This window comes from Candidatus Pelagibacter communis (assembly GCF_001180225.1).
Classification (GTDB): domain Bacteria; phylum Pseudomonadota; class Alphaproteobacteria; order Pelagibacterales; family Pelagibacteraceae; genus Pelagibacter; species Pelagibacter ubique_D.
The window spans coordinates 1-54,662 of record NZ_CVST01000011.1 but is presented as its reverse complement, the minus strand read 5'-3'; the positions used below and the strand labels follow the sequence as shown (position 1 = coordinate 54,662).

63 protein-coding genes and 1 tRNA gene are annotated in these 54,662 nt (G+C 30.6%); 30 read left to right on the top strand and 34 right to left on the bottom strand.

Annotated elements, in window-relative coordinates; translation table 11 throughout:
• Window positions 1–47: 47 nt before the first annotated feature.
• Window positions 48–914: a glycosyltransferase family 9 protein gene (locus tag AMN99_RS00545; protein WP_075505918.1), complete on the bottom strand. Its 867-nt coding sequence runs from the start codon at window positions 912–914 to the stop codon at window positions 48–50.
• A 32-nt stretch (window positions 915–946) separates the two neighbouring features.
• On the opposite strand from AMN99_RS00545, the gene AMN99_RS00540 reads away from it, so the two are divergent.
• Window positions 947–1,336 carry a DUF6165 family protein gene (locus AMN99_RS00540; RefSeq protein ID WP_075505917.1) on the top strand — a complete coding sequence of 130 codons (390 nt, stop codon included), beginning with the start codon at window positions 947–949 and terminating at the stop codon, window positions 1,334–1,336.
• On the opposite strand, the gene AMN99_RS00535 is transcribed toward AMN99_RS00540, so the two are convergent.
• The 8 genes from AMN99_RS00535 to AMN99_RS00500 are packed head-to-tail and all read right to left on the bottom strand — an operon-like array spanning window position 1,326 to window position 8,050.
• Entirely contained in the window at window positions 1,326–2,114 is a 789-nt protein-coding gene (locus AMN99_RS00535; protein ID WP_075505916.1) for a phytanoyl-CoA dioxygenase family protein, read from the bottom strand. The two genes, AMN99_RS00540 and AMN99_RS00535, sit on opposite strands and share 11 nt — an antisense overlap.
• A 1-nt stretch (window position 2,115) precedes the next feature.
• On the bottom strand, window positions 2,116–2,793 hold the full coding sequence (locus AMN99_RS00530) for an ABC transporter permease (protein ID WP_075505915.1): 678 nt from the start codon (window positions 2,791–2,793) through the stop codon (window positions 2,116–2,118).
• Entirely contained in the window at window positions 2,793–3,485 is a 693-nt protein-coding gene (locus AMN99_RS00525; RefSeq protein ID WP_075505914.1) for an ABC transporter permease, read from the bottom strand. The genes AMN99_RS00530 and AMN99_RS00525 overlap by 1 nt, the downstream gene beginning before the upstream one ends.
• Before the next feature lie 44 nt (window positions 3,486–3,529).
• A complete protein-coding gene (locus AMN99_RS00520) occupies window positions 3,530–4,381 on the bottom strand; it encodes a transporter substrate-binding domain-containing protein (protein ID WP_075505913.1) in 852 nt (283 codons plus the stop codon).
• Between the two features lie 57 nt (window positions 4,382–4,438).
• Window positions 4,439–5,479, bottom strand: coding sequence for an adenosylmethionine decarboxylase (speD, locus tag AMN99_RS00515; protein ID WP_075505912.1), 1,041 nt, complete (start codon window positions 5,477–5,479; stop codon window positions 4,439–4,441).
• The gene (locus AMN99_RS00510) at window positions 5,479–6,114 is read right to left on the bottom strand and encodes a class II aldolase/adducin family protein (RefSeq protein ID WP_075505911.1); all 636 of its coding nucleotides are present in this window, start codon (window positions 6,112–6,114) and stop codon (window positions 5,479–5,481) included. Before AMN99_RS00510 ends, speD begins: the two co-directional genes overlap by 1 nt.
• Window positions 6,111–7,181, bottom strand: coding sequence for an S-methyl-5-thioribose-1-phosphate isomerase (mtnA, locus tag AMN99_RS00505; RefSeq protein WP_075505910.1), 1,071 nt, complete (start codon window positions 7,179–7,181; stop codon window positions 6,111–6,113). The genes AMN99_RS00510 and mtnA overlap by 4 nt, the downstream gene beginning before the upstream one ends.
• Window positions 7,178–8,050: an S-methyl-5'-thioadenosine phosphorylase gene (locus AMN99_RS00500; protein WP_075505909.1), complete on the bottom strand. Its 873-nt coding sequence runs from the start codon at window positions 8,048–8,050 to the stop codon at window positions 7,178–7,180. The genes mtnA and AMN99_RS00500 overlap by 4 nt, the downstream gene beginning before the upstream one ends.
• 33 nt (window positions 8,051–8,083) lie before the next feature.
• Here AMN99_RS00500 and AMN99_RS00495 point away from each other — a divergent pair, with 33 nt between their 5' ends.
• Window positions 8,084–8,611 (top strand): adenine phosphoribosyltransferase, encoded by a 528-nt coding sequence (locus AMN99_RS00495; protein ID WP_075505908.1) that lies wholly within the window; start codon window positions 8,084–8,086, stop codon window positions 8,609–8,611.
• A gap of 1 nt (window position 8,612) precedes the next feature.
• Here the strand turns inward: AMN99_RS00495 and AMN99_RS00490 are convergent.
• Window positions 8,613–8,689 (bottom strand) — tRNA-Met (locus tag AMN99_RS00490).
• Between the two features lie 58 nt (window positions 8,690–8,747).
• On the opposite strand from AMN99_RS00490, the gene AMN99_RS00485 reads away from it, so the two are divergent.
• From AMN99_RS00485 to AMN99_RS00475, 3 genes are all read left to right on the top strand, one after another.
• A complete protein-coding gene (locus AMN99_RS00485) occupies window positions 8,748–9,221 on the top strand; it encodes a DM13 domain-containing protein (RefSeq protein ID WP_075505907.1) in 474 nt (157 codons plus the stop codon).
• A 93-nt stretch (window positions 9,222–9,314) separates the two neighbouring features.
• Complete coding sequence (locus AMN99_RS00480; RefSeq protein WP_075505906.1) at window positions 9,315–9,536, top strand: tetratricopeptide repeat protein; 222 nt, start codon at window positions 9,315–9,317, stop codon at window positions 9,534–9,536.
• A gap of 7 nt (window positions 9,537–9,543) precedes the next feature.
• Window positions 9,544–10,476, top strand: a complete 933-nt coding sequence (locus tag AMN99_RS00475) for a hypothetical protein (RefSeq protein ID WP_075505905.1) — start codon at window positions 9,544–9,546, stop codon at window positions 10,474–10,476.
• Between the two features lie 29 nt (window positions 10,477–10,505).
• Here the strand turns inward: AMN99_RS00475 and AMN99_RS00470 are convergent, their stop codons facing one another.
• The 3 genes from AMN99_RS00470 to AMN99_RS00460 are packed head-to-tail and all read right to left on the bottom strand — an operon-like array spanning window position 10,506 to window position 15,448.
• On the bottom strand, window positions 10,506–12,950 hold the full coding sequence (locus AMN99_RS00470; protein ID WP_075505904.1) for a GcvT family protein: 2,445 nt from the start codon (window positions 12,948–12,950) through the stop codon (window positions 10,506–10,508).
• Window positions 12,951–12,952: 2 nt separating this feature from the next.
• Window positions 12,953–14,071 (bottom strand): alanine dehydrogenase, encoded by a 1,119-nt coding sequence (gene ald / locus AMN99_RS00465; RefSeq protein ID WP_075505903.1) that lies wholly within the window; start codon window positions 14,069–14,071, stop codon window positions 12,953–12,955.
• Between the two features lie 30 nt (window positions 14,072–14,101).
• On the bottom strand, window positions 14,102–15,448 hold the full coding sequence (locus AMN99_RS00460) for an omega-aminotransferase AptA (RefSeq protein ID WP_075505902.1): 1,347 nt from the start codon (window positions 15,446–15,448) through the stop codon (window positions 14,102–14,104).
• A 204-nt stretch (window positions 15,449–15,652) separates the two neighbouring features.
• Here AMN99_RS00460 and AMN99_RS00455 point away from each other — a divergent pair, with 204 nt between their 5' ends.
• The 4 genes from AMN99_RS00455 (at window position 15,653) to AMN99_RS00440 (ending at window position 20,409) form a co-directional block, all read left to right on the top strand.
• Window positions 15,653–16,594, top strand: a complete 942-nt coding sequence (locus tag AMN99_RS00455) for an ABC transporter substrate-binding protein (RefSeq protein WP_075505901.1) — start codon at window positions 15,653–15,655, stop codon at window positions 16,592–16,594.
• A gap of 87 nt (window positions 16,595–16,681) precedes the next feature.
• Complete coding sequence (locus AMN99_RS00450; protein ID WP_179850418.1) at window positions 16,682–17,479, top strand: ATP-binding cassette domain-containing protein; 798 nt, start codon at window positions 16,682–16,684, stop codon at window positions 17,477–17,479.
• Entirely contained in the window at window positions 17,479–19,404 is a 1,926-nt protein-coding gene (locus AMN99_RS00445; RefSeq protein ID WP_075505900.1) for an ABC transporter permease subunit, read from the top strand. Before AMN99_RS00450 ends, AMN99_RS00445 begins: the two co-directional genes overlap by 1 nt.
• The gene (locus tag AMN99_RS00440) at window positions 19,405–20,409 is read left to right on the top strand and encodes an Ldh family oxidoreductase (protein WP_075505899.1); all 1,005 of its coding nucleotides are present in this window, start codon (window positions 19,405–19,407) and stop codon (window positions 20,407–20,409) included.
• Here the strand turns inward: AMN99_RS00440 and AMN99_RS00435 are convergent.
• Window positions 20,398–20,595 (bottom strand): hypothetical protein, encoded by a 198-nt coding sequence (locus AMN99_RS00435; RefSeq protein ID WP_143323900.1) that lies wholly within the window; start codon window positions 20,593–20,595, stop codon window positions 20,398–20,400. The genes AMN99_RS00440 and AMN99_RS00435 overlap by 12 nt on opposite strands.
• Before the next feature lie 116 nt (window positions 20,596–20,711).
• Between AMN99_RS00435 and AMN99_RS00430 the strand changes: the two genes are divergently transcribed.
• Window positions 20,712–21,668 carry a helix-turn-helix domain-containing protein gene (locus AMN99_RS00430; protein ID WP_075505897.1) on the top strand — a complete coding sequence of 319 codons (957 nt, stop codon included), beginning with the start codon at window positions 20,712–20,714 and terminating at the stop codon, window positions 21,666–21,668.
• On the opposite strand, the gene AMN99_RS00425 is transcribed toward AMN99_RS00430, so the two are convergent.
• Window positions 21,661–22,509 carry a bile acid:sodium symporter family protein gene (locus tag AMN99_RS00425; RefSeq protein WP_075505896.1) on the bottom strand — a complete coding sequence of 283 codons (849 nt, stop codon included), beginning with the start codon at window positions 22,507–22,509 and terminating at the stop codon, window positions 21,661–21,663. The genes AMN99_RS00430 and AMN99_RS00425 overlap by 8 nt on opposite strands.
• Window positions 22,510–22,589: 80 nt before the next feature.
• On the opposite strand from AMN99_RS00425, the gene AMN99_RS00420 reads away from it, so the two are divergent.
• The 3 genes from AMN99_RS00420 to AMN99_RS00410 all read left to right on the top strand — a co-directional run bounded on the left by AMN99_RS00420 (window position 22,590) and on the right by AMN99_RS00410 (window position 25,233).
• Window positions 22,590–23,501 (top strand): bifunctional enoyl-CoA hydratase/phosphate acetyltransferase, encoded by a 912-nt coding sequence (locus AMN99_RS00420; RefSeq protein WP_075505895.1) that lies wholly within the window; start codon window positions 22,590–22,592, stop codon window positions 23,499–23,501.
• Between the two features lie 61 nt (window positions 23,502–23,562).
• Window positions 23,563–24,843 carry a histidinol dehydrogenase gene (gene hisD, locus AMN99_RS00415; RefSeq protein WP_075505894.1) on the top strand — a complete coding sequence of 427 codons (1,281 nt, stop codon included), beginning with the start codon at window positions 23,563–23,565 and terminating at the stop codon, window positions 24,841–24,843.
• 24 nt (window positions 24,844–24,867) lie between these two features.
• Entirely contained in the window at window positions 24,868–25,233 is a 366-nt protein-coding gene (locus AMN99_RS00410; RefSeq protein ID WP_075505893.1) for a rhodanese-like domain-containing protein, read from the top strand.
• Here AMN99_RS00410 and AMN99_RS00405 read toward each other — a convergent pair.
• Entirely contained in the window at window positions 25,230–26,315 is a 1,086-nt protein-coding gene (locus AMN99_RS00405; RefSeq protein WP_075505892.1) for a nuclear transport factor 2 family protein, read from the bottom strand. The two genes, AMN99_RS00410 and AMN99_RS00405, sit on opposite strands and share 4 nt — an antisense overlap.
• Before the next feature lie 49 nt (window positions 26,316–26,364).
• Here AMN99_RS00405 and AMN99_RS00400 point away from each other — a divergent pair, with 49 nt between their 5' ends.
• The 7 genes from AMN99_RS00400 (at window position 26,365) to AMN99_RS00370 (ending at window position 33,332) form a co-directional block, all read left to right on the top strand.
• Window positions 26,365–27,309 (top strand): cupin domain-containing protein, encoded by a 945-nt coding sequence (locus AMN99_RS00400; RefSeq protein ID WP_075505891.1) that lies wholly within the window; start codon window positions 26,365–26,367, stop codon window positions 27,307–27,309.
• Window positions 27,279–28,271 (top strand): nuclear transport factor 2 family protein, encoded by a 993-nt coding sequence (locus tag AMN99_RS05725; protein WP_218836785.1) that lies wholly within the window; start codon window positions 27,279–27,281, stop codon window positions 28,269–28,271. Before AMN99_RS00400 ends, AMN99_RS05725 begins: the two co-directional genes overlap by 31 nt.
• Before the next feature lie 3 nt (window positions 28,272–28,274).
• Window positions 28,275–29,402 carry a cobalamin-independent methionine synthase II family protein gene (locus AMN99_RS05720; protein ID WP_075505890.1) on the top strand — a complete coding sequence of 376 codons (1,128 nt, stop codon included), beginning with the start codon at window positions 28,275–28,277 and terminating at the stop codon, window positions 29,400–29,402.
• An 85-nt stretch (window positions 29,403–29,487) separates the two neighbouring features.
• Window positions 29,488–30,708 (top strand): ABC transporter substrate-binding protein, encoded by a 1,221-nt coding sequence (locus AMN99_RS00385; protein ID WP_075505889.1) that lies wholly within the window; start codon window positions 29,488–29,490, stop codon window positions 30,706–30,708.
• 49 nt (window positions 30,709–30,757) lie between these two features.
• On the top strand, window positions 30,758–31,786 hold the full coding sequence (locus AMN99_RS00380) for a carbohydrate ABC transporter permease (RefSeq protein WP_075505888.1): 1,029 nt from the start codon (window positions 30,758–30,760) through the stop codon (window positions 31,784–31,786).
• A gap of 2 nt (window positions 31,787–31,788) precedes the next feature.
• Window positions 31,789–32,670, top strand: a complete 882-nt coding sequence (locus tag AMN99_RS00375; protein WP_075505887.1) for a carbohydrate ABC transporter permease — start codon at window positions 31,789–31,791, stop codon at window positions 32,668–32,670.
• On the top strand, window positions 32,667–33,332 hold the full coding sequence (locus AMN99_RS00370; protein WP_075505886.1) for an HAD-IA family hydrolase: 666 nt from the start codon (window positions 32,667–32,669) through the stop codon (window positions 33,330–33,332). Before AMN99_RS00375 ends, AMN99_RS00370 begins: the two co-directional genes overlap by 4 nt.
• Here the strand turns inward: AMN99_RS00370 and AMN99_RS00365 are convergent.
• The 6 genes from AMN99_RS00365 to AMN99_RS00340 all read right to left on the bottom strand — a co-directional run bounded on the left by AMN99_RS00365 (window position 33,319) and on the right by AMN99_RS00340 (window position 38,787).
• Window positions 33,319–34,074, bottom strand: coding sequence for an alpha/beta fold hydrolase (locus AMN99_RS00365; protein WP_075505885.1), 756 nt, complete (start codon window positions 34,072–34,074; stop codon window positions 33,319–33,321). The two genes, AMN99_RS00370 and AMN99_RS00365, sit on opposite strands and share 14 nt — an antisense overlap.
• Window positions 34,071–34,688 (bottom strand): LysE/ArgO family amino acid transporter, encoded by a 618-nt coding sequence (locus AMN99_RS00360; RefSeq protein ID WP_075505884.1) that lies wholly within the window; start codon window positions 34,686–34,688, stop codon window positions 34,071–34,073. Before AMN99_RS00360 ends, AMN99_RS00365 begins: the two co-directional genes overlap by 4 nt.
• A 9-nt stretch (window positions 34,689–34,697) precedes the next feature.
• Window positions 34,698–36,203, bottom strand: a complete 1,506-nt coding sequence (locus tag AMN99_RS00355; RefSeq protein WP_075505883.1) for an ABC transporter permease — start codon at window positions 36,201–36,203, stop codon at window positions 34,698–34,700.
• The gene (locus AMN99_RS00350; protein WP_075505882.1) at window positions 36,193–37,254 is read right to left on the bottom strand and encodes a quaternary amine ABC transporter ATP-binding protein; all 1,062 of its coding nucleotides are present in this window, start codon (window positions 37,252–37,254) and stop codon (window positions 36,193–36,195) included. Before AMN99_RS00350 ends, AMN99_RS00355 begins: the two co-directional genes overlap by 11 nt.
• Window positions 37,255–37,322: 68 nt before the next feature.
• A complete protein-coding gene (locus AMN99_RS00345; protein WP_075505881.1) occupies window positions 37,323–38,285 on the bottom strand; it encodes an ABC transporter substrate-binding protein in 963 nt (320 codons plus the stop codon).
• A 91-nt stretch (window positions 38,286–38,376) separates the two neighbouring features.
• Window positions 38,377–38,787 carry a VOC family protein gene (locus tag AMN99_RS00340; RefSeq protein WP_075505880.1) on the bottom strand — a complete coding sequence of 137 codons (411 nt, stop codon included), beginning with the start codon at window positions 38,785–38,787 and terminating at the stop codon, window positions 38,377–38,379.
• Between the two features lie 73 nt (window positions 38,788–38,860).
• Here AMN99_RS00340 and epsC point away from each other — a divergent pair, with 73 nt between their 5' ends.
• On the top strand, window positions 38,861–39,445 hold the full coding sequence (epsC, locus tag AMN99_RS00335) for a serine O-acetyltransferase EpsC (protein WP_075505879.1): 585 nt from the start codon (window positions 38,861–38,863) through the stop codon (window positions 39,443–39,445).
• On the top strand, window positions 39,438–40,439 hold the full coding sequence (locus tag AMN99_RS00330) for a cysteine synthase A (protein WP_075505878.1): 1,002 nt from the start codon (window positions 39,438–39,440) through the stop codon (window positions 40,437–40,439). The genes epsC and AMN99_RS00330 overlap by 8 nt, the downstream gene beginning before the upstream one ends.
• On the opposite strand, the gene AMN99_RS00325 is transcribed toward AMN99_RS00330, so the two are convergent.
• Entirely contained in the window at window positions 40,436–40,852 is a 417-nt protein-coding gene (locus AMN99_RS00325) for a hypothetical protein (protein WP_075505877.1), read from the bottom strand. The two genes, AMN99_RS00330 and AMN99_RS00325, sit on opposite strands and share 4 nt — an antisense overlap.
• A 163-nt stretch (window positions 40,853–41,015) precedes the next feature.
• On the opposite strand from AMN99_RS00325, the gene AMN99_RS00320 reads away from it, so the two are divergent.
• The 7 genes from AMN99_RS00320 (at window position 41,016) to AMN99_RS00290 (ending at window position 43,529) form a co-directional block, all read left to right on the top strand.
• Window positions 41,016–41,444 carry a hypothetical protein gene (locus AMN99_RS00320; RefSeq protein WP_075505876.1) on the top strand — a complete coding sequence of 143 codons (429 nt, stop codon included), beginning with the start codon at window positions 41,016–41,018 and terminating at the stop codon, window positions 41,442–41,444.
• 73 nt (window positions 41,445–41,517) lie between these two features.
• Complete coding sequence (locus AMN99_RS00315; protein WP_179850417.1) at window positions 41,518–41,832, top strand: hypothetical protein; 315 nt, start codon at window positions 41,518–41,520, stop codon at window positions 41,830–41,832.
• A gap of 14 nt (window positions 41,833–41,846) precedes the next feature.
• Complete coding sequence (locus tag AMN99_RS00310; protein WP_075505874.1) at window positions 41,847–42,137, top strand: hypothetical protein; 291 nt, start codon at window positions 41,847–41,849, stop codon at window positions 42,135–42,137.
• A 26-nt stretch (window positions 42,138–42,163) separates the two neighbouring features.
• A complete protein-coding gene (locus AMN99_RS00305; protein ID WP_075505873.1) occupies window positions 42,164–42,487 on the top strand; it encodes a GYD domain-containing protein in 324 nt (107 codons plus the stop codon).
• Window positions 42,488–42,500: 13 nt separating this feature from the next.
• Window positions 42,501–42,821 (top strand): nuclear transport factor 2 family protein, encoded by a 321-nt coding sequence (locus tag AMN99_RS00300; protein WP_075505086.1) that lies wholly within the window; start codon window positions 42,501–42,503, stop codon window positions 42,819–42,821.
• Window positions 42,822–42,859: 38 nt separating this feature from the next.
• Window positions 42,860–43,192: a DMT family transporter gene (locus AMN99_RS00295; protein ID WP_075505872.1), complete on the top strand. Its 333-nt coding sequence runs from the start codon at window positions 42,860–42,862 to the stop codon at window positions 43,190–43,192.
• A 1-nt stretch (window position 43,193) separates the two neighbouring features.
• Window positions 43,194–43,529, top strand: a complete 336-nt coding sequence (locus AMN99_RS00290; protein ID WP_075505871.1) for a DMT family transporter — start codon at window positions 43,194–43,196, stop codon at window positions 43,527–43,529.
• Here AMN99_RS00290 and AMN99_RS00285 read toward each other — a convergent pair.
• From AMN99_RS00285 to AMN99_RS00275, 3 genes are read right to left on the bottom strand one after another with little or no spacing between them, the layout of a single operon-like run.
• Entirely contained in the window at window positions 43,508–43,879 is a 372-nt protein-coding gene (locus AMN99_RS00285) for a DUF952 domain-containing protein (protein WP_075505870.1), read from the bottom strand. The two genes, AMN99_RS00290 and AMN99_RS00285, sit on opposite strands and share 22 nt — an antisense overlap.
• A 1-nt stretch (window position 43,880) precedes the next feature.
• The gene (locus AMN99_RS00280) at window positions 43,881–44,444 is read right to left on the bottom strand and encodes a DUF924 family protein (protein WP_075505869.1); all 564 of its coding nucleotides are present in this window, start codon (window positions 44,442–44,444) and stop codon (window positions 43,881–43,883) included.
• On the bottom strand, window positions 44,444–45,247 hold the full coding sequence (locus AMN99_RS00275) for an inositol monophosphatase family protein (protein ID WP_075505868.1): 804 nt from the start codon (window positions 45,245–45,247) through the stop codon (window positions 44,444–44,446). Before AMN99_RS00275 ends, AMN99_RS00280 begins: the two co-directional genes overlap by 1 nt.
• Before the next feature lie 67 nt (window positions 45,248–45,314).
• On the opposite strand from AMN99_RS00275, the gene AMN99_RS00270 reads away from it, so the two are divergent.
• Window positions 45,315–46,418, top strand: a complete 1,104-nt coding sequence (locus AMN99_RS00270) for a TauD/TfdA family dioxygenase (RefSeq protein ID WP_075505867.1) — start codon at window positions 45,315–45,317, stop codon at window positions 46,416–46,418.
• On the opposite strand, the gene AMN99_RS00265 is transcribed toward AMN99_RS00270, so the two are convergent.
• From AMN99_RS00265 to AMN99_RS00230, 8 genes are all read right to left on the bottom strand, one after another.
• The gene (locus tag AMN99_RS00265) at window positions 46,408–46,995 is read right to left on the bottom strand and encodes an FMN-dependent NADH-azoreductase (RefSeq protein WP_075505866.1); all 588 of its coding nucleotides are present in this window, start codon (window positions 46,993–46,995) and stop codon (window positions 46,408–46,410) included. The genes AMN99_RS00270 and AMN99_RS00265 overlap by 11 nt on opposite strands.
• Window positions 46,996–47,003: 8 nt before the next feature.
• Window positions 47,004–47,711 carry a cytochrome c biogenesis CcdA family protein gene (locus tag AMN99_RS00260; RefSeq protein WP_075505865.1) on the bottom strand — a complete coding sequence of 236 codons (708 nt, stop codon included), beginning with the start codon at window positions 47,709–47,711 and terminating at the stop codon, window positions 47,004–47,006.
• Window positions 47,712–50,402 (bottom strand): phosphoenolpyruvate carboxylase, encoded by a 2,691-nt coding sequence (gene ppc / locus AMN99_RS00255; RefSeq protein ID WP_075505864.1) that lies wholly within the window; start codon window positions 50,400–50,402, stop codon window positions 47,712–47,714.
• Window positions 50,377–51,288 carry an SMP-30/gluconolactonase/LRE family protein gene (locus tag AMN99_RS00250; protein WP_075505863.1) on the bottom strand — a complete coding sequence of 304 codons (912 nt, stop codon included), beginning with the start codon at window positions 51,286–51,288 and terminating at the stop codon, window positions 50,377–50,379. Before AMN99_RS00250 ends, ppc begins: the two co-directional genes overlap by 26 nt.
• Window positions 51,281–52,453 carry a mandelate racemase/muconate lactonizing enzyme family protein gene (locus tag AMN99_RS00245; RefSeq protein WP_075505862.1) on the bottom strand — a complete coding sequence of 391 codons (1,173 nt, stop codon included), beginning with the start codon at window positions 52,451–52,453 and terminating at the stop codon, window positions 51,281–51,283. The genes AMN99_RS00250 and AMN99_RS00245 overlap by 8 nt, the downstream gene beginning before the upstream one ends.
• 6 nt (window positions 52,454–52,459) lie before the next feature.
• Complete coding sequence (locus tag AMN99_RS00240) at window positions 52,460–53,302, bottom strand: fumarylacetoacetate hydrolase family protein (RefSeq protein WP_075505861.1); 843 nt, start codon at window positions 53,300–53,302, stop codon at window positions 52,460–52,462.
• A 21-nt stretch (window positions 53,303–53,323) separates the two neighbouring features.
• Window positions 53,324–54,067 (bottom strand): SDR family oxidoreductase, encoded by a 744-nt coding sequence (locus tag AMN99_RS00235; protein ID WP_075505860.1) that lies wholly within the window; start codon window positions 54,065–54,067, stop codon window positions 53,324–53,326.
• Window positions 54,064–54,662: NAD(P)-dependent oxidoreductase (locus AMN99_RS00230; protein WP_075505859.1), on the bottom strand; the 599-nt coding region annotated here is incomplete at its 5' end. The genes AMN99_RS00230 and AMN99_RS00235, both read right to left, overlap by 4 nt.

Sequence of the window (54,662 nt, the reverse complement as noted above, 5' to 3'; positions counted from 1 at the left end):
AGGTTATTCAAAATTAAAAACTTTTTTAAATATTCATATCCCTTATCTTAAAAACTCAGTCTTTCAATGCTCACTTTAAAAGGAGTTGTGTGAGAACCAAATAGAGCAATACCTTTTGATCCCAAGTGTGCTGTTATATGAGCGGGTCCAGTATCATTGGCGACAACAAATGAACTGTCTTTAATTAATCCAGTTAACTGTGAAATATTTAAAGCTTTATCGTTATCTAAAATAGATAAAGCATTTATATTTTTTGCATCTTTAATTTCATCTGGTCCAGGCGCAACAACTACTTGAAATTTATTTTCAAATTTTTCATTAATTAATGAGATTAAATCGTTGTAGTAAGGCCATTTCTTTATAGTTAAATGAGGTGAGCAAAAAGGAAAAAGTATTATGTATTTATCTAGTTCGTAATTATTTTTTATTTCTGAAATATCAACTGTACTCCACGAAAAGTCAGGCTTCATTGTATGATTAGTATTAATTCCTGAAGAACTTAACTGATGATCAAATCTTGAAAGAACAGAGTCTTTATCAAAATCTTTTTTAGTTGTTCCTTCTGGAAGTGTTGTTTCTGTTGAACTCCAAATGGTTTTGTCAGCTTTAGGAAATAATATATTTTTGTAAAATGATGTTCTGCTAGAATTTTGAAGGTCATAAACTTTTGAGAAATTATGTTTTTTAATCTCTCTCATTAGCAAATATAAATAAATTAAGTTAATCTTTGATAATCTCTTATCTAGAATAACATTTGAAATATGTGGGTTTTTTTTAAATAATTCAAAGTAAGGTTTTGTTGTTAATAAATGAATTTGATCTCCTTTATGATTTTCAGAAATATCTTGAATTGCCCCGCATGCTTGAGCTATATCGCCTAAAGATCCATGTTTAATAATTAAAATATTAGACATATTTCTAACAACTTAACATAGTATAAAGTTTTATGAATAAAATTATAGTCGAGATTTCTGTTGGTGAACTTTTAGACAAGATTTCAATATTAGAAATCAAACAAGATAAAATTAAAGACCCAGAAAAATTAAGTTTTATAAACAATGAGCATTCTATTCTTAAAAATCAGTTAGAAAAAAATGTTAAGTCTGATGAGAAGCTTAAAAAATTATTTAAAGACTTAAAAGATATAAATGCCAAACTTTGGGTTATTGAAGATGACAAAAGAGATTGTGAAAAAAATAAAGATTTTGGAGAAAAATTTATAGAACTTTCTAGAGATGTTCATTTTTTAAATGATGATCGTGCAAAAATAAAATTAGAGATGAATAACCATACAGGCTCTGCTATTAAAGAGATTAAAGAGTATACTAGTTACTAAAAACTTTTGGAAACCAATCCTTTCTCATCTGATCTCCTGATTTTAAATTAATTCCATCAAACGGTGGTGATGTTGGACCACCTCTTTCAATAAATGTAACATCATCACCTATAAATCTCATAGAAAATGCTCTACGCGATTTAGTGCTTTGATTTCCTGTGGAACCATGAACAGTTTTAAAATTAAACAAAACTGCATCACCTAATTTTAAATCAGGGATTAATATATCTTCTTCAAATTCTTCCTTTTTTGGAAGACTCATAAACGAGTCATCGTCTTCATACCAAGGTTGATCGTTTGACCATTTAGTAGGTCTTAAAAGTTTTTGCCATTTATGTGATCTTAAAATTAATTTAAGATTGTTTTCTCTATTTACTTCATCTAATGGTATCCAAAAACTTCCTGTATCATCTCCATCAACACAATAATAAGGCATATCTTGATGCCAAGGTGTTTCTTTATTTGTTCCTGGGTCTTTAATAAAAAGATGATCATGAAAAATTTGTATAGATTTTGAATTTGTAGCCTCAGCAACTATTTGGCCTGCATGAGAATTGAACATACAATCTTTGAATTCTTGAATTCTTTCCCAATTACAATAGTCCTCAAAAAACCTTCCCTCATCTACATTCACATTTTCTCTTCCGTGTTGACTTGGGTTGTCTAAAACTTTTTTAAAACCCTTTCTTAATGGTTCGATCCAATCTTTAAATACATCTTTAATAATTATTGCACCATAATATTGATAATCATCAATCTGTTTTTGCGAAAGATACATTTTATTGTTGGAAACTATATTTTTTTTCTAAATACTTAATCACATTATGAATAACAAAAGTCATAAACAAATATATTCCACCAGCTACAATAAATACTTCTATAGGCTTAAATGTTGTTGATATGATGTATTTAGCAACACCAGTTAAATCCATTAACGTTACTGTGCTTGCTAATGAAGTACCTTTCATCATTAAAATTATTTCATTTCCATATGCAGGCAGTGATTGCCTAATCGCAATAGGTATTTGAATTTTATAAAATATAATTTTATTTGAAATACCTAAACTTTTTCCAGCTTCAATAATTCCAGGTTTTATAGTTTGAAATGCAGATCTTAATATTTCAGACGTGTATGCGCCTGTATTTAATGTAAAAGCAATTATTGCACACCAATAAGGTTCTTTTAAAACAACCCATAAAAATGTTGATCTTAAATATTCAATTTGTCCAAGACCAAAATAAATAATAAAAATTTGAACCAATAAAGGAGTGCCCCTAAAAACATATGAGTATCCATAAGCAAATTTATTAATAAATATATTTTTGTTTAATCGTAAAATTGCAAAAAATAATCCAAGAAATAATCCAAAAAATAAAGACGCTGATAAAAGTTTTAAAGTAACTACAGTTGCTCCTAAAAGTTTTGGAAAGCTAGTGAACATTAAATCAAAATCCATTAATAACCCCTACTATATTTGACTTCTAATTTATTAATTAACTTCATACTTATGTAAGTGAGCAATAAATATAAAACTGCTGCAAAAGAATAAAAAAATAATGGATCTCTTGTAGATCCTGCGGCAATATAAGATTGTCTCATGATTTCGACCAAACCCGTTACTGATATTAAAGACGTGTCTTTTAAAGTAATTTGCCAGACATTACTTAAATTTGGAATTGCCAGTCTTAACATTTGAGGAAGGATTATTTTATAGAATTGACCAAATTTGCTAATACCTAAAACCTTCGCAGCCTCAAACTGACCTTTGTCAATTGATTGAATAGCGCCTCTAAAAACTTCTGTAGAATATGCACCTGAAATAATACCAATAGCAACAGCACCAGTAATAAATGCATTAATCTCTATATATTCATAATAACCAAATATTGATGCAACATACATGATTGCACCACTTCCACCGAAAAAGAAAAGATAAATAACTAAAAGTTCAGGCACACCTCTTATTACTGTAGTGTAAAAATTACCTACAAAGTTTAGAGTTTTGTATTTTGATAGCTTTAGTGGAGTAAAAATTAATGCAAAAAGAAAACCAACTAACATTGCTGTGACTGATACAGCAATAGTCATCAAGGTTGCATAAAATAACTCGTCGCCCCAACCTGTTTTTCCAAATGCAAGAAGTTCCATATAGACTGGCGACTATATATTATAGTCGCCAAATCCAAAATTAATTACATAGAAGCGTCGAAACCAAAATGTTTAATTGCAAGTTTGCTAATTATTCCTTGTTTTCTAGCTTTGTTAATTGCTTTATTGAAATCTTTTAAGATTTTAGCATCTCTTTTTCCAATTTTGCTATCACTAGCTTGTCTGATTCCAACACCAACTCCATTTCCAAATGCCCCACCTGAAAAAGTTGGTCCAACTAAAACAACTGGTTTACCAGATTTATCTGCGTAGTCTGTAAATGCTACTGCTGCAGCTAATGCAACATCACATCTTCCAGAAGTTAAATCTAAATTAACCTCGTCTTGAGTTTTATAAGTTCTAACATTTACACTTCCAACATCACCAGACTCTAAAAAGTTTTGGTGAATTGTTCCTGTTTGAGTACAGACTGTTTTTCCAGCAAGAGCATCTGTTAGAGTTTTAAGTGCTTTTTTAACACTAGAACCACCTAAAGATAAATTGATACCTTCTGGTGTATCTATGCCTTCTAAGCTTGAACCTTTCATTACAGCAAGAGATGCAACTTCATCAGCATAACCTTGTGAGAAAGTAATTGTTTTCTTTCTTTCATCTGTAATAGACATACCGGCCATGATTGCATCGAATTTTCTCATTACTAACGCAGGTATCATTCCGTCCCAATCTTGCTCAACGATTGTACACTCATACTTCATAATTTTACAAAGCTCTTGAGCTAACTCAACCTCAAATCCAATTAAATTGCCAGAAGCATCTTTTGAATTCCATGGAGGATAAGCACCTTCAGTTCCAATTTTAATTCTCTCAGCAGAAACATTTCCGATGATTAAAAAAGAAGCTAGAACTGTTAAAATAGTTTTTTTGAATATATTCATATTTTCTCCTTTTATTGGAATAATTATTTCACAATTTTTAAGAAGAAAAAAGAAAAATTAATGATTTATTGAAGATGAAAAGTTCCAAGCACAATCAAAACTTGGTATGTAAACTCTAGATAATTTAGCATTACCAAAATTTTGATTAAAGACATTTAACCAACTATCAACTTGCTTAGGTTTTTTATCCTGACTACCAACTTGAGCTGTTATCACCCCTTTTGGTTTTAATATTCTAACCAAAGAATCCATATTTTTTGCTGCTAGATCTATACAAAACTGATCATCATTAAGATCAACAAAAATATGATCGTAAGTATAATCAGCTACTGATTTAATACTTTCAAATGCATCTCCCCATACACATTTGACCGAATTTTTTTCTGTAGCTTTTTTTCCAATATCACCAAGATGTTTATTGCAAACATCCACAACTTCTGGATCTAATTCATACCAATCAATAAAATTAAAATTTTTAGAAATACATTCTCTTGCAACTCCACCATCTCCACCTCCGATGATAGCTGCCCTTTCATTATCTTTGTTTAAATTTAAACCTGAACCAACAAATGTAGAGCTATATAAATGCTCATCTGTTGCAGCAACTTGAATTTCACCATCTATAAATAATGATTTTCCAAACTGCTCAAGATCTAAAATTTCAATATGTTGACCAACTTTAGATTTAAAATCTTCTAAAACATCATTTACAACATAAGATTTTTGCAAACCTGGAGAACTATATATGTCATGATAAAGCAATTTTGTGTCTCTATTAAATTCTTTTTTAACAATTCTTATATGTTCAAATTCTTTTTTGATTATATCGATTGCAACTGAAGGACTTACTTTACCGCAAGTAAAAAAATCAAAACTAATAATTCCTTTTTCAGGAAATGTATGAAAACTAATATGACTTTCTGCTAAAAGAGCTAATATTGTGAAACCTTGTGGTTCAAATTTATATTTAGAAATATTTAGTATTGATACTTTTGCAGCTTTTGCAATTTCATGAATTACTTTTTCATAAACAGAAGGATCGTACTCTTTTGTAGTTCCAATGATGTCTAGAGTTATATGCTCTCCAACTTTGGTCATTAGCTATCCTTTTTATAATTTTTAGCTTTGGATAAAACTTTATTCATTTCTACTATAGAAAGAATTTTAGGCTTACCCAATTTCAGGCTCGTTATATACTGAAGCGATATATTTTCAACCTCTTCAGCTAATTCAAATGCTTTCGCCAAACTATCTTCAAATGCAATCTGACCGTGATTTGCAATTAAGCAAGCTTTTCTACCTTTTAAAGCTCTTAAAATATTTTTAGATAATTCTCTCGTTCCAAAGGTTGCATATTTTGCACATTTAATGTCATAGCCACCAGCCATTGCAACCATGTAATGAAAAGAAGGGATTCCTTTTTTATGAGTAGATAAAGCAGTTGCATTTGTTGAATGAGCGTGAACAATTGCTTTAGCTTCTTTTTTATTTTTATAAATATCTTGATGAAATTTCCATTCTGAAGATGGAATACCTTTTTTTTTGTCAAACTCACCATCTAATGAAACGAAAACTATATCTTTATTTTTTAAAGTTGAGTATTTTTTTCCAGACGGGGAAATTAAAAAACCATTTTTATACCTTACTGAGATATTTCCAGATCTTAAAGCTGATAATTTTTTTGTGTTCAGCATTTTTGAATATCGAATAATTTCAGAACTTAAATTTTTCATTTGAATAAGTTTTTTAGTCCATTGGTAGAAGCTTCACATACTCCTCTCTCAGTAATCAATCCACTTACATATTTTGCAGGAGTTACATCAAAAGCTAAATTCATTGCTTTACTTTTCTTTGGGTAAATCAAAACTTTTTTAACTTCATTGTTTTCATCAATACCCTCTACATGAGATAATTCCTCAGAGTTTCTTTCCTCAATTGGAATGTCTCTTGCATCTTCAATGTTCCAATCAATAGTTGAACTTGGAAGCGCAACATAAAAAGGTACGTTGTTATCATGTGCAGCTAAAGCTTTTAGATAAGTTCCAATTTTATTACACACGTCTCCATTTGATAAAGTTCTATCTGTTCCAACAATACACATATCAACTTGCCCTCTTTGCATTAAAATACCACCAGTATTATCAGCAATAATTGTATTTGGAATTTCTTCCTCATTTAACTCATATGAAGTTAAATTTGCACCTTGGTTCCTTGGTCTTGTTTCATCTACCCATACATGAACCGGAATTCCTTTTTTATGAGCATGATAAATCGGTGAAGTTGCTGTGCCCCAATTAATTGTTGCTAACCAACCTGCATTACAATGAGTTAAAATATTTACTGTATTTTTTTTGTTATTGTAGATTTCCTCTATTATTTTTAATCCATTAATGCCTATATCCTCACAAAACCTCTCATCCTCATCACAAATTTCTTTAGCTTCTTTTAAAGCTACTTCTAAAATTTGATTGCTATTGATGCCAGATAATTTTTTCATCATACGATCAACTGCCCATTTTAAGTTTATCGCAGTAGGTCTTGATTTAATTAATTCTTCTGAACATTTGCTTATAAATTCTTGAGAGTTGTTCTCATGAATAGCTAAAACTATTCCGTAAGCAGCTGTTGCCCCAATTAAAGGAGCACCTCTAACTTCCATAACCTTGATTGCATTTATTGCATCTTTAACTGATTTAAGATCTTTTATTATAAATTGATGTGGAAGTTTTGTTTGATCAATTATTTTTACTATTTTATCCTCGTACCATATTGTTCGGTATTCTTTTCCTTGAATTCTCATTTACTCAAAACTCTACCTGCAACCGTTTTTAACTTATCTATTGTTTTTTGGGTTCGTTTTTCTGGAGCAGTAATAATAGCTACATCTAAGCAATTATTGGTTGGATCATTTGCATCTATATGGTTCTCAAAATTATCAATTAAATTTTTAATCATAACTTTTGCTTTTTCAGCATTTCCTAATAAAACTTTAATCACTTGTTGAACATCAACATTTTCATGATTTGGGTGCCAACAATCAAAATCTGTAACCATTGAAACTGAGGCATATCTAATTTCTGCCTCTCTTGCTAGTTTTGCTTCAGGCATATTGGTCATACCAATTACATCTGCTTTCCAAGATCTGTATAAATTAGATTCTGCCAATGTAGAAAATTGTGGACCCTCCATAACAACATAGGTTCCATTTCTTTGATATTCTATATTGGATTTTTTAATCGCATCTTCACAAGCATTCATTAATCCATTAGAAGTAGGATGTGCCATAGATACATGAGCAACGATTTCATCATCAAAAAAAGTTTTTACCCGTGCAAAAGTTCTATCAATAAATTGATCAACAATAACAAATTTTCCAGGTGACAATTCTTCTTTCAGAGATCCTACGGCTGAGACTGAAACAATATCAGTAACACCTAATTGTTTAAGTGCATCAATGTTTGCTCTAAAATTTATATTCGATGGAGAAATAAAATGCCCTCTCCCATGTCTAGGTAAAAAATAAACTTCTTTATTATTATAATTAGTTTTTAATATTTGATCAGATGGTTTGCCCCAAGGTGTATTTATTTCTAATAATTCTCTGTTAGTAAATTCTTCAACATCATAGAGACCACTTCCACCAATTATTGCTAATTTATTTGTTGTCATAATTTAAAATATATTTATTTATAATTGAGTATTATGAATTTAAAAGATCATATTAGATCAATTCCTGATTATCCAAAAAAAGGTATTCTATTTAGGGATATAACTACTCTAATTAAAAACGAGGAAGCTTTTGCTGAAACAATTAATCAAATCATTGAAAGATCTAAAAAATACAAAATTGATAAAATTGCTGCAATAGAATCAAGGGGTTTCGTGTTTGCCTCTGCCGTTTCTTATATCCTTAAAAAACCTTTTATAATGTTGAGAAAAAAAAATAAATTACCAGCTGAAGTACATTCTGTAGATTTTGAATTAGAGTATGGCACTGCAACTATTGAGGTTCATAAAGACTCTATTTTAAAAAATGAGTCTGTTTTAATAATTGATGACTTAATTGCAACAGGTGGTACTGCAGAAGCTGCTGCTAAATTGGTTGAAATGTGTGATGCAAAAGTAGCTGCATTTGTTTTTGTTATTAATTTATTTGATTTAGGTGGATCAGATAATTTGGTAAATAAAAATTATAAAGTTGAAAATTTAATAGAATTTCCAGGTCATTAAATGGTAGCGGGAAGTGGGATCGAACCACTGACCTCGGGCTTATGAGTCCCGCGCTCTAACCAACTGAGCTACCCCGCCATAAAGTGAGAGATTTATACTACATTTATTAACTCTTTCAACTATAAGTAAATTTCCTATGAAAAAAAAAATTACCTTTCTTTTTATTAGCCACTTTTTCTTTTTAATAATCGGATTTGGCTTAGGTGTATATTTTCTACCAATTTTAACCGCACCAGAGTCAGTCGAAATAAGTAAAATTAATGAGTATGAAAATAAATCTCAATATCAAACTGAGTTTGTAAGAGATTTAAGAGGGAGTGATCCATTTCACTGGGGAGAAGCAAAAGTTACAATTTCAAATACAAAAATTACAGTTAATGGTGCAATTGCACCCGGGCCAGATTATAAACTTTATCTAACAAATGAATTTACACAACATGAGGATGAATTTTTACCAATTAAAGATGAAGCTAAATATGTTGCAGAGGTTAAAAGTTTTGAAAACTTTGTTGTTGATGTTCCTTCAAATGTAAATGTAAGTAAATACAATACTGTAGTTATTTGGTGTGAAAGTTTCAGTGAATTTATAACTGCAGGTAAATATCAATAATTAAGCAATCTTTTGTTTTTTCTTATGTCGCATTATATTTTTTTGAAAAAACTTTGTTGTAATTTTATTTATTTTATTAAAATATAAAACTTTATGACATTTAATTTAAAGAAAGTAGTTCTACTAATCAAAGGTAATAATTTCACAGAAGCTATGAAAAAATTTAAAGAAACTACAATTGAAAATAAAAATGATTTTAATTTTTATTTTTATCGTGGGATAACAAACTTTAAATTAAATAAATTTAATGACGCTAAAAAAGATTTTGAGAAAAGTATCTTGTTGAATTCATCATCTCCAGAAGTTTTTTTTTAATTTAGGAATGATTAATTATGATTTAGGTGAAATTGATGATGCTATAAATAATTTTTTAAAATCTATTAACGCTAATAAGAAATTTTTACCATCTCATTCTATGTTGCTAAATGCTCTCTGCTTAACTAAGTATTACGATAAAAGTGACTTTGAATTGGTAAATGTTCATAATAAATTAAAAAAAATTACCTTAAGTTTTAATCCTGATGAAAAAATCCAAAATCAAAAGATAAAAAACTATTTTAAACAAATCAATCAAGTTATTGATGAAAATCTGAAAAATATTAGTTTCAATTTTACTCAAACATACAGACGATATAATCCACCATTAAAATGTGATAGACACAAGACTATTTTTAAAGAATATAATATTATTCCAGAATATTGTTTTAATTGTTATAAAATACAAATAAACGTAAGCACTGTTTTGGATTTAATTAAACTGTATTTCATCTTTGATAATATTGAACTTGCAAATAAAAATACTTTAAAATGCATGATAGAGATAAGATCAAGTATTGAAAATAAATACAAAGGTTTAATTTTTTGTTCATCAATTAAAGAAAGTGAGAATATTAAAAATATATTAAATAGATTCTTAAAAATTAATATAGAGAATTATAGTATAAAAATTAAACGTGGTTGCTCAGAATACAGCCTAATATCAGATAGATATGACGATTTGACTAAAAATGCATTACAGTACAATCCTGAATGGAAAAAATTTGAAGATTTGATTGATAAAAAAAATCCAAATTTCAATTTTGAAAAAAAAACTGGTCCAATTGAAAAAGGTTTGTCTCTATTTGATGCATTGGTAATAAGAAATTGGATGGCATACGCTAGATTGTCAGATGATCAATCTTATAAGTATATAACTGATAAGATTTTTTACTCTAAATTTATCGAAAATAGAATTAATAATAAAAATTCAAATTAAATTTAATCTATTTAAATTATCTATTATTATTAATTATTTTTAAAATTAGTTTGCTTTAATGGTTTAAAGATAATTTCAGCAGGATATTTAATTTTCTCTATTTCTATTGAAATGTTTGCATTTAGAAGTTCATCATCTGAATAGTCATTATTTATATAACCAAATGCAAGATTTTTTTTGAAGTTAAAAGAATAATTACCCGATGTAGTTCTTCCAACTATTTTATTATCTTTATAAATTGGTTCATCGTGAAGTAGAAGGGGTTTTCCTGGTTCATTATTTTTAAGTACAAACATAGCAAACTTCCTATCAATTTTTTTATCTTTTATTTTTTCCAATGCTTCTCTTCCAATAAAATTAAAGTCTTTCTTATAACTAATTGTAAAGTTAAGACCTGCTTGATATTGATTTTCTTCTGGTGAAATGTCATGACCCCAATGTAAAAAACCACTTTCCATTCTCATTGTATCTAATGCATGCATTCCACAATTAGATAAATTATATTTTTTACCTTTTTCTATTAATTTCTCATATATATTTTTAGACTCAGAATTTTTAACATATAGCTCATAACCTAACTCTCCAACGTAAGATAGTCTCTGGGTCCATATTTTAGTTCCATCAATTTCAATATATTTTGAATTTGCAAACTTAAAATTTTCATTGCTAAAATCGTCTGAGCTTAAATCTTGTATTAAAAATCTACTCTTTGGACCAAATATTCCAAACACACAATAATCATCGGTAACGTCAGTTAACCCTACACCTTCTGATAGATGCTTCTTGATATGAAATTTATCTCTTTCTCTTGTTGCTGCAGAACCAATTATTCTAAAATGATTTTGATCTATACAAACTACTGTAAGATCTGTTTCTATTCCTCCATCTTTATTAAGCATATGAGTATAAGTACATTTTCCAGGTTCCTGTTTTATATTTGATGTACAAATTTTCTGAAGATCTTCATGAGCTTTTTCAGATTTAATTTCGAATTTAGAAAAAGGAGACAAATCATATAGACCAATATTTGTTAGTGTGTTGTTAGTTTCGTATTCAACTGATGGATACCAGTTTTGATAATTATAACTATATTCATACTCTGCTTTTTCTCCATCAAGAGCAAACCACATTGGTCTTTCATATCCAGCTGAAACTCCAAAACATGCACCAAAACTTTTTAATTCGTCATGGTATGGTAATTTTTTTACATTTCTTGATGTTTTATGTTGTTTATAAGGCCAATGCATTCCATACAAATCCCCAAGTGACTCTGTAATACGATCTTTAATAAAACCTAATTCTGAATGAAACTTTTGAAATCTCTTAATATCATAATTAAAAATATCTTCATTGATATGGCCAGTCATTAACCATTCTGCGGTTACTTTTCCAACTCCTCCTCCACTACCAATGCCAATGCTATTCAAACCACAACTAACAAATAAATTTTTAACCTCAGGAACTTCGCCTAATAAAGAATTGGTATCAGGTGTAAAAGACTCTGGTCCAGAAAAAAACTTTCTAATTCCAGCTTGCTCTAAAACTGGAAATCGTTTCATGGATTTTTCTAAATACGGTTCAAAATGATCAAAATTTTCTGGGAATTCACCGAATGAAAAATCTTCTGGAACTTTATTAGTATCTTTAAATGCAGGGATTGATTTACCTTCAAATATTCCAATTAAAAGTTTTCCAGCATCTTCTTTAATGTAAGTACTGCTGTCAAAATCTCTTATTACAGGTAATGTTGGTGAAAGATTTTCAATTGGCTCTGTAATTACATAAAAATGTTCTGCAGGATATAAAGGAATACTAACTCCTATTTTTTCTCCAATTTGTCTAGACCACATACCTGTTGCAAGAACCACATATTCACATTCAATATCTTGCCCATTAACTCTAACACCACTAACTCTACCATTTTTAGTTAATATTGTTTCAACAGGTGATTGCTCAAATATTTTTGCTCCACCTAATCTTGCACCTTTTGCCAACATATGTGTAACACCACTTGGATCAGCTGCACCATCACCAGGCATTAACACTCCACCTTTTAAATCTTCTGTGTACATGATTGGATAATTTTTCTTTATTTGATCTTTATCTAAAATCTTAATATCAACATCATACAATTGAGCTGTAGTTGCTTGCCTTTGAAGCTCTTGCCATCTAGCGTCTGTTTGAGCAATTGATAAGGCTCCATTAATTCTTAAACCCGCAGAGTGATCAACTTCTTTTTCTAATTTTTTATAAAGATCTAAAGTATATTTTCTAATTTTTGTAACTGCTGCTGTTGGGCCTAATTGACTAACTAATCCTGCTGCATGCCAAGTTGTACCTGATGTTAATTGATCTCTTTCTAAAAGAACAACATCTTTCCAGCCAAATTTTGTTAAGTGATAAGCAACAGAACATCCTATAACTCCACCTCCAACAACAACTACCTTTGTGCTAGAAGGATATTTTTTTTCCATTACTAATGTTTGACAGCTTCTCCAGGGTCTACAAAGTTGTGACCAAATACATCTGCAACTGCCTTATAAGTAACCATTCCTTTATGAACATTTAATCCAGCTAAAAAGTTTTTATCTTCACTCAATGCTTTTTTATAACCATTATTAGCAAGTTTAACTAGATAAGGTAACGTTGCATTGTTTAATGCTAAAGTAGAAGTTCTTGGAACTCCACCTGGCATATTGGCCACACAATAATGAACAACGTCATCAACAATATAAGTTGGTTCACCGTGAGTAGTTGGTTTACTTGTTTCAACACATCCACCTTGGTCAATTGCAACATCAACAATAACAGAGCCCCTCTTCATACTTTTGATCATATCTCTAGTAACCAATTTTGGAGCCTCTGCACCTGGAATTAAAACTCCACCAACTAATAAGTCTGCTTCAGAAACTAATTTTGGAAGATCAATTTTATCACTTTGCTCTGGAATAATTTTATCTCCGAACATCTCCACTAATTGTTTTAATCTAGCTTCAGATTTATCTACGATATGCACTTTAGCTTGCATACCTGTAGCAATCACCGCAGCATTTTCACCTACTACACCACCACCTAAAATCACTACAGTTCCACCAGTCACTCCTGGAGCACCGCCTAACAAAAGTCCTCTTCCACTTTGATTCTTTTCTAAACAATGAGCACCAGCTTGAACAGACATTCTTCCAGCAACTGCACTCATTGGGGCTAATAATGGTAATCTTCCATTATCATCTGTTACTGTCTCGTAAGCTATATTAACACTCTTTGATTTAATTAAACCTTCAGTTAATTCTTTCGCTGCTGCTAAGTGAAGATATGTGTAAACAATTTGATTTTCTCTAATCATATCGACCTCAATTTTTTGAGGTTCTTTAACTTTAACAATTATGTCTGCATCGTTAAAAATATCAGCTGCTGTGCTTGCTATTTTTGCACCTGCATTTGTATATTGATCATTTTCAAATCCAGCTTCAAAACCACCATTGTTTTCAACAATTACTTCATGACCCTCAGAAACTAAAATTTTAACACTATCTGGTGTTAACCCTATTCTATTTTCTTGAGGCTTGATCTCCTTAGGTACGCCTATCTTCATAAGCACTCTCCATGTCTTTAATTAAACTAATTAGTTCTTTTGGTTTTTTTGATAGTTCGTAATACCTGTTCTTAGTTTATCAATAATCTCATCTATATGTTTTTCTTCACATATAAATTGAGGAGCGATAATTAGACAGTCACCAGTTGCTTTAAAGTTCACACCTGCTTCATAACAAGCTTTAAAACATTCATAACCTGCTTTACCTGGTTTAGTATTCATTTTCATATCAATACCACCCATCATTCCATAACCTCTTATGTTCTCAACAGACTCTAAGTCTTGAAGAGAAAATAATCCTTTTTGGAAATAAGGTGCTAAATTTTTTGCTCTGTTAAAAATATCTTCTTTTTCAAAAATATCTTGAACAGCTAATCCTGCTGCTACTGCAACTGGAATTCCTGAATAAGTGTATCCATGAAATAGTTCAACGGATCCCATTGGAGAGGCATCCATTACTGCATCATAAATTTCATCTTTACATGCAACTACACCCATTGGAACAACACCATTAGTTGTTGCTTTAGCCATAGTCATTAAATCTGGAGTAACACCAAATTCATGACTTGCAAAAGAAGAACCTGTTCTTCCCCAACCTGTAATTACTTCATCAAAAATTAAAAGTATTCCATGCTTATCACAAATTTCTCTTAATCTTTGTAAATATCCTTTTGGTGGAACTAACGTACCAGTAGATCCAGCAATTGGTTCTACGATACAAGCTGCAATATTTTCTGGTCCAAAGTTACTTGCAATTCTTTCTAAATCATCTGCAAGATCTCCTCCTGTTTCAGGTTGACCACTAACAAATTTATGTTCTGGTAAATGTGTGTGTCTCATATGTTGAACACCTGGCATTAAAATGCTTGCAAATGTTTTAACATTATTGATCATTCCACCAACTGAAACACATCCAATATTCATTCCGTGATAACCTCTTTCACGTCCTACAAATCTAAATCTATGAGCATTTCCTTTTGCTCTATGATAAGCAATTGCAATTTTAATTGCAGTCTCAACAGCAGTTGAACCACAAATTGTAAAAAACATTTTATTTAAATCACCTGGAGTGTGTTTTGAAATTTTTGTAGCTAATTCAAATGAACCACCAAAACCTTGTTGAAAAGGTTGAGCATAATCTAAAGTCTCTAATTGTTTGGTAACTGCTTCTGTAATTTCTCTTCTTCCATGACCTAACGGATTACAAAATAATCCTGAACTCGCATCAATTTGTGTTTTTCCATGGTGAGTTTTTAAGTAAACTCCTTTTGCTTCAGTAATTAATCTTGGGTTCGCTTTAAAATCTTTATTCGATGTAAACGGCATCCAATGTTCATTTAATGAATTTGGAACTGAAGTTCTTGTCTCTGAGCTCATAAATTTTTTTTCTCTCTTTAATTAACTGTTATAAATATTCCCAACTATTAGACTAAATCAATTAGTTTGCTAGAAATATTTTGACCACCCAAAATGATGCGTCATAAGTATACAACTTTTAATTGAACTTATCTTTTTGTTTTACAACCGCTCAAAATTGAATTTAAATAAGTATAATTTAATTAAATTAACATAGGGGAATAAATGAAAAAAATACTAAGTTTTATTCTAGGATCTATTTTTGCTCTTAACCTTTCAATTTCGGTTGCAAACTCTGCAGCTACTGAAGTTAGAGTTGCATACTTTCTAGAATGGCCAAGTCCAAATCTAGAGGACATGCAGAAGAAAAATTTTGCAAAAGCTCTTGGTGTACCAGTTAAGTGGACAAACTTCACTAACGGTGGAGCTATGACTGATGCAATGTTAGCAGGAGATATTGATATTTCTTACTCACAAGGTTTAGTGCCTTTTATCAATGCTGTAAAATCTAACGCGCCAATCAAATTAGTTGATATCGCAATGGAATACGGAATGGGTGGAACTACTTGTGTAACATCAAATGCATCTGGAATTACAAAAGCTAACGCTACTGAATTAGAAGGTAAAAAAGTTGCTGTTCCACTAGGAACAATGGCTGAATACGTTTTTGATGAAAGTATGAAAGTTGTTGGTGCTGACAGAAGTAAAATGGATATCATTCAAATGGACCCAGAAGAAGGTGCTGCTGCATTAGTAAGTGGTGATGTTGTTATGGCATGTTTATTTGGTGGTAACTCTATTAAAGCGGCAACTGCAGTTGGTTCAAGATTATTAACTGTGGATGAAGCAAGAAATGCTGGTATCTTAGGTATAGATATCACATCTGTTACAGATAAATTCATGAAAGAAAATCCAGGAATGCTAAGAACTTTCATCGAAGTAACTCACGAAGCAAACGACAGATACAGATCAGGTAAATCTGATATGAATTCTATGGCAAAAGCTTCTGAAATGAAAGTTGCTGACATGAAAGAAACTTTAAGTGGATTTAAATTCTTAACTCCAGAAGAAACTAAAGCTTCTATGGAGAGCGGAAACCTAGATGGGTTCTTAAAAGGAATGGGAACTCCAGCTGGTAACGTAGACACAAGTTTCTTACCTTTATAATTTTAAAGGTTTAAAACTTTTTTAAATAGGCACTGATTTAAAAATTAGTGCCTATTTTTTTTAAAAAATTTCTAATATAAGGGCGCTATGAGTGATCTTGTTTCTCAAAATCTAAATATGATTTTTAAAACTCCAAAAGGAGAAACAGTTCACGCATTAAAAGATGTTAGTTTTACTTTAAAAAAAGGAGAACTGCTTACAGTTCTTGGCCCATCGGGTTGTGGAAAAACAACTTTACTTAATATTACTGCTGGATTTTTAAGACCTACTTCGGGAAAAATTACTTTAAATAATAATGAAATAGATGGACCTGGTGTTGAACGAGGAATGGTGTTTCAACAAGGTGCTTTGTTCGAATGGTTAACAGTTGCTGAAAACGTGAACTTTGGTCTTCGAATGAAAAGTGAAGATCCAGAAGTAACAGCAAAAAAAGTTGAAGAATGGTTAGATATAGTTGGGTTAAAAGGATTTGGAAATACTCCAACATATCAATTATCAGGTGGTATGCAGCAAAGAGTTGCTCTTGCAAGATGTTTGATCAACGATCCTGATTTAATTTTAATGGATGAGCCGTTGGGTGCTTTAGATGCATTAACAAGAGAAAAGATGCAGTCTTTAGTTTTAAAAATTTGGAAAGAAACTGGAAAAACAATTATTTTAATTACACACTCTGTTGAAGAAGCTCTTTTGCTTGGTGAAAGATTATATGTGATGGCTCCAAGACCAGGAAGAATACATAAAGAATATAATCTTCCATTTGCTGAAATGGGTCTTACTCAAGATTTAAGAGAAATTAAAAAAAATAAAGAATTTTCATCTACTAGAGAAGAAATTTTATCCATGATTTGGAATATGGAAGAAGAAATAATGGGGAAAGATAATTAATGTTAACCCAATTTGTAACAATACTAATTATCGTTTCAGTTATTGGCTGTATTCTTTATGGAAGAAGATTAATCAGAACTGAAAAAGTAGATGCTGTTTTTGGTAATCCAGAAAGGGCTAAAGGTGGAACGCACTGGGTAATTGTTGGAAGTAGTGCAATCTTGATGTTATGGCTTTATTATTCATGGGATATAGCAAAAGGTTTTTATCCAAAATCAGCAAATGAACTATGTCAAGTTGCTAAAATTAATGAGTCGTTATTAGGTTTAAAATATCAGTTCCCTATTGAAGAAAGAGAATTCAAAAGTACATCCATTATCAAAATCGAAAATAAAAATCTTACAAAAATTGCAAATGAAATAAAAGGATCTCAAGATCTAAATGATCAACAAAAAACAATTCTTGTAAGCTACATTGATAGAACTTCTAAATTAATTCCACTGTTAACAAGTGAAGAATTAATGGAAATGGATACCAAAATTAAACTTCAAGAAATAACAGAGGAAATAAAACTTCTAAGTTCTAATTTTCAAAAGAAAGATTATCCCTTTGAAACAGATGCACAAAAAACTGAAAGACAAAAACTTATTGATGAACAAGGTGGTTGGGGAATTACTACAATAGATTCTGGAAGCGGTTCTATTGAAAATACAATTGAAATACCAACTGCACCTCAAACAAATAAAGGTTTAAAATTTCATGCAGCTGCAGCAGAATTAAAAAAAATTGATGACAAGTTTTTTAAATTAAAAAACCATAACCCACCTTTCAAAAGCTCAATTAAACAACTTAAAGATGAAATTAAAGCTTTCAGAAAAGGTTTAGATGATAATGAAGAGATAGCATCTGACTATGCAAAAAATATTGTTAAAATTGCAAGAAGAATAGAGTTTGCAAGTATCTATCCTCCTAATGCATTAAATGAAATGCAAGCAGCAATCATAGAATTTGATGAGTTACAAAATAAAGAACAAGCTGGATTAAGATTAATCGATATACTTTTATTTCCTGCTGGAACAATTGTAGCAAGTGGACCTACTTGTTCAGAGCAAGGTTCTGGTAGATGGCTACCTAAACCATCTGATACATTTAATAAGTTTGTATTGATGTCTAAACCAAGTGTTGGATACAAAAATATTCCTCTTTTATGGATTGAAATGGTTGACGTTAGTAAAATGATTGGCTTCGTTTTACCAGATTGGATAGCTGATATTTTACCTGGTGAGTATCCAGTTCATACAAAAGATGGAATAGTTAAAGAAAACTTTAAAAGCAATGTTTTAAAAGTTGTTACTGGTGACTTTAAATTATTCAAAGTTCCAGTTCCATACGGACATATCTGGGACTCTTTTATGCGGGTATTTTTAGGATTAGTGTTTGGAATTATTATTGGTGTTCCATTAGGATTATTTATGGGTCTAAACAGATTTGCAAAAGGTTTCTTTGATCCATTAATTGAACTTTATAGACCCGTTCCCCCACTTGCTTGGGCTCCATTAATTATTTCTGTACTTGGAATTGATAACTCTGGAAAAATATTTTTATTATTTATGGTCTCTTTATCTATTATGATTATTTCAGCAAGAGCTGGAGCATCAGGAACTCAGCTATCAAAAATTCATGCTGCTCACTCATTAGGAGCTACAAAAAAACAAATATTAAGATATGTAATTTTCCCAAATTCTCTTCCAGAAATTTTAACTGGAATAAGGGTTGCAGTTGGTATGTGTTGGGGAACACTAGTTGCAGCAGAATTTTTAGCTGGAACCACTGGTATTGGTTTCGTTGAAAACGTTGCTAAAAAATACTTCCAGTACGAAGTTATTTGGATAACGATATTTATTATGGGTCTTCTTGGTTTATTGTTCGATGTTACTTTAAGAAAAATAATCGATAAAACTATTCCATGGCGTGGAAAAGGATAAATGAAAACTCCTTTATTAAAAAATCAAGTAATTAAAATTTTTCAAAAGTTTGGATTAAGTAAAGAACATGCTTTAATTTCTGCTAATGCTTTAATTAATGCAGAATTAGTTGGTGCTTATGGTCATGGTTTATCAAGACTTAAAATGTATTGTGATCGAATTTCTAAAAAAGTAATTAATCCAAAACCAAAAATAAAAATTAAAAAAATTTCATCTTCTATTTCTCATATTGATGCAAATAACAGTATTGGATTTGTAGCTGCTGATCTTGGAATAAAAACTGCAATTAAACATGCGCAAAAAACTGGGATTGGAATGGTTGCTGTAAAAAATAGTGGTCATTATGGTTTGTCAGGTTATTACGCAGAACAAGCTGTTAAGAAAAATTTAATAGTAATGATTTATACAAATGCTCCTCCAGCAGTTGCTCCTCATGGAGCATTGAAAACTTTATTTGGAACTAACCCAATTTGTTTTGGAACCCCTACTGGTTCTAAAATTCCTTTTATTTTAGATACATCAATCTCAATGATCAACAGAGGTAAAATTAGAGTTGCTGCAAGAAACAATCAAACTATTCCTGCAGGTGTAGCATTAGATAAATTTGGAAAACCAACTACTGATGCAAAAAAAGCATTAGCAGGAGTTCAATTACCTATTGCTGGATTTAGAGGTTCGGGACTTGCTTGGATGGTTGATATTTTAAGTGGTGTACTAACTGGAGGAAATCATGCAGGTCGAGTTAAAGATCCTTTTGATGATTTTTCAGGACCACAAAATATTGGACATTTATTTATAACGTTTAAAGCAAACTTATTTCAAAAAAATTATAATGAAAGAATTAAAGACAATATTAAAACAATAAAAAAACTTCCTAAGATTAAAGGTGTTAAAGAAATAATGTATCCAGGACAAAACAAATTTAATCGTTACAAACAAAATCTTAAAAAAGAAATCAACATTCCAGATATTATTAAAAAAGATTTAGAAACTTTAATAAGTTAAAAAAGTTAAAACTCCTAAAGAAGCAACTACAGAAGAAACAATTATTGTTCTCTTAATTTTTTCCTTTTTTTTCTCTTCAAGAAGTCTTTGCTTTAGAACATCCACATTTACTCTTTGAGGAGCTTCAGTAACTTGAGAGGGGTTCTCAATTTCAACGGATGTTCTATTTAAGCTCTCTGTACTCATAATTTTTAAATACAAAACCATCTAATCATTACTAGTTACATTATTACATATTAGGAATGTCCAAAATGGGTTGACACTTATTTGTGTATTGTCCATATTGGGTTTTTTTTTAAATCATGAGCACTCTACCTAGTATATCTGACGCACTGGATGAAAAAATGGTTACAGCAGTAATCAATAAAAAATTTAATAATTTCGTTCCTGCTTTTTATAAATTTGTATCTGAATGGCTAATCAATGCTTATTCTAATTTCAAAGATATAGAAATGTACATGGTCTTAATCTATTTGGTTAATAATGATTTTAAATTCTATAGAAAAAATGGAATTCAGGTCGATTTCAACACCTTTTACAAAGACAAAACTTTAGAAATTGAAGAAATTAAAATTATTAAAATTTCTAGAGATCTTCAAATCCCTAAAGAAAGTGTAAGAAGAAAGATTATTTATCTAGAAAAAATAGGGGTAATTAAACGAACAAGAAAAAAAATTTTTATTGATAGATCTGCTTATGAAACAGTGCAGCCAATAAGTGCATTAAAAAATTTATCGTATTTAATATCTATTTCTTCAAAAATTTTGAAACAAGAAAATAAAATTCCATACTCCTTTTCATCAAATGAAATATCAGATGGTATTAAGAAACATTTTTCTTTTTGCTGGTACGAATTTTATAAATTTATTTTTTCTTACTATTTCCGATGGAGAAAAGAATTGGGTGATTTAGAAACATTATGTATAGGCTTGCTTATAATGTCTAATGCATCATCAAATAAAGATTTAGTTATTCAAGATATAGATATTGAAAAGTGGAGAAAAAGAATATCTTTTGCAGACAAAATTGGTTTAAATTCTATGTCTATATCAGAAATTACAGGTATTCCGAGACCAACAATTGTTAGAAAAGTAAATTCTTTAATCAAAAAAGGTTATGCAAAAATAGATCAAAAAAAATTAATTTCACTTAATATTGAAAAAAAAGTTTTTTCAAAAACCCAAAAAATACAAGAACAAACAATAAAAGAGATTTCAGAACTGATTTATAAAATTTTAAATAAAACTACAATTAACTAGATCTTCTTAAAATATATATAAAAATAAATCCTGTAATATACATCACTAAAGCATAAGCAGCTGTTGGTATCATGTAAGCAACATCATTAAAAATTTGAGTTGCAACGAATACTGCTAAAGTTCCATTTTGAAGACCGCACTCTAAAGAAATACATTTTCTCTGAGCAACTCCAGTTGCAAAAGCTTTAGCTATATAAAAAGCTAAAATCATCATCACTATATTTAAAACTAAAACCGCTATTCCAGCTTGAGCTAAATAATTAAAAATATTTTCTCTTTCTTCAATCCAAATTGCTGCAAATACAATAACAAATAATAAACTAGTAGTTCTATTGACGATGTTAATGTTTGAAGAGATAAAATTTTCTGCAAATCCTCTTATAACCATTCCTATAATTACCGGAACAGTTACAACTAAAGCCATTTTAAGTGCGATCCCTGTCATGGTAATCTCTGTAGACATTTCAGTAACCCCTAGCATTCCAGCTGAAGTAAAAACTATAAATGGAACTGATATAATACTAATTAAACTTCCAACAGCTGTTAAAGAAATTGATAAAGCTACATCTCCATCTGCAAACTTAGTAAGAACATTTGACGTAACACCTCCTGGTGCTGCAGCTATAATCATTAAACCTAAAGCTATTTCGATCGGTAATCTTAAAATTAAAACCAATATGTATGCAACAATTGGTAAAAGAATTAATTGGCAAGTTATTCCAATTAAAAAATCTTTTGGATTTCTAATTACTCTAGTAAAATCTTTTACAGATAAACCAAGTCCTAGGCCAAGCATTATCAATGCTAAAGCTAATGGTGCTATTTTAGTTACTATTTCCATAATTAAAAAATGAAAGAAACTATAACTTTTTAGTAAATAATTTCTATATACATATTTAAATTATACTATATTTGTAAAAAATGCTCTCAAACAAAGAAATTGTCTGTCCAAATAAACTATTAGATATAGCTCATAGTAAAAAAGGAGTTAAGGTTGCAGTTGTAAATGCTGGTAAACCCCTACCCATGTTATCTGTTCAAGACGCTGTAAATGAAAATCTAATTGAACCAGTTTTTATCGGTCATGAAGTTGAAATACAAAAATGTGCTGAAGACCTTGGTTGGGATATATCAAAATACGAACTTATCCATGAGCCAGTTGAAAACAAAACGGCAAAAATTGCAGCTAAACTTGCAAGTGAAGATAAAGTTAAAATAATTGTTAAAGGACATATTCATACTGACGTTCTAATGAAAGAAGTTTTAAAGCGAGAGTATAACTTATTAGGTAAAACTAGATTAAGTCATATCTGGCATATGACAGTTGAAAAAGAAGATAAGCCACTAATAATAACAGATGGTGCTTTAAATGTTTTACCTAATGTTAAAACTAAAATGCATATTCTAAAAAATGTAATAAATTTTTCAAATCGTATAGGAATTGAAAGACCAAAAGTTTCTGTATTATCTGCAACTGAAGAAGTTTTGGATAGTGTACCAAGTTCAATTGAAGCAGCTGAAATAACAAAACTTGCAAAAGAGGAAAATTTAAATGCAGATGTTTTTGGACCCCTAGCATTTGATAATAGTATTTCAAAAAAATCTGCTGGCATTAAAGGTATTAAAAATTTAGTTGCAGGAGAGGCTGATGTACTATTGGTTCCAAGTGTTGAAACTGGAAATGCTCTAGTTAAAATGATGATTTATTTTATGGGTGCATGTGCTGCAGGAGTTGTGGTAGGAGGAAAAGTCCCGGTTGTAATAACTAGTAGATCAGATGAAGCGCAAGCAAGATTAGCATCAATAGCTGCGGCAGTAGTAGCTTTGGACTAAATGATTAATTGAATTTTATAAGAAATTAACCTAAAAAACTTTAAATTTTAAAAGGAGAGAAATGGCAATTACATACTTAAAAAAATCACCAAAGACATCATCAACTGACGATACAAAAACTAGAGAAATAGTTGAAAATATTCTTAAAGATATTGAAACAAGTAAAGAAGAAGGTTGCAAAGAACTTTCTAAAAAATTTGATAAGTATGAAGGCGAAGTAGTTATCTCTAAAGAAAAAATTGAAGATATTAAAAAAAATTTAGATCAAAAAACTAAAGATGATGTCCAGTTTGCTCATGAAAGAGTGAGAAAATTTGCTGAAGCCCAATTAAAAAATTATGGTCAAGATTTTGAAGTTGAATTGTCTGAAGGTTTATATGCAGGTCAAAGACTAATTCCTGTAAATACAGCTGGATGTTATGTACCCGCTGGAAGATATGCTCACATTGCATCTGCAGTAATGAGTGTAACAACTGCTAAAGTTGCCGGAGTTAAAAATATTTTAGTATGTAGTTCTCCAAAACCTGGTGTTGGGGTTCATCCAACTATTGTTTACACTGCTGACCTTTGTGGTGCAGATGTAATTATGAACCTTGGTGGTGTTCAAGCAATTGCTGCAATGACAAATGGTTTATTTGGAAATGCACCTGCTGATATATTAGTAGGTCCAGGTAACCAATTTGTTGCTGAAGCTAAAAGAATTTTATTTGGTAAAGTGGGTATTGATTTGTTTGCAGGTCCAACGGAAATTGGAATTATTGCTGATGAAAACGCAGATCCAGAAATCGTTGCAGTAGATTTAGTTGGACAAGCAGAGCACGGATATAATTCACCAGCTTGGCTTTGGACAACAAGTAAAGAATTAGCAGAAAAGGTTATTAAAAGAGTGCCTGAGCTTATCGCTGATCTTCCTGAGTTACCAAGAACTAATGCTGAAGCTGCTTGGAAAGATTACGGAGAAGTTGTTCTTTGTGATACAGACGAGGAAATGGCTACAATTAGTGATGAGTACGCACCTGAACACTTAGAAGTTCAAACTAAAAACTTAGATTGGTTCCACAAAAGATTAAAAAATTACGGTTCTTTATTTATTGGTGAAGAAACAACTGTTGCTTATGGTGATAAATGTTCAGGAACAAACCATATTCTTCCAACTAAAGGTGCTGGAAGATATACGGGTGGTTTGTTTGTTGGTAAGTTTATCAAAACTTTAAGCTTCCAAAGAATGACTAAAGAATCTACTGAACTTGTTGGAGCAGCTGCTGCTAGACTTTCAAGATATGAAGGGATGGAAGCTCATGCAAGAACTGGTGATGTTAGATTGAAAAAATACGGTTACTAAACAATTTATTAAATAGGATTTAACATGAAAAAATTTGAAGAAGTAATGAGCGTTAGCAATGAAATTGAAAACATCACTGCTGAAGAAGCAAAGAAGAAATTAAATGATCCTAATGTTCAATTTATTGATGTTAGAGATAAAGAAAGTTTTTCTAAAGGGACTATTGGAAATGCAATGCATTTAGATAGAGGTTTGCTAGAATTTTATTTAGCTGAAGGAAGTCCTATTGAAAATGATACTTTTAAAAATAATCCTGACAAAGAATATGTTGTATTTTGTGGACTAGGTGGACAAGGAACCCTTGCTACAAAAACAATGAAAGAAATGGGAATTAAGAACGTTAAAAATATTACAGGCGGTATGTCTGAGTGGGATAAATTAAAAGATTAGTCCTTAATTAACTCTAAAACATCAATACCTATTTGCTTTAGTATATGTATTAAGTCTATAGGTACCCAGTTTTCTCTAATTTTTCCTTCGTGGTGGTGGTAAAAATCCATTACTCTCATAGTTACGTTTTGATTATCAGATTTGTATCCTAACCAGTCATCTGATCCATAAACTGCTTGAATGCTATGCCAGCCAGCAGTCATTGAAAAATTTCCATCACCAAGTTCACAGTAATGTCCTAGTTTCCAATAATTTCTTTCTTTAAAAGTTTTTCTAAATGGTAACTGATGATTATCAACAAATCCCTCTAGATTTCTTCCAGTACCTATTCCACTTGGTCCATACCATATCATTTTATCGTGCCAAAATTCACTTTGTGGATGATTAATTAATTTTTCTTTTAATTCGTCATCTGAATTAGTTTCCAACTCTGGCTTTATGTTCAAGCTTCTTTGCATAGTTAAAGATTGGTCTAAACTTGCTTCAGAAACTTTCATATCTTTTTCAAAATAATTTACACCATCGGTATTAATTGGATTTAGCCAATTTCCCTCTGAACCTCTTGAAGGTTTAATTGGATTTTTTCCTGTTTGAAATATCAAATCTAATAAATCAATTAAAATATAACTCTCTATAATTTTATCATTTTTCAATTCATGGACTTCACAGCATTTAAGATTGACCATTTTATTAATTGGCTTAATTCCAAAAATAGGTTTTTTGAATGTGCCTGAAAGTATAGATACTGATCCAACTTGAACTTTATCTCTAAATGTACCTCCAATGACTATCTGTTCTCTTCTCTCAATGTCTGGTAAAGCTTCAAATAAAGGTAGCCAAAATTTTTCTTTAAAAGTATTTGCACCCTCAAATTCATTAACAGGGTGAAAACAATTAACTTTTACATCTTTATCAAAATAATTTTCTATGTTTAGATCTAATTTAGATATTCCACCTTCTATGATTGTTTTTAAGTAGCCTCTTACTTTTGTTTTATTATTGAAATTTTCTTCAGGTGTAATTTCTAATTTTTTTACACCTTGCTGTTCTTTTAAACCTGTATCAAATTGTTGTATTGGCATTTATAATAATTTAAGTAGGGTTAATATCATAATTCAATTAGAAAAACATATGGAAAATAGGTTAGCAAAATTTAATGAGCTAGTTCCAAGTACCCTGCCCTTTGTGGAAGGAAAACTTGAAGGTCACAAAGAAAGAAAAAATTATTCTATAGTTGGACCTGGTGTAGCTGAAGATAGCAAACAATTTATAAAAATTGCTATGCCTCATAGTTTTAATTTAGGTGCTGTGTCAGCACTTCCCCAAAATGGTTCAGGCCTACATAGTCATACTTCCGCAGAAGTATTTATAATTTACTCAGGTAAATGGAGATTTTATTGGGGAGCAGAGGGAAAAGATGAAACAATTTTGAATGCTGGTGACATAATTTCAATGCCAACAAACATGTTTAGAGCATTTGAAAACGCAGGTGATGAAGAAGGGTTAATTTTTGTTGTCTTAGGTGGAGATGACCCTGGAATTATTACTTGGGTTCCAAGTGTTTTAGAAAAAGCAAAAAAAACTGGTATGGCACTATTAAACGATAATTCATTAATTGATTTATCTGTAAATAAAATTCCAGAGGGAAAAACAATTCTTGAGCCTATTTCTCAAGAGGAAATAAAAAAATTTGATGACTACAAATTAGATCAACTAGAAAAATTTATTTGTAAAGATAATGAAAATTCAAAATATGAGAATAAACTAAATGAGAATATTAATTTAATTCAAATTCTTGGAAATAAATTTGAAAAGAAGGAATTCTCTCCAGTTATAAATCAAGATACAGGATTTAATCTTTCAATTTTAAAATCCAGTAAAGGTCATATTACTAATTTAAAATTTGAAAAACCTACAATAATGTTCTCAAGAACTGGAAAATGGGAAATTATGATTGATGATTTTCAGTGTGTTTTAAATGCTAAAGATACAATTTCTATTCCAATTAATTCAAACGTTAATATTAAAATAAATGAAAATGAGGAATGTTACTTAAATTGTGTAACACAAATCTAATGAAAGGTTTTGATCCAAAATATAAAAACTTTCCTGATTATATACTAAAAATAACTAGGCAAATTTGGGAAAATAAAGATGTTGAGTCTATTGGTCAATTTTATAGTGATAATATTCCAGTTAGATCACCCTTTGGTGTCACCTATGGAAACAAACCTGTAATAGATGCTACTTATGCAACCTTAAAAGAATTTCCCAACAGGCAATTGCTCGGTGAAGATGTGATTTGGAATGGAAATGATGATATCGGTTATCATTCATCTCATAGAATTTTAAGTAAAGGAACACATCTTGGTGATGGTTCGTACGGCAAACCAACTGGTAAAGATATTTATTATAGAGTAATTGCTGATTGTGCATGCAAAAATAATCAAGTTTATGATGAATGGATTGTTCGTGATCAAGGAGCGATGGTAAGACAAATAGGATTTACACCAAAAGATTTTGCTCAGATGCTTATAGATAAAGAAGGCGGCGTTGAAAAAGCAAAACAATTATTTAATTCAAATTCTGAGATGAATTCAGATTACAAACAAGGCATTGTACCTGATGATTCTGCTGGAGGTAAATATTCCAAAATATTAAAAAACATTTTTAAAGATGATTATGATTTTTCTGATTATGCAAGAGCTGCAACTATTTATTGGCCTGGAAACAAAATCGGACATGGAAGAGAGGATATAATCAAATTTTGGAATGCTTTAAAAAATACTTTGAGTGATATGAAGTTTTCTGTTGAGCACATTGGTTATTTAGAAGAAGCAGATAAAAATCCTAAAGCATCTATACGATGGTTTCTAGAAGGTAAACATTCTAAAGATACTGAAGAATTTGGAGAAAAATCAAATAAAAATATTTTTATAATGGGTATAAACCATGCAGAAATAATTGATGGAAATGTTATAAGAGAATGGGTTTTGTTTGATGAGGTTGCAATTTGGAAACAAATTTTAATGAAATAAATTATGAGTAAAATTAAAACAACACATGTAGGAAGTTTACCAAGATCAAATGAATTATCTGATCTTTTATTTAAGAAAGATCAAAAAGAAAAAATAGATTTAAATCAATTTGATGAAATTGTTCAAAAAGATGTAGATAATATTGTTAAAAAACAAATAGAAGTTGGAATTGACTATATTAGTGACGGTGAAATGTCTAAGATTAGCTATGCAACTTATGTTAAAGATAGAATTGATGGTTTTTCAGGAGAGAGTGAAAGAAAAGCACCAAAAGATTTAGACGACTTTCCATCTTTTAAAGAAAGAATTGCAAGAGCAGGTGGTACTCCTACTTACACAAGACCTTGTTGTACAAGTGAATTAAAAATTAAAGATAAAACTTCCCTAACAAAAGATATAAATAATTTTAAACAAGCTTTAGAAAAAAATAATCATAAAGATGCGTTCATGAATGCTGCTTCTCCAGGAGTTATTTCAGCTTTCTTACCCAATAAATTTTATAAAAGTGATGATGAATATTTAGAAAATTTATCTAACCTGATGAAAGATGAATATGAGGAAATTACATCAAATGGATTAAAACTTCAGTTAGATTGTCCAGATCTAGCACTTGCAAGACACATGACTTTTAAAGATTTATCAGAAGAAGAATTTTTAATAAGAGCAGAAAAACAAATAGAATGTTTAAATAACGCTATTAGTAATATAGATAGCTCCAAAATAAGAATGCACATTTGCTGGGGAAATTATGAAGGACCACATTTACATGACATTGCGCTAGAAAAAATTATGCCTATAGCTTTAAAGGCTAACATACAAACTTATTTAATTGAGTCGTCAAATCCAAGACATTCTCATGAATGGCAAATTTTTGAAAATTTAAAAATCCCAAATGATAAAATAATTGCTCCTGGAGTAATCGACTCCACCACAAACTTTGTTGAACATCCCGAGGTTGTAAAAAATAGAATTGTAACCTATTCAAAAGTTGTTGAGAAAGATCAACTGGTTGCTGGAACAGATTGTGGTTTTAGTACCTTTGCGGGCTTTGGAAATGTTGATGAAAATATTGTTTATAAGAAACTAGAGTCTTTGGTACTTGGCGCAGAACTTGCGTCAAAAGTGATTTAATTTCCTCTTTAATTTAAACTTTGTAATAGATATAGTTTTTGAACTTAAATTATAATTTAACAATAAATATAAAGAGAGAAAACATATGAGAAAAATACTAGTTGCTTTATTGTTTTTACTTTTTGGAACTTCTGCTTATGCAGATTGTAACATTAAAAGTGGTTCAATAAATATTTTGGCTAATGATTTTCCTGCATTAAGAACTTTCGTTGAAACTTCTAAACAATGTAAAGGAAGTGCAGATTTTAAAGTGACTCATTCATCTGAGCACAATAAAATCGCAGTGCCAGCTCTTACTGCAAATCCATCTGAATTTTCAGCTAGAATTGCAGCAAACAGTTCAATCGTTCCTTTAATGAACCAAGACTTAATTAGACCTTTAGATGATCTTGTTAAAAAATATGGAAAAGGAATTCAAGACTCTCAATTGATCACAATTGATGGAAAAGTAATGGCTGTAGCATTTATGGCTAACACTCAACATTTATACTACAGAGAAGATGTTTTAAAAGATCTTGGTATAGCTGTTCCGAAAACATATGAAGAAGTAGTTGCTGCTTCTGAAAAAATTAGAGCTTCAGGAAAAATGCAATATCCATATGCGGCTGCTTACAAAGCAGGTTGGAACCTAGCTGAGGAATTTGTGAACATGTACATTGGTCATGGTGGTGAATTCTTTAAGTCTGGAAGTGCAGAACCAAATGTAAATAACGCAAAAGGTGTTGCTACTTTAAACATGCTAAAAAAATTATCTGAATTAAGTAACCCAGATTATTTAACACATGATAGTGAAGCTATTAAAGTAGAGTGGGAAGCAGGAAATGTTGCATTAATGACATTATGGGCTTCTAGATCAGGTACACTTTTAGATGATGAAGGTGATGCTAATATTACTAAAGCTACAAAACTAACAGGTCCAGCTACTGTTGCTGGTGGAAATATCCCAGCTGCAACTTTATGGTGGGATGGTTTCACACTTGCAAAAAATAGACCTGATGCTGATGCTGAAGCAACATTTAGAGCTTTAGCACACGCCGCATCAAACAAGAAAATGGTTGCTGATGCTGCTGACCAAGCTGTTTGGCTAGTAGAAGGATTTGTTCCAGGACCAAAATCTATTGGTGTAATCGAAGCTGTAAAAATGGGTGCAAAACCATATCCAATGTTGCCACAAATGGGTTTAATGCATGGTGCATTAGGAAGTGAGATTGTTGAGTTTTTACAAGGTAAAGAGTCGGCTGAACAAGCATTGAAAGATGTTGAGGCTGCTTACACTAGTAAAGCTAAAGAACAAGGCTTTCTATAAAATCTAATCTTTAAGTGGGGACTTGATCCCCACTTAACAAAAAATTTCAATGCCCAATAAAACATTTTTTTGGTTTTTTTTACCAACAGGATTAGCAATGATCCTTTTTATTGGGCTTCCTATCATTTCTACCGGAGTTCAATCTTTTTACGCTCAGCATGATCAAGTAGTTAAAGAGGTTAAAAAATGTGATCCATTTGGCTGTACTGTTTCAATTGTAGTCGACAATGAAGCAACTACTAAAATACGAGAAGCAAAACCTCTTGGAAAATTTAATGGTTTTGGGACGTATATAGATAGAAACCATTTAGCAACAGAAGAAATAAAAAAATTTTGGAATGAAACAGAAACTTTTGGTGAATTTGTTGATCAAGTAACTAATTTACCGTTTTATAAAGCACTAATATTCACATTAACTTATTGTATATTTGTGACCCCAAATGTTTTGTTATTAGGTTTTATTATAGCTTTGAGTTTAAATGCAATCTCAAGAAAAATTAGAGGTCCTTTAATCTTTGGTACTATTTTACCAATGATTGTAACTCCACTAGTTGGATCTTTAGTATTATTTTGGATGATAGACTCTCAAGGGATAATCGGAGCTAATATTCAAAATTTAATGAATGATCCATATTTATCTTTGAAATCCTCTAAAACTCTTACATGGATAACAATTATCATATATGGAATTTGGCATCACTCCCCTTTTGCATTCGTAGTTTTTTATGCTGCACTTCAAACTGTCCCACAGGAACCTATTGAAGCTGCAATTATTGATGGTGCTTCAAGATTTCAGAGAATTAAACATATTGTGCTACCTCATATCTACCCAGTAGTAACATTTGTTGCATTAATATCACTGATGGACAATTTTAGAGTATTTGAACCAATTATCGGTTTTAGTGCTGAAGGTAGCGCACAATCACTTTCATGGTTAATTTACGACAACTTAGTTAATGAAGAAGTAATTTTATTTGGTTCAGCAGCGGCAACATCAATGATGACAATTATCGGAATAGCTATTTTGCTTGCCCCTGTATTAGTTAGAACATGGAAAGAATTTAAAACTGCGAGATAAATATGGATTACGGTTTAGATAAAAAATCAAATACTTTAAAAACATTTAATACCATATTTATTATTTCTTGGCTGTTAGTTGCATGCTTTCCATTCATTTGGACTTTTTGGGGATCATTTAAAGTAAGAGCAGATTTTTTTTCAAGATCAGACTGGTGGTACGCTGTTTCAGCTTTCAACACCTTAATTGAAACTGGTGAAAAGTTTACGACAAATGCTTATCATGAAGCATGGTTTGAGGGAGAATTTTGGAAAGCATCAAAGAATACCATTATCGTTACTGTGTTTGTGGTTAGTATTTCTTTATTTTTAGGGACTTTAGGAGCTTACGCCCTTTCTAGATCAACTGAGAAATATGCATTTTGGATTTTGATGGCAGCTTTAATCTTTAGAGCTATGCCACATATAACTTTAGTATCCGGTTATCTATTTCCATTTTTTGAATTACAAATATGGGGAATACTGCCAACAACTATTGTCGTTTTGGTAGCTATTAATCAACCATTTACTTTATGGTTACTGTATTCATTCTTTAAAACAATTCCAAAAGAACTTGATGAAAGTGCGTTGATTGATGGATGTTCATATTTTCAAGCATTTAGACATATTATAATGCCAGTGATGTGGCCTGGAGTTATTACTGCTGGATTATTTAGTTTAATGCTTGCTTACAATGATTTCACAGTAACGGCTTTACTTCTAAATCAAGAAAATCATACGATGGTTCCTAAGATACAAAGTTATTTAGGGACTAACCAACATGAGGGTAATCTAATGTGGGCAGTATCTGCTGTAGTGTCTGCAACGGCACCATTGTTTATGTTGGTAATGTTCTTCCAGAGACAAGTTATCAGTGGTTTAACTACTGGAGCTGTAAAAGGTTGAAGAAATATTACAAAGGTTTGTTATTCGGTTCCATTGGAACCCTCGTTGAAACATCAGAAATTCAGAGAAAATCCTTTAATGAAGCTTTTAAAAAAAAAGGATTGGATTGGTATTGGACTAAAAAAGAATATATCAAACTTTTAAACAAATCAGGTGGTAAAGATAGAATAACAGAATATGCAAGAATAAAAGGTATTAAAGTTAATGCTAAGCAATTAAGAGATTTAAAAACTAAACTATTTAATAATTACTTAAAGAAAAATCATTTAAAATTAAGACCAGGTGTTAAAAATTTAATTAATCTTTGTAATAAAGAAAAAATTAAATTAGCTTTTGTAACTTCTACATCAAAAAATAATATTAATTCTATTCTTTTCTCATTAAGAAAATCAATTAATCAGAAAAATTTTAGTTTTATTGGAAATTCAAAATTAGTTAAAAATTTAAAACCAAATCCAGATATATATCTTCTTGCACTAAAAAAACTTAAATTAAAGCCAAAGGAATGTTTAGCTATAGAAGATTCTCAAGAAAGTTTAAATTCAGCAGTCAATGCAAAAATTAAATGTATAATTTTTCCAGGAAAATTTCACTTAAATAAAAAGTTTAAGAACGCTTTTAAAAAATTAGAGAGATTAAGTAAAAATATTATTCTGAGATAAAATCATTTACCAGATTATTAAATCTATCTGGTTCTTCTAAGTGAACATTGTGACTGCAATTTTCAAATATTTCTAGTCGACTATTCTTAATATTTTTATTTAACGTATCAACCTGTTCAAAATTATAAGAGATATCTTTATTACCCCATATAATTAAGGTATCATTTTTAATATTTTTTAAGTTATCAATGCCTCTCCAATTTTTCATTGCAAGTAAAGCGTTATCAGCAGTTTCTAATGAAACGTTTTTAACTGCATTAGCACATAAATAATAATTTTTATCTTTATCTCCTTTTACAAACCATTTAGGTGGAACTCTAGAAAATGATACTTCAGCACCTTCTTTCTTAAGTTTCTCTCGTGTTTCGTCCATAGTTTCAAATCTACCTGGGATATCTCCAATAGATCCTGTTGCAAAACAGATTAATTTATTAACTCTATCACCAATTAATCTCGTTATTTCTTGTACAATCATTCCTCCCATTGAATGTCCGATTAAATTAAATTTTTCTATGTTTTTCCCATCTAAAATTTCAATTATTTTTTTAGCCATCGCATTAATAGAATTTAATGATTGAGCATTATGGCTTTCACCAAAACCAGGAAGTGCAGGAGCAATAATTCTAAAATTTTTTGAAAAGTAATCTTTTTGAAAGCACCACATCTCTGAGGAACCTAGATATCCATGTACTAAAACAAATGGAAAACCTTTACCTTTATCATCTACAAAAATATAACTCATAAAAGCTTAATTATCATTTCCTTTAAAATAAACAAAACTAAAAAACTCATAAAAGCTATTATAAAAATATTTATTATCTGCCAGATTTTTTTGTCATTAGCATACTTGGATAAATAATTTGATAAATATCCCAAAGTAAAGAAAAACAAAAATGAAGCAAAGGACGCTCCTATCCCAAAAGCTAATTTTTGATTTAATAAGTAATTCTTAGAGAAATTTCCAAGAATAAAAACTGTATCTGAGTAAACATGTGGATTTAAATAAGTGAACCCTAATGTTTTTAAGAAAATATTTAACTTTGATATTTCACTAACATTACTTTGAAAATTAACTTCTTTATAATGAGCTTTTATCTTTGAATAAATAAAATGAATTAAAAAAACTACTAAAAGCAGGTTAAAAATAAATTCAACTATTGGGTTAAAAAATTGATTAAAAAAATGAAATAAAAAAATTCCAAAAAAAATTAATATTAAATCTGAAACAGAGCAAACAAAACATACTAAAAATACATGCTGTTTTTTTAAGCCTTGTTCAATTACAAAAATGTTTTGAGCACCAATTGCTAAAATTAAACTTAGGCTGGTTATAAAACCTAATAATACATATTCCATGAATTTTAATTAAACTCGTTTTCTACCCTGAACAACTCTATCAAGAATAAGAGCTACAAATAATATTGCAACACCAGCTAAAATACCTTGTCCTACGTTTGCGTATTGAAGTGCTTCTAATACATCTTGACCTAAACCTTTGGCACCAATTAATGATGCTACAACTACCATTGCTAAACTTAACATTACTGTTTGATTAACACCTGCTAATATAGATGGGGTTGCTAATGGCAGATCTACTTTTCTAAGCAAATACCATTTAGATGCACCATAAGCGATTGCAGCTTCTCTAATTGTTTCAGGTACTCCTCTTAAGCCAAGAACTGTTAGTCTAACTACAGGTGTTCCACCAAATATCATTGTAATAATAACTGCTGCGACTTTTCCAGTTCCAAAAAATGCTATTACAGGAATCATGAATACGAAAGCAGGCATTGTTTGCATGAAATCCATAATCGGTCTTATCATTGAATAAAATCTTTGTCGCCTTGCGCAAAAAATTCCAAGAGGGATACCAATGACTATACTTAACACTGCTGCTGTTCCTAAAAGAGCTAATGTTGTCATGGCTTTAACCCAGAAACCTAAAAACCCCATATAACATAAAAATCCTGCTGAATATATTGCAGCTCTAAGCCCTGCCGCTAATCCAGTTAAGGTCACTATAGTTGTTATAATTACTATCCAAGGAGTTTTTACAAATAGTAACTCTAAGAAATCTAGTACCGATCTAATACCTATGGTTATTGCTGTAAATAAAGCATCTCCTTTCAATACCGCATAATCAAAGATCGTTTCTACCCATTTTATTGATGTTAATCTGATATCTGGATGAGTTGGGAAGTCATCCATTAATGAAATTACACCAGGAAAACTATAATGCACTACAGAAAAAAACATAATAACTGCAGCGAACATTGTACTAGAGACAAAGTTCTTAACTTGCATTCCAGGTTTTAGAGTTTTGTCTGATAACCATTCTGAATATCTTTTTTCTAATATTGAGTTAGCCAATATTCCTTGAACAACTTTAATAGCAATCAACAATCCAATACCAAAAATTGTAATCCAGATAGCTGATGCTTCAATTCTTGCTACTTCATCAATGTAGCCTTGCATTGCATCTTCTAGTGATTTGATATTTCTTTCATAAACTTCAACTTTATCTGGATTATTTGTTATAGCTGCCTCTAACTGTTTGTTTCTAAATGCTATTGTGGACTCAACCTGTTTAATTTTTTCAACAGCTTCTTTAGTGATATTGCCAAATGTACCTCTTATTATTTGAACAACAGAAAAAGTCTCAATTATTAAAAAAGCTAAAGCCCAGTTCCAAATATTTCTCATACCAAACCAAATGGGTCCTAAAATTCCAGCATATAAGTTAAATGAAAATGAAAAAGAAGGCTTACTTCCAATTTTTTGGAATTCTTTAATATAGTATTCAGGATTAGATTTTACAAAATCTGTAATTAATTCAGATCTAGAAGGATTATGTATTTGTTTATTCTCCATCCCCACCCTCAACTACTGCTTTTAAAAGATCTGATTGTGTTAAAACACCTATTTTATTTTTATTGTTGTCTAGAACAATTAATGGCCCATCGCTAGATTTTGATAATTCAATAAGCTTACTTAGTAATTCATCTTCCCCAACACTTTGAGTACTTTCATCTAATTTTCCATTAGCACTTTCGTAACTTTCAATAGATTGCATGATTGTTTTTGCTTGAACAACTTTAAGTCTTGAAATTCCTTTTACAAAGTCAGCGACATATTCATCTGCAGGACTTACAACTATTTGTTCAGGTGTACCTATTTGAATTACTTTTCCATCTCTCATAATTGCAATTCTGTGTCCTACTCTTACCGCTTCATCCAAATCATGAGTAATAAATACTGTGGTTTTTTTCATTTGTTTTGAAAGTTTGATGAACTCAGCTTGAAGCTGTCTTCTTATCAATGGATCTAATGCACTAAAAGGCTCGTCCATTAATAGAAAATCAGGATCAGCCGCTAATGCTCTTGCAAGACCTACTCTTTGTTGCATTCCTCCAGATAGTTCGTGAGCAAACTTATTGCCCCAACCTTGTAATTCCACAATTTCTAAAATTTTATTTGCACTATCTAATCTATCATTTTTACTCACACCTCTTATCTCAAGTGGCATTGCAATGTTATCAACAACAGATCTATGTGGCATGAGTGCAAAGTTTTGAAAAACCATTCCTATTTTTTTGTTTCTTAATTCTTGAAGGTTTTCTCTATCTAAGGTCATTACATCCTGACCATTAATTAAAATTTTGCCTGATGTAGGTTCTAAAAGTCTGTTAATATGCCTCACTAATGTAGATTTTCCACTTCCAGAAAGCCCCATAACACAGAAAATTTCGCCTTGTTTTACATCAAAGGAAACATCTGAAACTCCAATAACTGAGTTGTAATTTTCCAAAGCTTCTGTTTTTGAAATTTTTTTATTTTGGATTGCATCTAATGCTTCTTTAGAAGTGTTTCCAAATACTTTCCAAACATTTTGAATTTGTATTGCTGAACTCGATGAATCCATTTTTATCTTTTATTATAGGAAAATATACTCGGCAATCATAAATTGCCGAGTATAAATTTTGATTTAGATTATAGTCCTAACCAACCGTCTACAGTTGATTTGTTTGCTTCCATCCAAGCTCTTGCTACATCAGCTGGATCTTTTTTCTCAACTGAAACCGCATAAGCCATTGCAGAAACATCATCAGCTGTTAATTGAAAATTCTTAAAGAATTCTACAATTGCTGGTGATTGACTCTCTAAAGAAGTAGCCCAACCGATTTGGATTTGCTTAAGAGCATCTTTTGATGCAACATAAGATTTCTTGTACCAGTCAGCATCTGCTTTAGGTTGAATCATTTTATATTTTGCAGGATCATATTTTGGTTCTGTTAACATTACTACGTCAGCCATTCCCCAAATTGCATGAGGCTTGTAACAATAGAATGCATAACCTTCACCTTTTTTGATTGAGTCTAGTACTCTTGCATTTTTAACTGCTTCAGCAGCTCTAACTGCTTCGATACCAGCATCATATAAACCATAGTCTCTTAATTTAACTTGGTTAACATTTGCAGAAGCCCAACCATCAGCACCAATCCAAAACTCACCTTTACCATTTCCATCACTGTCCATTGCTTTAACAACTTCTGGTCTAGCTAAGTCTTCAATTGCTGTAATGTTCATTTTTTTAGCAAACTGTTGAGAAACACAGTAACCTTGGTTTCCTTCATATGGTTTGCTACTTAGTTTTAAAGTTCCTTTTGGAACTAAATCATTAGTATAAGCTTCTTGGTTTGGTAACCAAATATCAGGGTGAACATCGATTTCACCTTTTCCTCTGTCAATCGCTGCATAAATTGCAGTATTGTTTCCAGGAACAAGTTCTGCTTCACCACCCATTTTGTCTATAACTACTGCAGCAAGTAAATTAGCAATTGCAGTTGCACCTGTCCAACCTGGATCTCCAATTTTAACTTTTTCTGCGTTTGCAGAGAAAATTGATAAAACTGAAATTAATCCAGCTACAAGTGTAGATTTGATTATTTTCATTATCTCTCCTTAATTATTTAAAAATAAATTTTATCTCTAATTAAGAGAAACTGTCAAAGAAAATAAATATCTAAAAATTAGATGTATCTTACTATTCCGGATTGGAAGTAAGAGTTTTTATCTCTAGTATGTTTTCGTTAGGATCTTTTACAAAGAATGTTTCTTGTTCATACTTAGTGCCTTTAAATCTTAAGTATGGTTCGTCATAATATTTTGTACCACTATCTTTTAATCTTTTTTTAAGTGCATCAAAATCTTTTCTCGACAAATGAACACCAAAATGGGGTACAGACACATTGCCCATATCTACGTCGTGTCTTTCACTATCTAATTTATGTTCACTTTTATGAAGTGTTAATTCATTACCCCAAAAGTCAACATCAGCCCACTCTTGTGCAGAATTATCAAGTCTGCATCCTAAAGTCTCGCTGTAAAATTTTTTTGCGACCTCTAGATCGCCACAAGGTATAGCTAAATGAAAACAATTAGTGTTTTTATACATTATTAATCTTTAATAACTGAATATAATAACTATATAAGCCACTTATTAAAATTTCAAGTGAGCATAAAATACAATGAATGATTATTTACAATCGATAATTGATAGAGATCCTGCAGCAAAATCAAAGCTTAGTTTGATTTTAACCTATCCAGGTGTCAAAGCATTATTCTTTCATCGTATAGCTAATTTTTTTAGTACTGCTAAATTTTATCTCGTTGCAAGAATCATTTCTCAATTTTCAAGATTCTTAACTGGAATTGAAATACATCCTAATGCAAAAATCGGAAAAAATTTATTTATTGATCATGGTATGGGAGTAGTGATTGGTGAAACTTCAGACATTGGTGATAATGTTACTATCTACCATATGGTTACATTAGGTGGAATTGCACCAAGTATAAATTCAAATGATCAAAGAAACATGAAAAGACATCCAACAATTAAAGATGAAGTAGTGATTGGATCAGGAGCACAAGTGTTAGGTCCAGTAACTGTTGGACGATGTGCAAAAATTGGAGCAAACGCTGTAATTACAAAAGATGTTCCTGAAAATGCAGTGATGGTTGGAATTCCTGCTAAGAATGTTGGAATAGCTGATAGTGAATTTAAACCTTACGGGATTACCCCTGATAGTGATAAAAAATCCGAAAATGAATAATACACAAAACGATTTTATTTCAGGAATAGGAAATACTCCCCTTATAAAACTTAGAGCCGCATCAGAGATTACTGGTTGTAATATTTATGGTAAGGCAGAATTTTTAAATCCAGGTGGATCTGTAAAAGATAGAGCTGCACTTGCATTAATTAAAGACGCACAAGAAAAAAAATTGATTTCTAAAGGTGGAACTGTTGTTGAAGGTACTGCTGGTAACACTGGAATTGGATTGGGTCTTTTGGGAAATTCTTTAGGTTACAAAACGATTATTGTAATGAACGACAATCAAACTCAAGAGAAAAAAGATTTACTAAGAAACCTTGGTGCTGAGTTAAAATTAGTTCCACCTAAGCCCTATAAAGATGAGAATAACTTTGTAAAGGTTGCTGCAAGACTTGCAGATGAATTAAGACCTTCAAATAACAATGGAGTTATTTGGGCTAACCAATTTGATAATATTGCAAATGCAAAAGGTCATTATGAGGGCACAGGTCAAGAGATCTGGAAACAGACAGATGGTAAAGTAGATGGTTTTGTGTGTTCATCTGGAACTGGGGGCACCATTTCGGGTGTAAGTAATGCATTAAAAGAAAAGAATAAAGATATTAAAATTTATCTATCAGATCCTAAAGGTTCTGCTCTTTATAATTATATAAAGAATGGAGAGTTAAAATCTGAAGGAGGATCTATAACAGAAGGAATCGGTTCAAGTAGAGTTACAGCCAACTTTGGTGAGGCTAAAATTGATGATGCTTACTCTATTGATGACCATGAAGCTCTACCTATTCTTTATGATTTAATTCAAAATGAAGGTCTAAGTTTAGGAACTAGTTGTGGAATAAATATTGCTGGAGCTATTAGAATGGGAAAAGAATTAGGACCTGGTAAAACCATCGTTACAATCCTTTGTGACAGAAGCGATAAATATGCAACTAAAATGTTCAATAAAAAATTCTTAGAAGAAAAAGGTCTACCAATACCTAATTGGTTTTAGATATAAATCTTGTCTGCTAATCCGTAACAAAGTATTGCACTTAACAAAGTTAGAATACCTGGTGCAATAATTCCTTCATTAGATGTTTGTGGAGTATGGCCTAACTTATTAATTTTAATTGTATAAATTCCTATACAAAAAGCTGAAAGGTTTTGTAAAAATACTAAATTAAAAAAAGCCCATGTTCCTTGAAGTCCGTCAGGTCTAATAAAGCCAACCCATATAGCCATAGCAACAGCTCCAATAAATAATGATCCGAAAAATCTAGTCATTCCAGCACCAGTATCGTCAATACCAAATTTGTCTAAAAATTTCTTCGTAGCAAAAACTGTTTGATAAGCGTATGTGGCGAAAATTATAAAGTGAATTAAAAAAACAACTAAATAAAATATTCCATTAAATTTTTCGATCATGATAAAACCCTATCAAATTTTATCATCAAATAAAACAACATAATCAACAATTTTTGTGCTCCTTAATTGCATAACTGACGCGCGTTATAAACACGAGAGACTTTGTCATGAATATGTAACAGTCTTCGATTACTTATAATTAATAATTAAAAAGAAAGATAAAATGAAAAAAATAATAATAGTTTTGGTGCTTAGTTTATTTACTACAATTGCTAACGCTGACGGCCATGCAAAAGCAAATGCGTTTGCTATTACTTTGAAAGTTCCAGCTAGTGATGTTGCTAAAGTTGAAGAAATGTTGAAAACACACCATAAATGGATGAAAGAAACTCATCCAATGACAGGTGAGAAAAAATTAAATTCATATTCAGTTATCAAAGGACCTGAATGGAATAATCCTGCAGACCCTTCACAAGGTATGACTGGAAATATGTATTTTATTTTAACTGAGTATTATGAAAATCCTGCTGGTTTTCAAAATCACCAAGAGCTTGGAAGCAAATGGCCAATGATACAAGAATTTCAACAAATGCTATTCAGTTATGTTGTGGGATATACATTTCCTGGAACAACAGTTGTCACGATAGAATAGAAAGGAGAAAATTTTGAGAAAAATAATAATAACTTTATTCAGTATTTTATTTGTAACATCTGTACACGCGGATATGTCTGATAGTGACAAGAGTAAAGCTTGGGAATGTAGTGGTATTTATATGGCTAACTATTTCTTGCCAATTGGCGAAACGTTTGAATACAGTATGAAAGAAAAATCTATGGCATCAGTTAAAGTTTTAAAAGCTTATGCTTTAGAAGTTGGAATCCCTGAAAAGCAATGGGATGAAGGAGTAAACAAAGCTGTTGATAAGTTTTATGGATCTAAATTTGACGAGGCTAAAACTAATGCCTGTCATGAATTTGTAAACTCAACGGTTCCTAATGGAGAAGATAGAGTTAAGAAAGTAGTTCAAACTCTATATTAGAAAGGAATAAAAATATGATAGTAAAAATAGAAGGACCAATAGAAACTTTTGCTAAATGGAAAGCAATGGTTCACAATAATTCAGAGAAGGTAAAAAAATATGGAATGACCTTTTTATATGCTGGAACTGAAAAGAGTGATGATACTAAATTCATAACTATTGTAAAATTTAACACGATGGAAGGTATGCAAGGTTTCAAAAATGATGAGGAATTGCATAAAGAAAGAGCGGCAGCTGGAGTTGATTTAGAAAAAAATGTAACGACGCCCATGAGTGATGACTTTCTTGAACAGTATAAAGGTTAAATTAAACTATTAGGAAAGGAGAAAATATGTCTAAATTTTATATTATTGGAAAGATCAGTCGTGATCTTGCTTTGAGAATGCAGAGTGATCCAAATGCAGATAGAGGAGCAGCGATCAAAGCTATTTGTGATACTGTTGGAGTAAAGTTTCATAGTTATGAGTGGGTTCGAGGAAGATTTGATGTAATCAATGTTATTGAAGGAGATTACGAAAGTGTTCTTGGAATGAAAGTTGCAATTATGAATGCAGGTTTAATGGAAGATATTATGATTCATGAAGTGTTTGATTATAATAAAACTTTCAACAAAGCTGCAGATGCTGGAAAAAACTTTAAAAAACCAGGTGAATAAAAGAAAGGAATAAATGTCTATCTTAGAAAAATATAGTGCTGCATTAAAGAATAAAGACGAAGCAGCTATGAATGAGCTTTTGCATGATGATTTTAAATTCACGATGCATAAATCAGGAAATGTTTTAACAAAAGGTGATGTTATCAAATGGGCAATGAGTGGTGACATTAATCAAGATAAAGTTAGAATTGTTTACGAGAATGATGAAGTTGGAATTCATCATGCTTTTGTTACATTTAACGATGGAAATGTTGAGGCTGTAATGGCAGTTTATAAATATGACAATGGAAAAATTGTTAGTTTAGAAACTGGTGCTACTCCAATGCCCAAATAATTATATATATTTAGCGGGATTTCATTTAATATTATTGAATGAGTCTCGCTACTTCATACTTGTTCCTAGGTGTTGCTGTATTCCTAGGAGTTACTTCAAATAGTTTTGCTAAAAGTGCTGAAGGTTTCACTCTTCTCCTTCCAAGTATAATTACCGCAATTACAATTGTTCTGTGCATGTATGCGCTTTCATTGGTGATGAAGAATATACCAATGGGTATCACTTACGCTTCATTTGCAGGATTAACAATTATTGCAACAGTTATAGTAGGTGTAATTAAATATAATCAAGTTCCGAACCTTTACTCCATGATCGGGCTAGCATTTATAATTATTGGAGTTTTAATGGTTAATTTGTTAGGTAGTAAATAATATGAAGCCTCTTATAGGATATTTATTTTTAGCTAACGGTATAATTTTTGGAATAGCTTCAAATAGTTTTGCTAAAATTTCTGAAGGTTTTACAAAGCTAACTCCTTCAATTTTATGTATCCTTTTTATGTGTATTACAATGTTTTCAATTGCAAAAGCTATGCATGCAATACCTGTTGGATTTGCTTATTCAATTTATAGTGGCTTAACAGTAACAGGTGTTGTTCTTTTTGCTGTATTAAAATTTAACCAAGTTCCTAATGTTTATGGGATAATTGGAATTACTTTGATTGTTATTGGTGTAATAATGGTTAATTACTTGGGTCGATTGAATTGATATTTTTTTAAAATGTCTGGAAGTTGATAACTTCCATCCTCATTTAAAGATAATTCATATTCATTTACAACAGTGCTAGTATCTAATGGAGAATACAAATGAGGATACATATCTCCATTTGAAGCCTGTTCCCAAAGTAAGTGTTCAAGTTTAAAAGCATTTACTCTCAATAAAACAAGGTTTTCTTTATTTGGGAAATGCTTTTTTAAGGTTTCCTCGACCTGATCTTCCTCTGAGAAATGAATATAGCCATCTTTGATATCTTTTTTAGATCCACCATATGTTCCTGATTGCTTGGCTTTTTGCCATTCTTCTTTATCTATGACTTTAAAAATAAATTCTAAATTCATTTTACCAAGAAGAGTTTGGTCCTTTTAAAAATTCTAGTTCTTCTTCGGTAGACTCTCTTCCTAAAATTTCATTTCTATGTGGATATCTATGAAACTGTCTAATTGCTTTAGTATGATCTTGCCAAAATTTTTTAATCTTATTATATCCTTCATGTTCCCTTAAATATTTATTTAATAAGTAATAAGCCATTTCATGATCACTAATTTCTTCACTATGAATTAAAGGTAAAAGCATAAAAAATCTTTGGTCAACATTCATAGCTTCTAAATATCCAGAATACACTGCATCATTTACTATCAATCTAGTTTTTTGATCTTGAGCAAATGCTTTTTTATCATCTCTAAACATATTTCTTGAAAATTGATCAAACAAAATTACTAAAGCTAAACAGCTCATGGGGTTATCCTGCCAATCATCATATTCATTTTGACAAGCAAGTTCATAATCTTTTAAAAAATTATCTTTTATCTTTTGATCAAATTTATCATCCTTCTTAAATCTCATTTCAAAAGGAGTTTCTTTAAACCAAAAATCCAGGATCACTTGAGCTCTTTCTGGTATCATTAAATAGCTGGCTTTAACAATTTTAAAACTTTTTGATGGTTTATTTTATTATTGGAGACAATAATATTTCCTCCTATTACAGGATTTTTATTTTCCCAAGTAGTCACAATTGCACCTGCTGCTCTCATAATTGGAATTAAGGGATGAATATCCCAAATTTTATTTGCACATTGAAAAACTATTTCAATTCTACCTTCTGCTAACTGACAATATGTAAGCGCATCAAAGCAAGGAAATTGCATACGGTCTATAAATTTTTTTATTTTCATCTGTTTTTTTAAAGGCAATTGGTTATGAAAAGCTGCAGCTAACTTTGAATTTGCAAAATTTAATTTAGAATTAACTTTTAGTTTTCTTTTTTTATTATTTTCAAAAACGTATGCGGTGTTTTTATTTACATTTAAGTAATATTTTTTCATTTTAGGGAAATTTGCTAATCCTAAAACTGGCTCCCCATTATAATTTAACGAAATTAAATTACTCCAACTAGGATTGCCAACAACATACGATCTAGTTCCGTCAATTGGGTCTATTACCCATGAAAATTCACTTTTAGTATTTTTGTGACCGTATTCCTCACCTATAATTTGATGATCTGGAAATCTTTTAGAAATCTTGGACCTAATAAACTTTTCAAAAGCTTTGTCAGATGTGGTTACTGGATCATAACCTTTACCTTTCATCTTATTAGTTATCTTGAATGGCTTATCTAACTTAGCATAATAAAATTTAGTTAGATCTTTTGCTAACTGGTTTAAAAAACTTGAAAATACTGGATATTTTTTTGTATCAAAATTATTCACAAAGAACTCTTACTATTTAATTTATATTGATTAAAGTTAAATTTTAAATAATGCTCAAGTATTATTTATGAAAATTGAGCTTCACGAAAATAAAGTTTACTTCAATAATGGTACTGAGAAAAAAGAGATACATCCTTTTTGGTTAAGAGAAAGAGTGGATGGTGAAGAATTTGTTGATAAAGGAACTCAACAAAGACTTTTTGACCCAACTAGTTTAAGTAATGATATAATCATTAATAAAGCCTCTATTCATGAAGAATTTTTAGAAGTTAACTTTAATGATGGAATTAGTTCTAAGCTTAATCTCAGTAAAATTGCTTTAGAATTTTCAAAAGAAGATACAGTTATTAAATCTATAGAAAAAACTAAATGGGATTCTAGTTTAAGTAATATTAAAAATTTTGAATACCAAGATAATTTTTTTGAAAGTAAAGAAATGCATGACTTACTTGTTTCTTTCTATAAGTTTGGATTTGTTGTAATTAAAAACATACCTACAACTAAAAATTATATTGTTGAGTTTGCAAACTCAATTGGCAGTGTAAGACGTACTAACTTTGGGGAATATTTTGATGTTAAGTCAAAACCTGACCCTAATGATCTTGCATATACTTCTTTAGCTCTTGCGCCTCACACAGATAATCCATATCGAAACCCTGTCCCATGTATCCAACTTTTACATTGTATTGAGAGTAAAGTTTCAGGAGGATATTCCACATTAGTTGATGGATATACTGTTACTGAAGATTTAAAGGAAAGTTATCCCGATTATTATAAAATCTTAACAGAAGTAAAAGTAAGGTTTAAATTTATTGATAAAGAAGTAATTTTAGAATCTTTATGTCCTTTAATTGAATTAGATGAGCATAAAAATTTTAAACAAGTTAGATTTAGTCCAAGATTAGATTTTGTTCCAATCTTAGATAAAGAAGAATTAGATCTTTACTATCAAGCAAGAAAAAAACTGTCTGAGATGTATAATTCAGATAAATATAAAATAGAATTTAAACTTGCTCCAAAAGATTTAATGATGATGGATAATCACAGGCTACTCCATGGACGAACAGTTTATGATGCTAATGAAGGAGAAAGATTTTTACAAGGTTGCTATATAGATTACGATAGTACCGAAGGAAAATTAAGACACTTAAAAAGAAAGTTTAATCTATAGAAATATTTTCTATTTGAGCTTCTGCATCCCTAATAGATTTTTCATAATCTAAAGCCATTTGATCAGCGCTTATAACTTCAACTTTTTCAATTCCAAAAAAGTTTAAAATAAATTTTAACCAAGGCGTTAAAAAATCTTCTGAACTATTAAGCTTTGTTCCACCAGAAGTAATTACAAGATATGCTTTTTTATTTTTTAATAACCCTTCTCTTCTACCATTAGGCTTAAATTTAAAGGTTTCTCCTATTCTTGCAGCTAAATCTGACCAAGCTTTAAGAGTTGCGGGTGGTCCATAATTATATATTGGAGCTGAAATTATAATAATATCACTCTCTTTTAATTCTTTTACAAGCTTGTCGGAAAGTTCAAACATTTTCTTATGTTCTTCAGTTTGATCCTTCTCATCAATTTTCATTCCAGATTCTGTTAAACCACTTACAAAAAGCATTTCATCATCTAAATCTCTATAAATTACTTCATCCTCTGGTTTTTTGATTTTTTCCAAAAGTTTTTTTGCTAACGCTCTCGAAGTTGAGCCTTTTTTTCTAGCGCTTGAATCTATTTGATAAATTTTCATTAATTACTTTAACCAAAGTTTTGCATAAAAGGAAAGATCTCAATTAAATAAAACCCAATTGCTTGCAATTTATTTGTAATAATTAATATTCCAGTTACTAAAAGAATTGCACCACCCACTTTTGATATAATATTTATATAGTGACGCATATTTTTTGAAAAAATTAAAAATTTTTGAATTAAATAGCCAGATAAAACAAAAGGTATGGCTAAACCTAAGGAGTAAAAGCTTAATAAAATTATTGCTCTTGATAAAGTATCTTCAATTGAAGCTAAAGCCAAAATTGATCCTAATATTGGACCAATACAGGGTGTCCATCCAAATCCGAAAGCGGCTCCAATTATTACAGGAAAGAAAAAACTATCAATTTTTTTAAAATCAAATCTTCTATCAATATTTAAAAATCCAAAATTAAAAACACCTAATAATTGTAATGAAAAAAATATTATAATTAGTCCAGCGATTAATCTTAAAGATTGAGAGTTCTCTAACAATACTTGTCCTAAGAAAGATGCTGAAGCTCCAAAAATTATAAATACTAATGAAAAACCAAAACAAAATTTAATTAAGGGAACAATATTAAAATTTTGTTTCTCTGTTATTTCTTTAAGAGATTGGCCTGATACAAAAGATATATATCCAGGTATCAAAGGTAAAACACAAGGAGATAAAAAACTTATTAACCCTGCCCCAAAAGCAATTAAATATTCAATCATCTATCCAGTGTTTTTCATTGCTGCAGAAATTCCTGCAATAGATGTCATTAAAGCATCGTCTAAATATTTCTTATCTAAATTTTTATATTTTTTATTTGTTAATTTATTCATTATATTTGCCTGAAGAATGTTAAGCATTTCAGTGTAGTTGTTTCTGATAAATAAAGCTTTTCTGAACTCTTTCCTCTCTTTTATAACTTCTTTTGGTGTAATTTTGTTGTGCAATTTGACCAATGCATCAAATTGAAACCTTAATCTTTTTCCAATTCTTATCAAAGATTTATCGGCTAAATTATTTTCATATATCACTGATATTTCAGGATCAACCTTTGAAATCACCATATCCAAAATATCCATTGTTGATACAAAATAAGGCCAGTTCCTCTCCATGTCTGTCATGGTTTTTTTAAACTTTTTAATTGATCCATATCTCAATGCCTCAGTTGTACCAAGCCATGCAGGTAGCATTAATCTAATTTGTGTCCATGCAAATACCCAGGGAATAGCTCTTAAACTTTGAATATTGTCAACATTTTTTCTCTTAGTGGGTCTTGAACCAATTGCAAGTTTTCCAAGAGATTTATGCGGCGTAACAGTTTTAAAATATCTAATAAAATCTTCGCTTTGATTTAGATACTTTCGGTAAGCAGATGTAGAAATCTCAGACATTTTTTGAATAAGCTCTCTCCAATTTGGTTTTGATCTTGGAGGTGGATTTAGAGTTGCCTCCATTACTGCTCCGATATAACTACATAGATTGTATTCAGCTAAAGGTTTATATCCATATTTTTGTTGTATCACCTCTCCTTGATCAGTAATTCTAATTTTTCCATTTACTGTTCCAGATGGTTGAGATTTAAGAGTTGCCTGAATTGGTCCTCCTCCTCTTCCAGGAGATCCTCCTCTTCCATGGAAAAAAACAAGATCTATTTTATATTTTTTAGCTAAATTTCTAAGTTCTTCTTGAAGTTTGTATTGATGCCAACTTGCAGATAGTTTTCCTGCATCTTTACTAGAGTCTGAATATCCAATCATTACTTCTTGTTTTGAGTTGATCATTTTTCTGTACCAAGGAAGTTTAAATAAATTTTGCATAACACCTTTGGCATTCTTTAAATCATCTAAAGTTTCAAAAAGTGGTACTACTCTTAACAAATTCTTTGTTTCAGCCTGTAATTGCAATAAATAAACAGATAAAATATCAGATGCTTTTGAAGTCATTGAAATTACATACGCACCCATACATTGCTCTGGCTCTTTAGATATTTGTTTAAATGTTTTCCAGACTTCTAAATTCTTTTTGTCTCTTAAATTAATTTTATTAACAAAAGATTTTTTTTGTTTTATTAATTTATTAAGTAATTCAATTTTCTTTTCTTCAGATAATTGTGAATAATTTATTTTATGTTTCTTTTTAAATATTTCATTTAAAAGTTTTTCATGTCTATCAGACTCCTGTCTGATATCTAATCTCGCTAAATTTATTCCAAAACATCTAACTCTTCTTATCAAATCCAACAAATCTGCATTTGCAATATGTTGACCTTTGTTCATATTTAAGGATGTTCTAACTTCTCTTAATGGATTTATAATTTCATACTTATCTTTTAGTAATTTATTTTCATCTAAGGGTTTATTATAATTTATATGTGCTTCAATTGTCTGATGTGTTCTTCTTACTTTGTCTCTTAAAGGTCTCAAATAAACTCTATAAGGTTCAAAACTTTTTCCAGTTATTTTTTTAATTTTATTAGAACATTCTTCCATTGATAAATCTTGAATTAATTTTGTAAGTTCTCTTTCGTATAACTTTGCAGCTTGCCATCTTGAAAATAAAATTACTTTTTTTGTTACTTCAGATGTAACATTTGGATTTCCATCTCTATCTCCACCCATCCACGAACCAAATTGAATAGGATTAAAGTTTCTAGGAAGATCTTTATTTAGATTTTTCCTAAAAATATCATTCAACCTTTTGTAAACTCTTGGAATTGTATCCCATAAACTATCTTCTATTACAGCCAAGCCCCATCTAGCTTCATCAAGTGGTGATGGTTTGGTTCTTTTAAGTTCATCAGTTTTCCAAATAATGGCTATCTCAGAATACAGTTTTCGATCTATTTCAATAATCTTTGCAGGGTATTTTTTATAAAGATGGCGTTGCTCCATCAAAGTGGTTAAATTTGCGTATTTTTGAATTAGTGTTCTTCTCTTAACTTCTGTTGGATGTGCTGTGAGAACTATTCCAATATCAAGTTTTGTTGCCTGATCATAAATTTTTTTGTCAGAGATTTTTTTATTTTTAAATAGATTGTTAATTATATCCTCAATAAATAGATTTTGTTTTTTGTTCTTAAAATATGGATTATCGTATTCATTAAGTTTTCTAGAAGCATCTAACGACTCAGCTAAATTCATTAAATTTAGAATATGAGAAAAAGCTCGAGTGACCTTAAAAGTAATTTCAGGTGAAAGTTTTCTTACGTCTTTTGAAATTTTGGAAAACACTTTACTTTTATTTTTATCTAATAAAGTGTTTTTAGATAATAATCTTAATCGCTCAACAATATTGAAAAATTTTGTGCCTTCTTGATCTTTGATTACTCTTCCAAGAAAAGTTCCTAATAATCTTATATCTTCTCTTAAAAGCTTAGTGGGTATTCGCTCATAGTAAAGATCTCTCTGCTTCATTACTTAAAATAAATTTTTTTTGTAAAACTCCTTTTGCGTTTGTTTTTACACCAAAAAAGAATCCTGAATATCTAAATTTTCGCAAATCAGCCTTGTCCATTCCTTTTGTGGCTGTTGAAACGTACAGTTCTTGATTATTCTTTCCACCAAATGCACAATTAGTGATATTTTTGGCTGGAAACTTAATTCTGTGAATTAATTTTGCTCTACTATTAAATACTGAGACACATGCCCCACGAAAATGGGCAACCCATAAATTTTTATTTTTATCTACAGTCATTCCATCTGGAACTCCTTCTTCAGGAGTTAACTTTTTAAATATTTTTTTACTAATTATTTTATTATTTTTATTTATTCTAATTTTATAGATAATTTTTTTAGGACTATCATTGTGGTAAAAATTATATTGATCGATAAATGCTGGGCCATTTGTAATTCTATAATTTTTATCAACTCTTGTTAATTTTAGATTTTTATCTAATTTATACAAAGATCCTTTTTCAATTTTTCTCTCTAAATTATCCATAGTTCCAAACCAAAGATTTCCAGCAGGATCTGTTTTACCGTCGTTTATTCTATTCAATTTTAATTTAGGTTCTATAGGTATCGATTTTAAAATTTTTTTTGATTTTAAATTTTGAATTCTTAATTCACCTTGCAATCCTAAAATAAATATATGATCTCTTACATGAGCAACGAAGCCTATCTCTTTATTAACTTTAAATATTTTCTTTTTTTTACTTTTAATATTTAAAGAACAAATTTTCTTTTTCTTTATATCAACAAAATAAATTGAGTTGTGTTCTTTAACCCAAAGTGTTCCTTCGCCTAAAGTACATCTTATTTTCCAAATAGGTTTTGGCTCTGTAGTTTTAATTTTATTCATTTACTTCAAACTCCTTAATAAAGTCCTCATTAGGATTTATACCAATACCTACATTGTCTGTCACTGACGCAAATCCATTATTGTTTTTAACTTGATCTAAAATTGAAAAATTTTCTTTTGGTAGATCTGTAATAAAGATATTTTTCTCTGTTGTATCAAATTCGAGCATAGATTTTGTTGGGAATAATCCTCCTGGCATATCTGGTTGTGCGGTCAATAAATGAAGATTTACCGCTATACTTACGGCAGATCCCCAAACATGATTAATTACAGGAACAAAATTAGCCTGCGCCAAGGCTGCAACTTTCAAATACTCTGTAATACCTCCTAATCCACATACTTCTGGTTGAGCTATATCAATGCAATTATTGGTAATTAATTTATTCCATCCATACTTTGTAAATTCTGCCTCACCTCCAGCTACACTAGTAGATATATTTTTTTTCAATTCTCGGTAACCATTGTAATCTTCGGGAGCAACGGGTTCTTCAAACCAATAAATATCGAGTTCATCAAGTCCTTTTCCAACATATAGAGCATCTTTCAAATTATAAGCATGGTTAGCATCTACCATTAGTTTAAAATCTTTACCTATAGAACTTCTAACTGCTTGAACTAACTTTAAATCTTCTTTTGGACCTAATCCAACCTTCATTTTCATTGCTTTAAAGTTTTTTGATTTAATCTGTTTAGCTTCTTCTTCAAACAATGCAATTAGCTCATCAACTGATTTTTTTTGCAACATCATTCCATATCCATACACAGGAACTTCATTATTACATTTTCCACCAACAAGTTGGTAAAGAGGAGAGTTTGTTTTTTTTCCTAAGATATCCCATAGAGCTATGTCAACTCCTGACAAAGCTTGTATTGGCATTCCTTTTTGACCACTATCTCTTAAAAGATTGTAAACTTTTTGCCAAATATGTTCTTTATTCAAAGGGTTTTCACCTATTATTAAAGGCTGAATTACCTTTTCAACAATGAACTTATTAGCTAAAGCAATATTACCTGGACCAAAACATTCACCCCATCCTGTAATACCTTCGTCAGTTTGTACTTCGACTAGATGGGCTGTACGATGTTTATAATATTGTTGTGAATAACCTAATTCTTTCTCTAACTCATATTTAAGTACATGACTTTTAATAGAAGTTATTTTCACAAAAAATTATAAAGCAACTACTTTAGAGTTTTGCTCTCCTAAATTTTCAATTGATAATCTCATTGTATCACCAGCTTTCAAGAATTGTTGTGGTTTCATTCCCATACCAACTCCTGGAGGTGTACCAGTTGTAATTATATCACCTGGCTGTAATGACATGAATTTACTTAAATAAGATACAATAACGTTAACATTAAAGATCATAGTGTTAGTATTTCCAGTCTGCATTCTTTGACCGTTAACATCCAAACTCATTTTTAAATTATTGATGTCAGCAATTTCATCTTTCGTTACCAAGTAAGGTCCAATTGGTCCATACGTATCATGAGATTTTCCTTTTACCCATTGACCCATTTTTTCTATTTGCCATTCTCTTTCACTAATATCGTTTACTAAACAATATCCTAAGATGTGATCTTGTGATTGAGCTTCTGAAATATGTTTTGTATGTTTTCCAATTACAATTCCTAATTCTACTTCCCAGTCTAATTTTTTTGAACCAGACACAATTTCGATATCATCGTTAGGACCATTGATACAACTTGTTGCTTTCATAAAAGTAATAGGCTCAGATGGAACTTCTGCTCCTGTTTCGGCAGCGTGATCTGAAAAGTTTAAACCAATTGCAATAAATTTTCCTGGTTTTGTTATACATGAACCAATTCTTTCACTTGAAGATATCTCTGGAAGACTTGCTAAATCAGCACTTTGTAATTTTGAAATAGTTTCAAAATTTAAATGATCAGGATTTAAATCTGAAATATGTGAACTAATATCTCTAATTTTACCATCTTTGTCTAAAGCTGCTGGTTTTTCTTGTCCTTTTTGACCTACTCTTAGTAATTTCATAATTGTCCTTTTGTTATTAAATTATATTGAAATTCCACCATCAACAGAAATTGTAGTCCCTGTTGTAAATGTTGCATCATCACTTGCTAGATAAACTGCAACTGCAGCAATTTCTTCTGCAGTTCCTAATCTTCCCATTGGTTGTCTTGCAATAAAATCTTTTTTTGCCTGAACTGGATCTGGGCTCTGGTTTACTCTGTCTTGCCAAGATGGTGAGAAAACTGTTCCAGGAGCAATTGAATTACATCTGATATTTTGTTTTACAAAGTCAGCAGCAATTGCTTTAGTTAAACCTATGACAGCGCCCTTTGTTGTTCCGTAGACAAATCTGTTTGGAAAACCTTTTAAACTTGAAGCACATGAAGACACATTAATTATGCTTCCACCATTTTGTTTTACCATCAATGGTAATATCGCCTTACACATAAAATACATTGATTTCACATTCACATTTGATGAGAAATCCCAATCTTTTTCATCACATTCAAGAATTGTTCCATGGTGAACAAATCCAACTGCATTAAATAATACATCTACTTTATCAAGAGTTTTAGTAAATTCTAAGATAGCTTTGTTATCAGTTGAGTCTAATTTGGTAACTTTAATATCTGGATATTCTTTATTTAATTCTGCTAATGTTTTATCATTTAAGTCTGTAGCTGTTACATGAGCTCCTTCTTTATGAAATGCAATTGCTGTTGCTTTTCCAATTCCTTGTCCTGCTGCTGTTACAACAATTTGTTTCCCATTAAGTCTCCCACTCATTTCTTATTTATCCTTTCAATCTCGTTATAAAGTGAACTGTGATCAGTGTTACCATGACCATTATCAACTAAGGTTTTATACATTTCTTTAACTAAATTTGAAATAGGTAAATGAGTATTATAAGAATTTGCACATTCTAAAATATTATTCATATCTTTCAAATGAGTATAAGTCTTACCTTTAGGGCTAAAATCTTTATCAATCATTCTTTTTCCATGTGTTTGAAGTATTTTACTATCTGCCCATCCACCTGAAAGAGCTTTGATTAATTTATTTGGATCTGCTCCAGCTTTTTCACATAATGTTATGGCTTCTGCAACAGCTCCAATTGTAACTCCAACAACAATTTGATTTGCTAGTTTTGATACTTGTCCACTTCCAATGGGTCCAACTAATGTTGGGTTTCCCATTGCTTTTAAAATTTTTTCAGAATTATCAAAAACACTTTGTTCACCACCAACCATGATAGCTAGTGAAGCTTCTTCTGCTCCAATTGTTCCTCCTGAAACTGGTGCGTCTAAATAATTTACATTTTTTGATTTTAAATTAGTTCCGTGTTTTGTTGCTGTCGTAGGTTTTACAGAACTCATATCAA

What these genes read in the sequence shown, in the direction of transcription:
- AMN99_RS00330 (WP_075505878.1), top strand. Translation starts at nt 39,438, where the DNA reads ATGAATAATACACAAAACGATTTTATTTCAGGAATAGGAAATACTCCC.
- AMN99_RS00410 (WP_075505893.1), top strand. Translation starts at nt 24,868, where the DNA reads ATGAAAAAATTTGAAGAAGTAATGAGCGTTAGCAATGAAATTGAAAAC.
- AMN99_RS05720 (WP_075505890.1), top strand. Translation starts at nt 28,275, where the DNA reads ATGAGTAAAATTAAAACAACACATGTAGGAAGTTTACCAAGATCAAAT.
- AMN99_RS00535 (WP_075505916.1), bottom strand. Translation starts at nt 2,114, where the DNA reads ATGTATCTTTCGCAAAAACAGATTGATGATTATCAATATTATGGTGCA.
- AMN99_RS00270 (WP_075505867.1), top strand. Translation starts at nt 45,315, where the DNA reads ATGAAAATTGAGCTTCACGAAAATAAAGTTTACTTCAATAATGGTACT.
- AMN99_RS00405 (WP_075505892.1), bottom strand. Translation starts at nt 26,315, where the DNA reads ATGCCAATACAACAATTTGATACAGGTTTAAAAGAACAGCAAGGTGTA.
- ppc (WP_075505864.1), bottom strand. Translation starts at nt 50,402, where the DNA reads ATGAAGCAGAGAGATCTTTACTATGAGCGAATACCCACTAAGCTTTTA.
- AMN99_RS00265 (WP_075505866.1), bottom strand. Translation starts at nt 46,995, where the DNA reads ATGAAAATTTATCAAATAGATTCAAGCGCTAGAAAAAAAGGCTCAACT.
- AMN99_RS00345 (WP_075505881.1), bottom strand. Translation starts at nt 38,285, where the DNA reads ATGAAAATAATCAAATCTACACTTGTAGCTGGATTAATTTCAGTTTTA.
- AMN99_RS00290 (WP_075505871.1), top strand. Translation starts at nt 43,194, where the DNA reads ATGAAGCCTCTTATAGGATATTTATTTTTAGCTAACGGTATAATTTTT.
- AMN99_RS00380 (WP_075505888.1), top strand. Translation starts at nt 30,758, where the DNA reads ATGCCCAATAAAACATTTTTTTGGTTTTTTTTACCAACAGGATTAGCA.
- AMN99_RS00235 (WP_075505860.1), bottom strand. Translation starts at nt 54,067, where the DNA reads ATGAGTGGGAGACTTAATGGGAAACAAATTGTTGTAACAGCAGCAGGA.
- AMN99_RS00480 (WP_075505906.1), top strand. Translation starts at nt 9,315, where the DNA reads ATGACATTTAATTTAAAGAAAGTAGTTCTACTAATCAAAGGTAATAAT.
- AMN99_RS00365 (WP_075505885.1), bottom strand. Translation starts at nt 34,074, where the DNA reads ATGAGTTATATTTTTGTAGATGATAAAGGTAAAGGTTTTCCATTTGTT.
- AMN99_RS00320 (WP_075505876.1), top strand. Translation starts at nt 41,016, where the DNA reads ATGAAAAAAATAATAATAGTTTTGGTGCTTAGTTTATTTACTACAATT.
- AMN99_RS00260 (WP_075505865.1), bottom strand. Translation starts at nt 47,711, where the DNA reads ATGATTGAATATTTAATTGCTTTTGGGGCAGGGTTAATAAGTTTTTTA.
- AMN99_RS00315 (WP_179850417.1), top strand. Translation starts at nt 41,518, where the DNA reads ATGTCTGATAGTGACAAGAGTAAAGCTTGGGAATGTAGTGGTATTTAT.
- AMN99_RS00545 (WP_075505918.1), bottom strand. Translation starts at nt 914, where the DNA reads ATGTCTAATATTTTAATTATTAAACATGGATCTTTAGGCGATATAGCT.
- AMN99_RS00340 (WP_075505880.1), bottom strand. Translation starts at nt 38,787, where the DNA reads ATGTATAAAAACACTAATTGTTTTCATTTAGCTATACCTTGTGGCGAT.
- AMN99_RS00355 (WP_075505883.1), bottom strand. Translation starts at nt 36,203, where the DNA reads ATGGAGAATAAACAAATACATAATCCTTCTAGATCTGAATTAATTACA.
- AMN99_RS00460 (WP_075505902.1), bottom strand. Translation starts at nt 15,448, where the DNA reads ATGAGCTCAGAGACAAGAACTTCAGTTCCAAATTCATTAAATGAACAT.
- AMN99_RS00375 (WP_075505887.1), top strand. Translation starts at nt 31,789, where the DNA reads ATGGATTACGGTTTAGATAAAAAATCAAATACTTTAAAAACATTTAAT.
- AMN99_RS00435 (WP_143323900.1), bottom strand. Translation starts at nt 20,595, where the DNA reads ATGAGTACAGAGAGCTTAAATAGAACATCCGTTGAAATTGAGAACCCC.
- AMN99_RS00525 (WP_075505914.1), bottom strand. Translation starts at nt 3,485, where the DNA reads ATGGAACTTCTTGCATTTGGAAAAACAGGTTGGGGCGACGAGTTATTT.
- AMN99_RS00495 (WP_075505908.1), top strand. Translation starts at nt 8,084, where the DNA reads ATGAATTTAAAAGATCATATTAGATCAATTCCTGATTATCCAAAAAAA.
- AMN99_RS00485 (WP_075505907.1), top strand. Translation starts at nt 8,748, where the DNA reads ATGAAAAAAAAAATTACCTTTCTTTTTATTAGCCACTTTTTCTTTTTA.
- AMN99_RS00400 (WP_075505891.1), top strand. Translation starts at nt 26,365, where the DNA reads ATGGAAAATAGGTTAGCAAAATTTAATGAGCTAGTTCCAAGTACCCTG.
- AMN99_RS00520 (WP_075505913.1), bottom strand. Translation starts at nt 4,381, where the DNA reads ATGAATATATTCAAAAAAACTATTTTAACAGTTCTAGCTTCTTTTTTA.
- AMN99_RS00455 (WP_075505901.1), top strand. Translation starts at nt 15,653, where the DNA reads ATGAAAAAAATACTAAGTTTTATTCTAGGATCTATTTTTGCTCTTAAC.
- AMN99_RS00325 (WP_075505877.1), bottom strand. Translation starts at nt 40,852, where the DNA reads ATGATCGAAAAATTTAATGGAATATTTTATTTAGTTGTTTTTTTAATT.
- speD (WP_075505912.1), bottom strand. Translation starts at nt 5,479, where the DNA reads ATGACCAAAGTTGGAGAGCATATAACTCTAGACATCATTGGAACTACA.
- hisD (WP_075505894.1), top strand. Translation starts at nt 23,563, where the DNA reads ATGGCAATTACATACTTAAAAAAATCACCAAAGACATCATCAACTGAC.
- mtnA (WP_075505910.1), bottom strand. Translation starts at nt 7,181, where the DNA reads ATGAGAATTCAAGGAAAAGAATACCGAACAATATGGTACGAGGATAAA.
- AMN99_RS00530 (WP_075505915.1), bottom strand. Translation starts at nt 2,793, where the DNA reads ATGGATTTTGATTTAATGTTCACTAGCTTTCCAAAACTTTTAGGAGCA.
- AMN99_RS00360 (WP_075505884.1), bottom strand. Translation starts at nt 34,688, where the DNA reads ATGGAATATGTATTATTAGGTTTTATAACCAGCCTAAGTTTAATTTTA.
- AMN99_RS00305 (WP_075505873.1), top strand. Translation starts at nt 42,164, where the DNA reads ATGTCTAAATTTTATATTATTGGAAAGATCAGTCGTGATCTTGCTTTG.
- AMN99_RS00470 (WP_075505904.1), bottom strand. Translation starts at nt 12,950, where the DNA reads ATGGAAAAAAAATATCCTTCTAGCACAAAGGTAGTTGTTGTTGGAGGT.
- AMN99_RS00310 (WP_075505874.1), top strand. Translation starts at nt 41,847, where the DNA reads ATGATAGTAAAAATAGAAGGACCAATAGAAACTTTTGCTAAATGGAAA.
- AMN99_RS00385 (WP_075505889.1), top strand. Translation starts at nt 29,488, where the DNA reads ATGAGAAAAATACTAGTTGCTTTATTGTTTTTACTTTTTGGAACTTCT.
- epsC (WP_075505879.1), top strand. Translation starts at nt 38,861, where the DNA reads ATGAATGATTATTTACAATCGATAATTGATAGAGATCCTGCAGCAAAA.
- AMN99_RS00420 (WP_075505895.1), top strand. Translation starts at nt 22,590, where the DNA reads ATGCTCTCAAACAAAGAAATTGTCTGTCCAAATAAACTATTAGATATA.
- AMN99_RS00300 (WP_075505086.1), top strand. Translation starts at nt 42,501, where the DNA reads ATGTCTATCTTAGAAAAATATAGTGCTGCATTAAAGAATAAAGACGAA.
- AMN99_RS00285 (WP_075505870.1), bottom strand. Translation starts at nt 43,879, where the DNA reads ATGAATTTAGAATTTATTTTTAAAGTCATAGATAAAGAAGAATGGCAA.
- AMN99_RS05725 (WP_218836785.1), top strand. Translation starts at nt 27,279, where the DNA reads ATGTTACTTAAATTGTGTAACACAAATCTAATGAAAGGTTTTGATCCA.
- AMN99_RS00450 (WP_179850418.1), top strand. Translation starts at nt 16,682, where the DNA reads ATGAGTGATCTTGTTTCTCAAAATCTAAATATGATTTTTAAAACTCCA.
- AMN99_RS00295 (WP_075505872.1), top strand. Translation starts at nt 42,860, where the DNA reads ATGAGTCTCGCTACTTCATACTTGTTCCTAGGTGTTGCTGTATTCCTA.
- AMN99_RS00280 (WP_075505869.1), bottom strand. Translation starts at nt 44,444, where the DNA reads ATGATACCAGAAAGAGCTCAAGTGATCCTGGATTTTTGGTTTAAAGAA.
- AMN99_RS00350 (WP_075505882.1), bottom strand. Translation starts at nt 37,254, where the DNA reads ATGGATTCATCGAGTTCAGCAATACAAATTCAAAATGTTTGGAAAGTA.
- AMN99_RS00240 (WP_075505861.1), bottom strand. Translation starts at nt 53,302, where the DNA reads ATGAAATTACTAAGAGTAGGTCAAAAAGGACAAGAAAAACCAGCAGCT.
- AMN99_RS00500 (WP_075505909.1), bottom strand. Translation starts at nt 8,050, where the DNA reads ATGACAACAAATAAATTAGCAATAATTGGTGGAAGTGGTCTCTATGAT.
- ald (WP_075505903.1), bottom strand. Translation starts at nt 14,071, where the DNA reads ATGAAGATAGGCGTACCTAAGGAGATCAAGCCTCAAGAAAATAGAATA.
- AMN99_RS00510 (WP_075505911.1), bottom strand. Translation starts at nt 6,114, where the DNA reads ATGAAAAATTTAAGTTCTGAAATTATTCGATATTCAAAAATGCTGAAC.
- AMN99_RS00425 (WP_075505896.1), bottom strand. Translation starts at nt 22,509, where the DNA reads ATGGAAATAGTAACTAAAATAGCACCATTAGCTTTAGCATTGATAATG.
- AMN99_RS00440 (WP_075505899.1), top strand. Translation starts at nt 19,405, where the DNA reads ATGAAAACTCCTTTATTAAAAAATCAAGTAATTAAAATTTTTCAAAAG.
- AMN99_RS00540 (WP_075505917.1), top strand. Translation starts at nt 947, where the DNA reads ATGAATAAAATTATAGTCGAGATTTCTGTTGGTGAACTTTTAGACAAG.
- AMN99_RS00250 (WP_075505863.1), bottom strand. Translation starts at nt 51,288, where the DNA reads ATGAATAAAATTAAAACTACAGAGCCAAAACCTATTTGGAAAATAAGA.
- AMN99_RS00430 (WP_075505897.1), top strand. Translation starts at nt 20,712, where the DNA reads ATGAGCACTCTACCTAGTATATCTGACGCACTGGATGAAAAAATGGTT.
- AMN99_RS00445 (WP_075505900.1), top strand. Translation starts at nt 17,479, where the DNA reads ATGTTAACCCAATTTGTAACAATACTAATTATCGTTTCAGTTATTGGC.
- AMN99_RS00475 (WP_075505905.1), top strand. Translation starts at nt 9,544, where the DNA reads ATGATTAATTATGATTTAGGTGAAATTGATGATGCTATAAATAATTTT.